This window comes from Streptomyces endocoffeicus (assembly GCF_016741935.1).
Taxonomy (GTDB): Bacteria; Actinomycetota; Actinomycetes; order Streptomycetales; family Streptomycetaceae; genus Streptomyces; species Streptomyces endocoffeicus.
Genome location: NZ_JAERRG010000005.1, coordinates 1 through 55697, shown reverse-complemented (window position 1 = coordinate 55697; position 55697 = coordinate 1). Strand labels below are relative to the sequence as shown.

The 55697-nt window shown below is 70.2% G+C and carries 58 protein-coding genes and 1 riboswitch (1 of these 59 running past the window's edge); of the genes, 18 read left to right on the top strand and 40 right to left on the bottom strand.

The annotated features are described in order from the left end of the window. The 11 genes in view from nuoK to JK364_RS15020 are tightly spaced (at most 41 nt apart) and all read right to left on the bottom strand, a layout consistent with a single transcriptional unit that may run on beyond the window. On the bottom strand, positions 1–65 hold the beginning of the coding sequence (nuoK, locus tag JK364_RS15070) for an NADH-quinone oxidoreductase subunit NuoK (RefSeq protein WP_009715954.1). 235 nt of this gene lie to the left of the window's left edge; 65 of the gene's 300 nt are visible here — the first part of the coding sequence; its start codon is at positions 63–65; its stop codon lies off the left edge, out of view. Then, the gene (locus JK364_RS15065; protein WP_201851569.1) at positions 62–985 is read right to left on the bottom strand and encodes an NADH-quinone oxidoreductase subunit J; all 924 of its coding nucleotides are present in this window, start codon (positions 983–985) and stop codon (positions 62–64) included. The genes nuoK and JK364_RS15065 overlap by 4 nt, the downstream gene beginning before the upstream one ends. Continuing rightward, positions 982–1608 carry an NADH-quinone oxidoreductase subunit NuoI gene (gene nuoI, locus JK364_RS15060; RefSeq protein WP_307841290.1) on the bottom strand — a complete coding sequence of 209 codons (627 nt, stop codon included), beginning with the start codon at positions 1606–1608 and terminating at the stop codon, positions 982–984. The genes JK364_RS15065 and nuoI overlap by 4 nt, the downstream gene beginning before the upstream one ends. Further along, a complete protein-coding gene (gene nuoH / locus JK364_RS15055) occupies positions 1601–2926 on the bottom strand; it encodes an NADH-quinone oxidoreductase subunit NuoH (protein WP_230992018.1) in 1326 nt (441 codons plus the stop codon). The genes nuoI and nuoH overlap by 8 nt, the downstream gene beginning before the upstream one ends. Before the next feature lie 26 nt (positions 2927–2952). Further along, positions 2953–5442, bottom strand: coding sequence for an NADH-quinone oxidoreductase subunit G (locus tag JK364_RS15050; RefSeq protein WP_201851563.1), 2490 nt, complete (start codon positions 5440–5442; stop codon positions 2953–2955). Next, positions 5439–6821 carry an NADH-quinone oxidoreductase subunit NuoF gene (gene nuoF, locus JK364_RS15045; RefSeq protein WP_201851561.1) on the bottom strand — a complete coding sequence of 461 codons (1383 nt, stop codon included), beginning with the start codon at positions 6819–6821 and terminating at the stop codon, positions 5439–5441. Before nuoF ends, JK364_RS15050 begins: the two co-directional genes overlap by 4 nt. Further along, complete coding sequence (gene nuoE / locus JK364_RS15040; RefSeq protein WP_201851884.1) at positions 6821–7630, bottom strand: NADH-quinone oxidoreductase subunit NuoE; 810 nt, start codon at positions 7628–7630, stop codon at positions 6821–6823. Before nuoE ends, nuoF begins: the two co-directional genes overlap by 1 nt. Positions 7631–7647: 17 nt before the next feature. Further along, a complete protein-coding gene (locus JK364_RS15035) occupies positions 7648–9030 on the bottom strand; it encodes an NADH-quinone oxidoreductase subunit D (protein ID WP_201851559.1) in 1383 nt (460 codons plus the stop codon). Next, positions 9030–9773: an NADH-quinone oxidoreductase subunit C gene (locus tag JK364_RS15030; RefSeq protein WP_020869379.1), complete on the bottom strand. Its 744-nt coding sequence runs from the start codon at positions 9771–9773 to the stop codon at positions 9030–9032. The genes JK364_RS15035 and JK364_RS15030 overlap by 1 nt, the downstream gene beginning before the upstream one ends. Further along, positions 9770–10324 (bottom strand): NuoB/complex I 20 kDa subunit family protein, encoded by a 555-nt coding sequence (locus JK364_RS15025; RefSeq protein ID WP_020869380.1) that lies wholly within the window; start codon positions 10322–10324, stop codon positions 9770–9772. Before JK364_RS15025 ends, JK364_RS15030 begins: the two co-directional genes overlap by 4 nt. Positions 10325–10365: 41 nt before the next feature. Further along, positions 10366–10725 carry an NADH-quinone oxidoreductase subunit A gene (locus JK364_RS15020; protein ID WP_020869381.1) on the bottom strand — a complete coding sequence of 120 codons (360 nt, stop codon included), beginning with the start codon at positions 10723–10725 and terminating at the stop codon, positions 10366–10368. A gap of 712 nt (positions 10726–11437) precedes the next feature. Between JK364_RS15020 and JK364_RS15015 the strand changes: the two genes are divergently transcribed. Beyond that, complete coding sequence (locus JK364_RS15015; protein WP_201851557.1) at positions 11438–12268, top strand: C40 family peptidase; 831 nt, start codon at positions 11438–11440, stop codon at positions 12266–12268. Between the two features lie 84 nt (positions 12269–12352). Here JK364_RS15015 and JK364_RS15010 read toward each other — a convergent pair whose 3' ends face one another. Further along, positions 12353–12772, bottom strand: a complete 420-nt coding sequence (locus tag JK364_RS15010) for a CBS domain-containing protein (protein ID WP_020869383.1) — start codon at positions 12770–12772, stop codon at positions 12353–12355. Between the two features lie 268 nt (positions 12773–13040). On the opposite strand from JK364_RS15010, the gene JK364_RS15005 reads away from it, so the two are divergent. Continuing rightward, positions 13041–13823 carry a VOC family protein gene (locus tag JK364_RS15005; protein WP_201851555.1) on the top strand — a complete coding sequence of 261 codons (783 nt, stop codon included), beginning with the start codon at positions 13041–13043 and terminating at the stop codon, positions 13821–13823. A 165-nt stretch (positions 13824–13988) separates the two neighbouring features. Here JK364_RS15005 and JK364_RS15000 read toward each other — a convergent pair whose 3' ends face one another. The 6 genes from JK364_RS15000 to JK364_RS14975 form a co-directional block, all read right to left on the bottom strand. Further along, positions 13989–15299 carry a geranylgeranyl reductase family protein gene (locus JK364_RS15000; protein ID WP_307841289.1) on the bottom strand — a complete coding sequence of 437 codons (1311 nt, stop codon included), beginning with the start codon at positions 15297–15299 and terminating at the stop codon, positions 13989–13991. A 201-nt stretch (positions 15300–15500) separates the two neighbouring features. Then, entirely contained in the window at positions 15501–16193 is a 693-nt protein-coding gene (locus JK364_RS14995) for a demethylmenaquinone methyltransferase (RefSeq protein ID WP_201851553.1), read from the bottom strand. A 54-nt stretch (positions 16194–16247) separates the two neighbouring features. Then, the gene (locus JK364_RS14990; protein ID WP_182467881.1) at positions 16248–16697 is read right to left on the bottom strand and encodes an imidazolonepropionase-like domain-containing protein; all 450 of its coding nucleotides are present in this window, start codon (positions 16695–16697) and stop codon (positions 16248–16250) included. Next, positions 16697–17896: a cyclic dehypoxanthinyl futalosine synthase gene (mqnC, locus tag JK364_RS14985; RefSeq protein ID WP_201851551.1), complete on the bottom strand. Its 1200-nt coding sequence runs from the start codon at positions 17894–17896 to the stop codon at positions 16697–16699. Before mqnC ends, JK364_RS14990 begins: the two co-directional genes overlap by 1 nt. Positions 17897–18045: 149 nt before the next feature. Continuing rightward, positions 18046–19845, bottom strand: coding sequence for a serine/threonine-protein kinase (locus JK364_RS14980; RefSeq protein ID WP_201851549.1), 1800 nt, complete (start codon positions 19843–19845; stop codon positions 18046–18048). A gap of 80 nt (positions 19846–19925) precedes the next feature. After that, positions 19926–20744 (bottom strand): menaquinone biosynthetic enzyme MqnA/MqnD family protein, encoded by an 819-nt coding sequence (locus JK364_RS14975; RefSeq protein WP_198277868.1) that lies wholly within the window; start codon positions 20742–20744, stop codon positions 19926–19928. A gap of 395 nt (positions 20745–21139) precedes the next feature. On the opposite strand from JK364_RS14975, the gene JK364_RS14970 reads away from it, so the two are divergent. Beyond that, positions 21140–21343: a cold-shock protein gene (locus JK364_RS14970; RefSeq protein WP_030834854.1), complete on the top strand. Its 204-nt coding sequence runs from the start codon at positions 21140–21142 to the stop codon at positions 21341–21343. 97 nt (positions 21344–21440) lie between these two features. On the opposite strand, the gene JK364_RS14965 is transcribed toward JK364_RS14970, so the two are convergent. Beyond that, positions 21441–21887 carry a cupin domain-containing protein gene (locus tag JK364_RS14965; protein ID WP_201851547.1) on the bottom strand — a complete coding sequence of 149 codons (447 nt, stop codon included), beginning with the start codon at positions 21885–21887 and terminating at the stop codon, positions 21441–21443. A gap of 258 nt (positions 21888–22145) precedes the next feature. Between JK364_RS14965 and JK364_RS14960 the strand changes: the two genes are divergently transcribed. Beyond that, complete coding sequence (locus JK364_RS14960; RefSeq protein ID WP_201851545.1) at positions 22146–23237, top strand: AraC family transcriptional regulator; 1092 nt, start codon at positions 22146–22148, stop codon at positions 23235–23237. A gap of 99 nt (positions 23238–23336) precedes the next feature. Next, entirely contained in the window at positions 23337–24506 is a 1170-nt protein-coding gene (locus JK364_RS14955) for a lipase family protein (protein WP_201851543.1), read from the top strand. A gap of 60 nt (positions 24507–24566) precedes the next feature. Here the strand turns inward: JK364_RS14955 and JK364_RS14950 are convergent, their stop codons facing one another. Next, positions 24567–25181, bottom strand: coding sequence for a TetR/AcrR family transcriptional regulator (locus JK364_RS14950; protein ID WP_201851882.1), 615 nt, complete (start codon positions 25179–25181; stop codon positions 24567–24569). A gap of 222 nt (positions 25182–25403) precedes the next feature. Here JK364_RS14950 and JK364_RS14945 point away from each other — a divergent pair, with 222 nt between their 5' ends. Further along, positions 25404–26420: an alpha/beta hydrolase gene (locus JK364_RS14945; protein WP_201851541.1), complete on the top strand. Its 1017-nt coding sequence runs from the start codon at positions 25404–25406 to the stop codon at positions 26418–26420. Between the two features lie 7 nt (positions 26421–26427). Then, positions 26428–26493: riboswitch (guanidine-III (ykkC-III) riboswitch) on the top strand. Between the two features lie 33 nt (positions 26494–26526). After that, entirely contained in the window at positions 26527–26847 is a 321-nt protein-coding gene (locus JK364_RS14940) for a DMT family transporter (RefSeq protein ID WP_201851539.1), read from the top strand. 64 nt (positions 26848–26911) lie between these two features. Here JK364_RS14940 and JK364_RS14935 read toward each other — a convergent pair whose 3' ends face one another. The 6 genes from JK364_RS14935 to JK364_RS14910 all read right to left on the bottom strand — a co-directional run bounded on the left by JK364_RS14935 (position 26912) and on the right by JK364_RS14910 (position 32029). Further along, complete coding sequence (locus JK364_RS14935; RefSeq protein WP_138914472.1) at positions 26912–28237, bottom strand: dicarboxylate/amino acid:cation symporter; 1326 nt, start codon at positions 28235–28237, stop codon at positions 26912–26914. Between the two features lie 354 nt (positions 28238–28591). Beyond that, positions 28592–28858, bottom strand: a complete 267-nt coding sequence (locus JK364_RS14930; protein WP_201851881.1) for a DUF4229 domain-containing protein — start codon at positions 28856–28858, stop codon at positions 28592–28594. Positions 28859–28981: 123 nt separating this feature from the next. Beyond that, positions 28982–29506 (bottom strand): GNAT family N-acetyltransferase, encoded by a 525-nt coding sequence (locus JK364_RS14925; protein WP_201851537.1) that lies wholly within the window; start codon positions 29504–29506, stop codon positions 28982–28984. 95 nt (positions 29507–29601) lie between these two features. Further along, positions 29602–30261 (bottom strand): UdgX family uracil-DNA binding protein, encoded by a 660-nt coding sequence (locus JK364_RS14920; protein WP_201851535.1) that lies wholly within the window; start codon positions 30259–30261, stop codon positions 29602–29604. 81 nt (positions 30262–30342) lie between these two features. Next, positions 30343–31521: an aminofutalosine synthase MqnE gene (gene mqnE / locus JK364_RS14915; protein WP_201851534.1), complete on the bottom strand. Its 1179-nt coding sequence runs from the start codon at positions 31519–31521 to the stop codon at positions 30343–30345. A gap of 46 nt (positions 31522–31567) precedes the next feature. Next, positions 31568–32029, bottom strand: a complete 462-nt coding sequence (locus tag JK364_RS14910) for an Lrp/AsnC family transcriptional regulator (RefSeq protein WP_014054040.1) — start codon at positions 32027–32029, stop codon at positions 31568–31570. A gap of 112 nt (positions 32030–32141) precedes the next feature. Here JK364_RS14910 and JK364_RS14905 point away from each other — a divergent pair, with 112 nt between their 5' ends. Further along, the gene (locus tag JK364_RS14905) at positions 32142–32318 is read left to right on the top strand and encodes a hypothetical protein (protein ID WP_201851532.1); all 177 of its coding nucleotides are present in this window, start codon (positions 32142–32144) and stop codon (positions 32316–32318) included. On the opposite strand, the gene JK364_RS14900 is transcribed toward JK364_RS14905, so the two are convergent. The 3 genes from JK364_RS14900 to JK364_RS14890 all read right to left on the bottom strand — a co-directional run bounded on the left by JK364_RS14900 (position 32315) and on the right by JK364_RS14890 (position 35442). Next, a complete protein-coding gene (locus JK364_RS14900; RefSeq protein WP_201851880.1) occupies positions 32315–32989 on the bottom strand; it encodes a UbiX family flavin prenyltransferase in 675 nt (224 codons plus the stop codon). The genes JK364_RS14905 and JK364_RS14900 overlap by 4 nt on opposite strands. Positions 32990–33070: 81 nt before the next feature. Next, positions 33071–33994 carry a menaquinone biosynthesis prenyltransferase MqnP gene (mqnP, locus tag JK364_RS14895; protein WP_037955267.1) on the bottom strand — a complete coding sequence of 308 codons (924 nt, stop codon included), beginning with the start codon at positions 33992–33994 and terminating at the stop codon, positions 33071–33073. After that, on the bottom strand, positions 33991–35442 hold the full coding sequence (locus JK364_RS14890; protein ID WP_198269777.1) for a menaquinone biosynthesis decarboxylase: 1452 nt from the start codon (positions 35440–35442) through the stop codon (positions 33991–33993). Before JK364_RS14890 ends, mqnP begins: the two co-directional genes overlap by 4 nt. A 90-nt stretch (positions 35443–35532) precedes the next feature. On the opposite strand from JK364_RS14890, the gene JK364_RS14885 reads away from it, so the two are divergent. Then, positions 35533–36039 (top strand): PLD nuclease N-terminal domain-containing protein, encoded by a 507-nt coding sequence (locus JK364_RS14885; RefSeq protein ID WP_201851530.1) that lies wholly within the window; start codon positions 35533–35535, stop codon positions 36037–36039. Between the two features lie 81 nt (positions 36040–36120). Here JK364_RS14885 and ccsB read toward each other — a convergent pair whose 3' ends face one another. The 7 genes from ccsB to hemL all read right to left on the bottom strand — a co-directional run bounded on the left by ccsB (position 36121) and on the right by hemL (position 44028). Beyond that, a complete protein-coding gene (gene ccsB / locus JK364_RS14880; RefSeq protein ID WP_201851528.1) occupies positions 36121–37215 on the bottom strand; it encodes a c-type cytochrome biogenesis protein CcsB in 1095 nt (364 codons plus the stop codon). Then, positions 37212–39059: a cytochrome c biogenesis protein ResB gene (resB, locus tag JK364_RS14875; RefSeq protein ID WP_201851526.1), complete on the bottom strand. Its 1848-nt coding sequence runs from the start codon at positions 39057–39059 to the stop codon at positions 37212–37214. Before resB ends, ccsB begins: the two co-directional genes overlap by 4 nt. Positions 39060–39062: 3 nt before the next feature. Then, positions 39063–39827: a cytochrome c biogenesis CcdA family protein gene (locus JK364_RS14870; RefSeq protein WP_164433327.1), complete on the bottom strand. Its 765-nt coding sequence runs from the start codon at positions 39825–39827 to the stop codon at positions 39063–39065. A 6-nt stretch (positions 39828–39833) separates the two neighbouring features. After that, positions 39834–40451 (bottom strand): TlpA family protein disulfide reductase, encoded by a 618-nt coding sequence (locus tag JK364_RS14865; protein WP_201851524.1) that lies wholly within the window; start codon positions 40449–40451, stop codon positions 39834–39836. A 105-nt stretch (positions 40452–40556) separates the two neighbouring features. Then, positions 40557–41744 carry a polysaccharide deacetylase family protein gene (locus tag JK364_RS14860; RefSeq protein ID WP_201851522.1) on the bottom strand — a complete coding sequence of 396 codons (1188 nt, stop codon included), beginning with the start codon at positions 41742–41744 and terminating at the stop codon, positions 40557–40559. A 272-nt stretch (positions 41745–42016) separates the two neighbouring features. Next, entirely contained in the window at positions 42017–42703 is a 687-nt protein-coding gene (locus JK364_RS14855) for a histidine phosphatase family protein (protein ID WP_201851520.1), read from the bottom strand. 8 nt (positions 42704–42711) lie between these two features. After that, positions 42712–44028 (bottom strand): glutamate-1-semialdehyde 2,1-aminomutase, encoded by a 1317-nt coding sequence (hemL, locus tag JK364_RS14850; RefSeq protein ID WP_201851518.1) that lies wholly within the window; start codon positions 44026–44028, stop codon positions 42712–42714. 117 nt (positions 44029–44145) lie between these two features. Here hemL and JK364_RS14845 point away from each other — a divergent pair, with 117 nt between their 5' ends. Further along, a complete protein-coding gene (locus JK364_RS14845) occupies positions 44146–44694 on the top strand; it encodes a hypothetical protein (protein ID WP_201851516.1) in 549 nt (182 codons plus the stop codon). 109 nt (positions 44695–44803) lie between these two features. Here JK364_RS14845 and JK364_RS14840 read toward each other — a convergent pair whose 3' ends face one another. Then, complete coding sequence (locus JK364_RS14840) at positions 44804–45340, bottom strand: DinB family protein (RefSeq protein ID WP_201851515.1); 537 nt, start codon at positions 45338–45340, stop codon at positions 44804–44806. 323 nt (positions 45341–45663) lie between these two features. On the opposite strand from JK364_RS14840, the gene JK364_RS14835 reads away from it, so the two are divergent. Continuing rightward, positions 45664–45996, top strand: coding sequence for a YnfA family protein (locus JK364_RS14835; RefSeq protein ID WP_201851513.1), 333 nt, complete (start codon positions 45664–45666; stop codon positions 45994–45996). Here JK364_RS14835 and JK364_RS14830 read toward each other — a convergent pair. Further along, entirely contained in the window at positions 45986–47374 is a 1389-nt protein-coding gene (locus JK364_RS14830; RefSeq protein ID WP_201851511.1) for a hypothetical protein, read from the bottom strand. The two genes, JK364_RS14835 and JK364_RS14830, sit on opposite strands and share 11 nt — an antisense overlap. 256 nt (positions 47375–47630) lie before the next feature. On the opposite strand from JK364_RS14830, the gene JK364_RS14825 reads away from it, so the two are divergent. From JK364_RS14825 to JK364_RS14810, 4 genes are all read left to right on the top strand, one after another. After that, positions 47631–48386 (top strand): SDR family NAD(P)-dependent oxidoreductase, encoded by a 756-nt coding sequence (locus JK364_RS14825; RefSeq protein WP_201851509.1) that lies wholly within the window; start codon positions 47631–47633, stop codon positions 48384–48386. A 219-nt stretch (positions 48387–48605) separates the two neighbouring features. Continuing rightward, complete coding sequence (locus JK364_RS14820) at positions 48606–48842, top strand: ferredoxin (RefSeq protein ID WP_201851507.1); 237 nt, start codon at positions 48606–48608, stop codon at positions 48840–48842. Continuing rightward, on the top strand, positions 48832–50220 hold the full coding sequence (locus tag JK364_RS14815; RefSeq protein ID WP_201851505.1) for an NAD(P)/FAD-dependent oxidoreductase: 1389 nt from the start codon (positions 48832–48834) through the stop codon (positions 50218–50220). The genes JK364_RS14820 and JK364_RS14815 overlap by 11 nt, the downstream gene beginning before the upstream one ends. Before the next feature lie 120 nt (positions 50221–50340). Next, complete coding sequence (locus JK364_RS14810; RefSeq protein WP_201851503.1) at positions 50341–51579, top strand: cytochrome P450; 1239 nt, start codon at positions 50341–50343, stop codon at positions 51577–51579. A gap of 187 nt (positions 51580–51766) precedes the next feature. On the opposite strand, the gene JK364_RS14805 is transcribed toward JK364_RS14810, so the two are convergent. Further along, positions 51767–51976: a type A2 lantipeptide gene (locus tag JK364_RS14805; RefSeq protein ID WP_201851501.1), complete on the bottom strand. Its 210-nt coding sequence runs from the start codon at positions 51974–51976 to the stop codon at positions 51767–51769. Between the two features lie 267 nt (positions 51977–52243). Then, entirely contained in the window at positions 52244–53437 is a 1194-nt protein-coding gene (locus JK364_RS14800; RefSeq protein ID WP_201851499.1) for an RtcB family protein, read from the bottom strand. A gap of 163 nt (positions 53438–53600) precedes the next feature. Between JK364_RS14800 and JK364_RS14795 the strand changes: the two genes are divergently transcribed. The 3 genes from JK364_RS14795 to JK364_RS14785 all read left to right on the top strand — a co-directional run. After that, complete coding sequence (locus JK364_RS14795; protein ID WP_307841287.1) at positions 53601–54563, top strand: DUF3558 domain-containing protein; 963 nt, start codon at positions 53601–53603, stop codon at positions 54561–54563. Between the two features lie 147 nt (positions 54564–54710). Beyond that, a complete protein-coding gene (locus JK364_RS14790) occupies positions 54711–55415 on the top strand; it encodes a hypothetical protein (RefSeq protein WP_201851498.1) in 705 nt (234 codons plus the stop codon). A 98-nt stretch (positions 55416–55513) separates the two neighbouring features. After that, positions 55514–55697, top strand: a 184-nt coding sequence (locus tag JK364_RS14785; protein WP_230991981.1) for a DUF2637 domain-containing protein, incomplete at its 3' end; no start/stop codon positions are given.

Genomic DNA, 55697 nt, shown 5'->3' with positions numbered 1-55697 from the left:
ACGACGCCGGCCGCACCAATGGTGAACAACAGGGCGGCCAGGTAGAGGTAGTTGACCGGATTCACTTGGCGACTCCCCTCGGATTCGGCGCACTGCCCGCGTTCTCGCCGTCTTCGCCGTTTTCACCGTTCCCGGAGGTGCCGGGCGTCCCGGCGCCCCCGGACGGCTTGCCGGTCCCGTTCCCCTTCCGGCCCAGCCAGCGCTGCGAGCGCTGTTCCAGCGCCGCCAGCTCGGCCAGCGCCTCGCTGGAGACGTCCCGGATCTGACCGCGGCCGCGCAGCGTGGCGTTGACGGTGAGGTCGGACGGGGTGCCGTCGGGCAGCAGGCCGGGGATGTCCACCGCGTTGTGCCGCGCGTACACACCGGGAGCCGGCAGCGGCGGCACGTTCCGGCCGGTGCGCACCCGCGCCTCGGACTGCTCGCGCTGGGTGCGGGCCCGCTCGGTGCGCTCGCGGTGGGTCAGCACCATCGCGCCGACCGCCGCGGTGATCAGCAGCGCGCCGGTGATCTCGAAGGCGAAGACGTACTTGGTGAAGATCAGCGACGCCAGGCCCTCCACATTCCCGCCGGAGTTGGCCTGGCCCAGGCCGTTCCACGTCTTCAGCGAGGCATTGCCGATCCCGGCGCACAGCAGGATGCCGAAGCCGAGCCCGCAGAGGGCGGCGAGCCAGCGCTGCCCCTTCAGGGTCTCCTTGAGGGAGTCGGCGGCGGTGACACCGACCAGCATCACCACGAAGAGGAAGAGCATCATGATCGCGCCGGTGTAGACGACGATCTGGACGACGCCCAGGAAGTACGCGCCGTTGGCGAGGTAGAAGACCGCCAGGACGATCATGGTGCCCGCCAGGCACAGGGCGCTGTGCACGGCCTTGTGCATCAGGATCGTGCACAGCGCGCCGATCACGGCCACGGTGCCGAGCACCCAGAACTGGAGGGCCTCACCGGTGGAGGTGGTGGAGGCCGCCGCGGCCAGAGCGCCGCTCATGCCTGCACCCCCTGCTGCCGCTCCTGCTGCCCCTCCTGCGACTCCTCGTTCCCCGCGGCCTGGTCGGACGGGGTCTCGCCCTTGCTGACCGCGACCTGCTGGGTGGTGCCGGGCGCGGCCTCGGTCACCAGGCCCCGGTAGTAGTCCTGCTCGTCGGTGCCGGGGTAGATGGCGTGCGGGGAGTCGACCATCCCGTCCTCGAGGCCCGCGAGCAGCTCCTCCTTGGTGTAGATGAGCGATTCGCGGCTGCGGTCGGCGAGCTCGTACTCATTGGTCATGGTCAGCGCCCGGGTGGGGCACGCCTCGACGCACAGGCCGCACAGGATGCAGCGCAGATAGTTGATCTGGTAGACGCGGCCGTAGCGCTCACCGGGCGAGTAGCGCTCCTCGTCGGTGTTGTCCGCGCCCTCCACATAGATCGCGTCGGCGGGGCAGGCCCAGGCGCACAGCTCGCAGCCGATGCACTTCTCCAGCCCGTCCGGGTGCCGGTTGAGCTGGTGGCGTCCGTGGAAGCGGGGCGCGGTGGGCTTCTTCACCTCTGGGTACTGTTCGGTGAGCCGCTTCTTGAACATGGCCTTGAAGGTCACGCCGAAGCCGGCCACCGGATTCTGGAAGTCAGACACCGTCGGCCTCCTTTCCGTCACTGACAGTGTCGGGGCCACCACTGACAATCAACTCACGCTCGGTGCGCGGACGTCGGCGGGGGACGGGCGGCAAGGTCTGGCCGGGCAGCGGAGGCACCGGGAAACCTCCCGCCATCGGATCGAAGGCGGGCTCCGGTCCCTGTTCCGCTCCGGCCTCGGCCTGCGCCGAACGGTCGCGGAAGAAGTCGACCACGAAGGACAGCAGCAGCAGCGCGATCACCGCGCTGCCCACGTAGAGCACGATGTCCTGGTAGTCGTAGTTCTCGTTGCGCAGCGCCCGGACGGTGGCGACCAGCATCAGCCAGACCATCGAGATCGGGATGAGCACCTTCCAGCCCAGCTTCATGAACTGGTCGTAGCGCACCCGCGGAAGCGTGCCGCGCACCCAGATGAAGACGAACAGCGAGGTGACGACCTTGCCGACGAACCACAGCATCGGCCACCAGCCGTGGTTGGCGCCCTCCCAGAAGGTGCTGATCGGCCAGGGCGCCCGCCAGCCACCGAGGAAGAGGGTGACGGCGACCATCGAGACGGTGACCATGTTGATGTACTCGGCGAGCATGAACATCGCGAACTTGATCGAGGAGTACTCGGTGTTGAAGCCGCCGACCAGGTCGCCCTCGGACTCCGGCATGTCGAACGGCGCCCGGTTGGTCTCACCGATCATCGAGACGATGTAGATGAGGAACGACACCGGCAGCAGCACCGCGTACCAGCGGTCGTGCTGCGATTCGACGATCTGCGAGGTCGACATCGACCCGGAGTAGAGGAAGACCGCCGCGAAGGAGAGCCCCATCGCGATCTCGTAGCTGATCATCTGGGCGCAGGAGCGCAGGCCGCCCAGGAGCGGATACGTCGATCCGGAGGACCAGCCCGCCAGCACGATGCCGTAGATGCCGACCGAGGCGGTGGCGAGGATGTAGAGGACGGCGATCGGCAGATCGGTCAGCTGCATCGCGGTGCGGTGCCCGAAGACCGAGACCTCGCCGCCGGCCGGGCCGAACGGCATCACCGCGACCGCCATGAAGGCGGGGATGGCCGCGACGACCGGCGCCAGGACGTAGACCACCTTGTCCGCGCCCTTGACGACCACGTCCTCCTTGAGCATCAGCTTCACGCCGTCCGCGAGGGACTGGAGCATGCCCCAGGGGCCGTGCCGGTTGGGCCCGATGCGCAGCTGCATCCAGCCGACCACCTTGCGCTCCATGACGATGGAGATCAGCACGGTCACCATCAGGAACGCGAAGCAGAAGACGGCCTTGATCAGCACCAGCCACCACGGGTCGGTGCCGAACATCGACAGGTCCTCTGCGGCGAGAATCCTCACTGGGTCACCTCCGTCGCGGGGGCAGTGATCGTCACGACATCGCCGGGGCGGGCCCCCAGATCGCGCTGGACACCGCCGCCGACGGAGGCCAGCGGCAGCCAGACCACCCGGTCGGGCATCGCGGTGACGCTCAGCGGCAGCTGGACCGAGCCGGCCGGGCCGGTGACGCGGACGAGTTGGCCGTCCTCGACCCCCGCCTCGCCCGCCGTGGCCGCCGACAGCCGGGCCACGGCCGCGTGGCGGGTCCCGGCCAGGGCCGGATCGCCGTCCTGGAGCCGGCCCTGGTCGAGCAGCAGCCGGTGGCCGGCGAGGACCGCCTCGCCCTCGGCCGGCCGGGGCAGCGGACCGCCCGTCTCCAGCGAGGCGGTGGCGCGCGGGCCCTGCCAGGTGCCCAGCCGGGTCATCTCGGCGCGTACGGCCTCGACGTCCGGCAGGTCCAGGGGGGCGTCCAGCGCGTCGGCCAGCATATGCAGCACCCGGGCGTCCGGGAGGGTGTGGCGGCGGGTCATCTGGTCGGGCTTGAGCGCGGCCTCGAACGGCCGGGCCCGGCCTTCCCAGTTGAGGAAGGTGCCGGACTTCTCGACGACCGCCGCGACCGGCAGCACCACATCGGCCCGCTCGGTGACCTCCGAGGGCCGCTGCTCCAGGCTGACCACGAAGTCCACCGCGTCCAGGGCCTCCAGGGCCCGCGCGGGATCGGGCAGGTCGGCGACCTCGACGCCCGCGACCAGCAGCGCGCCGAGCCCGCCGACGGCCGCGGCCTCGATGATCTGGCCGGTGTCCCGGCCCACCTGGTGCGGCAGGTCGACGGTGCCCCAGACGGAGGAGACCTCCTCGCGGGCCCGCGGGTCATGGGCCGGGCGGCCGCCGGGCAGCAGCCCGGGGAGCGCACCCGCCTCGATCGCGCCCCGCTCCCCCGCCCGGCGCGGAATCCAGGCGAGCGTGGCCCCGGTGGCGGCGGCGGCCCGTACGGCGGCGGTGAGCCCGCCGGCCACGGACGCCAGCCGCTCGCCGACGATGATCACCGCGCCCTCTTCGCGCAGCGCCTCGGCGGCCCGCTCCCCGCCCTCGTCCAGACCGGTGCGGCCCGCGATGGCGTCCAGCCACTCGGTCTCGGTGCCGGGGGCGGCCGGCAGCAGGGTGCCGCCCGCCTTCTCAAGACCCCGGGTGGCGTGGGTGGCCAGCGAGAAGGTGCGCTGTCCGTGCTTGCGGTGCGCCTTGCGCAGCCGCAGGAAGACGCCGGGCGACTCCTCCTCCGACTCGAAGCCCACCAGCAGCACCGCCGGGGCCTTCTCCAGCGCGGTGTAGGTGAGTCCGCCACCGTCCAGGTCACGCCCCCGGCCCGCGATGTGGGTGGCCAGGAAGTCGGCCTCCTCATCGCTGTGGAGACGGGCCCGGAAGTCGATGTCGTTGGTGTCCAGGGCGAGCCGCGCGAACTTCGCGTAGGCGTAGGCCTCCTCGACGGTCAGCCGGCCGCCGGTGAGCACGCCGGTGCGGCCGCGCGCCATGCTGAGCCCCTCGGCCGCCGCGTCGAGCGCCTCGGGCCAGCTCGCCGGCTGCAGCTCCCCCGTCTCGCGGTCGCGCACCAGCGGGGTGCTGAGCCGCTCCGGCAGCTGGGCGTAGCGGAAGCCGAAGCGGCCCTTGTCGCAGATCCACTCCTCGTTCACCTCGGGGTCGTCCGCCGCCAGCCGCCGCATGACCTTGCCGCGCCGGTGGTCGGTGCGGGTGGCGCAGCCGCCCGCGCAGTGCTCGCACACACTCGGCGAGGAGACGAGGTCGAAGGGGCGGGAGCGGAAGCGGTACGCCGCCGAGGTCAGTGCGCCCACCGGGCAGATCTGGATGGTGTTGCCGGAGAAGTACGACTCGAACGGGTCGCCCTCGCCGGTGCCCACCTGCTGCAGCGCGCCCCGCTCCAGCAGCTCGATCATCGGGTCGCCCGCGATCTGGTTGGAGAAGCGGGTGCAGCGCGCGCACAGCACACAGCGCTCGCGGTCCAGCAGCACCTGGGCCGAGATCGGGACCGGCTTGGCGAACGTCCGCTTCTGACCCTCGAACCGGCTGTCGGCCTGTCCGGCGCTCATCGCCTGGTTCTGCAGCGGGCATTCACCGCCCTTGTCGCAGACCGGGCAGTCCAGCGGGTGGTTGATCAGCAGCAGCTCCATCACCCCGCGCTGGGCCTTCTCGGCCACCGGCGAGGTGAGCTGCGTCTTGACCACCATCCCGTCGGTGCAGGTGATGGTGCAGGAGGCCATCGGCTTGCGCTGGCCCTCCACCTCGACGATGCACTGGCGGCAGGCGCCGGCCGGGTCGAGGAGCGGATGGTCGCAGAACCGCGGGATCTCGATGCCGAGCAGTTCGGCGGCGCGGATGACCAGCGTCCCCTTGGGGACGGAGATCTCGATCCCATCGATCGTGACGGAGACCAGATCTTCTCGCGGCACCGCCGCCTCCCCGCCCGACGAGGGTGCGTTGGTGGTCACGGTCATGCGTTCACCCCCAGGTGAGTGGAGCGCGGCTCGTCGGCCCACACAGTGGACTTGGCCGGGTCGAACGGACAGCCCCCGCCGGTGATGTGCTGCTCGTACTCCTCGCGGAAGTACTTCAGCGAGGAGAAGATGGGGCTGGCCGCGCCGTCGCCGAGGGCGCAGAAGGACTTGCCGTTGATGTTGTCGGCGATGTCGGCCAGCTTGTCCAGGTCCTCCATGCGCCCCTTACCGGCCTCGAGGTCGCGCAGCAGCTGAACCAGCCAGTAGGTGCCCTCGCGGCAGGGTGTGCACTTGCCGCAGGACTCATGCGCGTAGAACTCGGTCCAGCGGGTCACGGCCCGCACCACGCAGGTGGTCTCGTCGAAGCACTGGAGCGCCTTGGTGCCCAGCATCGACCCGGCCGCGCCCACGCCCTCGTAGTCCAGCGGGACGTCGAGGTGCTCCTCGGTGAGCAGCGGGGTGGACGAGCCGCCCGGGGTCCAGAACTTCAGCCGGTGGCCGGGGCGCATCCCGCCGCTCATGTCGAGCAGCTGGCGCAGGGTGATCCCGAGCGGGCCCTCGTACTGCCCGGGGTTGGCCACATGGCCGGACAGCGAGTAGAGCGTGAAGCCCGGGGACTTCTCGCTGCCCATCGAACGGAACCATTCCTTGCCCTTGTTGAGGATCGCGGGAACCGAGGCGATGGATTCGACGTTATTGACAACAGTGGGGCACGCGTACAGACCGGCGACCGCGGGGAAGGGAGGCCGCAGCCGGGGCTGGCCACGGCGGCCCTCCAGCGAATCCAGCAGCGCGGTCTCCTCACCACAGATGTACGCGCCGGCGCCGGCGTGCACGGTGATGTCGAGACCGGGCAGTCCATCCACCCCGAGCTTCCGCCGCCGCTGTTCCGCGGTGCCGAGGTAGCCCTCCTCGTACGCCTCGCGCACGGCCTCGTGCAGCCGCCGCAGCACGGGAACGACCTCGCCGCGCAGATAGATGAAGGCGTGCTCGGAGCGGATGGCATGACAGGCGATGATCATGCCCTCGATGAGGGAGTGCGGATTGGCGTAGAGAAGGGGGATGTCCTTGCAGGTGCCCGGCTCCGACTCGTCGGCGTTGACGACGAGATAGTGCGGCTTGCCGTCGCCCTGCGGAATGAACTGCCACTTCATCCCGGTGGGGAAGCCGGCGCCGCCGCGGCCGCGCAGACCCGCGTCCTTCACCAGCGCGATCACCGCGTCGGGGTCCATCGCGAGGGCCTTGCGCATCCCCTCGTAGCCCTCGTGCCGCAGATAGGTGCGCAGGGACCAGGAGTTCGGCTGGTCCCAGAACGCGGACAGCACGGGTGCCAGCAGCTTCTCGGGGCTGTGCCCATTGATCTCGGTTGTCACGGTCATCACTCCCCCTCCTCGGCGACCGGACCGGCCGGGTGGTGCGGATCGGAGGCGGAGGTCCGCTGCGGCGCGTCATGCGAGCTGGGATGCGTCGGCGGCGCCTCGTCCTGCGGGGCGTCCGCGGACCTCGGCGAGACGACCCGGCCGGGGGCGACCTCCCCCTTGGCCAGCCGCAGCCCGACCAGCGACGCGGGCCCCGCGGAGCCACCGGCCTCGACGGCGCCCGGACGGGCGTCCGGGAAGCCGGCCAGGATGCGGGCGGTCTCCTTGTAGGTGCACAGCGGCGCGCCCCGGGTCGGCTCGACGGTCCGGCCCGCCCGCAACTCGTCGACCAGCGCCTTGGCCGATTCGACGGTCTGGTTGTCGAAGAACTCCCAGTTGACCATCACCACGGGTGCGTAGTCGCAGGCCGCGTTGCACTCGATGTGCTCCAGGGTGACCTTGCCGTCCTCGGTGGTCTCCCCGTTGCCCACCCCCAGATGGCTCTGCAGCTCCTCGAAGATCGCGTCGCCGCCCATCACCGCGCACAGGGTGTTGGTGCACACCCCCACCTGGTAGTCGCCGGAGGGCTTGCGCCGGTACATCGTGTAGAAGGTCGCGACCGCGGTGACCTCGGCGGTGGTCAGGCCCAGCAGCTCGGCGCAGAACCGCATGCCGGTGCGGGTGACATGGCCCTCCTCGGACTGCACCAGGTGCAGCAGCGGCAGCAGCGCGCTGCGGCTGTCCGGGTAGCGGGCGATCACCTCCCGGGCGTCCTCCTCGAGCCGGGTGCGCACCTCGGCCGGGTAGTCGGGGGCCGGCAGCTCCGGCATCCCCAGCTGGACATCAGTCACCGGTCCACTCCTCCCATCACGGGGTCGATGGACGCGACAGCGACGATCACATCGGCGACCTGGCCGCCCTCGCACATCGCCGCCACGGCCTGCAGATTGGTGAAGGACGGGTCGCGGAAGTGGACGCGATACGGGCGGGTGCCGCCATCGCTGACCACATGGGCGCCCAGTTCGCCCTTGGGCGACTCGATCGCCGCGTACGCCTGTCCGGGCGGAACCCGGAATCCCTCGGTCACCAGCTTGAAGTGGTGGATCAGGGCCTCCATGGAGGTGCCCATGATGTTCTTGATGTGGTCCAGGGAGTTGCCGAGGCCGTCCGGGCCGAGCGCGAGCTGCGCGGGCCAGGCGATCTTCTTGTCCGCGACCATCACCGGTCCCGGCTCCAGCCGCTCCAGGCACTGCTCGACGATCCGCAGCGACTGGCGCATCTCCTCCAGCCGGATCAGGAACCGGCCGTAGGCGTCGCAGGTCTCGGCGGTCGGCACCTCGAAGTCATAGGTGTCATAGCCGCAGTACGGATCGGTCTTGCGCAGATCGTGCGGCAGCCCGGTGGACCGCAGTATCGGGCCGGTGATGCCGAGCGCCATGCAGCCGGCGAGGTCGAGGTAGCCGACGTCCTGGAGCCGGGCCTTGAAGATCGGGTTCCCGGTGGCGAGCTTGTCGTACTCGGGCAGGTTCTTCCGCATCGTCTTCAGAAGGGCCCGGATCTGGTCGACCGCCCCCGGCGGCAGGTCCTGAGCGAGCCCGCCGGGCCGGATGTACGCGTGGTTCATCCGCAGACCGGTGATCAGCTCGAAGACGTCCAGGATCAGCTCGCGGTCCCGGAAGCCGTAGATCATGATCGTGGTCGCCCCGAGCTCCATACCGCCGGTGGCGATGGCCACCAGATGCGAGGAGAGCCGGTTGAGCTCCATCAGCAGCACCCGGATCACCGAGGCGCGGTCCGGGATCTGGTCCTCGATGCCGAGCAGCTTCTCGACGCCCAGGCAGTACGCCGCCTCGTTGTAGAAGGGCGTCAGATAGTCCATGCGCGTCACGAAGGTGGTGCCCTGCGTCCAGTTCCGGAATTCGAGGTTCTTCTCGATTCCGGTGTGCAGATAACCGATTCCGCAGCGGGCCTCGGTGACCGTCTCACCGTCGATCTCCAGGATCAGCCGGAGCACTCCGTGGGTGGAGGGGTGCTGCGGACCCATGTTGACGATGATCCGCTCGTCGTCGGCCTTCGCCGCGGCGGCCACGACCTCGTCCCAGTCGCCGCCGGTGACGGTGTAGACGGTGCCTTCGGTCGTCTCGCGCGCGGAGGCGGAAGATGGCTGCGGCCCGGAGGGCCCCGTTGAGGGGTGGTGGCCGGGTGACGGGTGGGCGTGGGGGGCAGTCATCAGCTGTACGACCTCCGCTGGTCCGGAGCCGGGATCTGGGCGCCCTTGTACTCGACGGGGATGCCGCCGAGCGGGTAGTCCTTGCGTTGCGGGAAGCCCTGCCAGTCGTCGGGCATCATGATCCGCGTCAGCGCGGGATGACCGTCGAAGATCAGGCCGAAGAAGTCGTAGGTCTCGCGCTCATGCCAGTCGTTGGTCGGATAGACATCGACGATCGACGGGATGTGCGGGTCGTCATCCGGAGCGCTCACCTCCAGCCGGAGCACCCGGCCATGGGTGATCGACCGCAGGTGGTAGACGGCGTGCAGCTCACGGCCCTTGTCGCCGGGGAAGTGCACTCCGCTGACGCCGGTGCAGAGCTCGAAGCGGAGCGCCGGGTCGTCGCGCAGGGTCCGGGCGACCCTCGGGAGGTGCTCCCGGGCGATGTGGAAGGTCAGCTCACCGCGGTCCACGACGGTCTTCTCGATCGCGTTCTCCGGGAGCAGCGACTGCTCCTCGAGCGCGCCCTCGAGCTCGTCGGCGACCTCGTCGAACCAGCCCCCGTACGGCCGGGTGGCCTCGCCGGGCAGCCTTACGGGGCGCACCAGCCCGCCGTAGCCGGTGGTGTCGCCGCCGTTGTTGGCGCCGAACATCCCGCGCTGGACGCGGATGGGCTCGCCCTGGTCGCCGCGGCGGCCGGGGAGGTTCTCAGCGTTGAGGTCCTTGTCCGGGTTGACCCCGTTGGACCCATTGGCCTCGGTCAACGCAGAAGCCCCTTCATCTCGATCATCGGCAGCGCCTTCAGCGCCGCTTCCTCCGCCTCACGGGCCGCACGCTCGCGATTGACGCCGAGCTTCTCCTCGCGGATCTTCTCGTGCAGCTTGAGGATCGAGTCCATGAGCATCTCGGGCCGCGGCGGACAGCCGGGCAGATAGATGTCGACCGGGACGATGTGATCGACGCCCTGCACGATCGCGTAGTTGTTGAACATCCCTCCGGAGGAGGCGCAGACGCCCATGGAGATGACCCACTTCGGGTTCGGCATCTGGTCGTAGACCTGACGCAGCACCGGGGCCATCTTCTGGCTGACGCGCCCGGCGACGATCATCAGATCGGCCTGGCGGGGCGAGCCGCGGAAGACCTCCATGCCGAACCGCGCGAGGTCGTAGCGCCCCGCGCCGGTGGTCATCATTTCGATGGCGCAACAGGCCAGGCCGAAGGTGGCCGGGAAGACGGAGGACTTGCGGGCCAGCCCGGCGGCCTGTTCCACGGTGGTGAGCAGGAACCCACTCGGGAGCTTCTCTTCGATACCCATGCGATGTTTCCCCTATCTCCTCTAGAGCCCCTTTGGTCCCACTAGTCCCACTCCAGGCCGCCGCGCCGCCAGACGTAGGCATAGGCGACGAAGACCGTGAGCACGAAGAGGAGCATCTCCACGAGCCCGAACAGGCCGAGGGCGTCGAAGGTGACGGCCCAGGGGTAGAGGAAGACGATCTCGATGTCGAAGACGATGAAGAGCATCGCCGTCAGGTAGTACTTGATGGGGAAGCGCCCACCGCCGGCCGGATGCGGAGTCGGCTCGATGCCGCACTCATAGGCCTCGAGCTTGGCCCGGTTGTAGCGCTTGGGACCGATGATCGCGGCCATGAAGACCGAGAAGATCGCAAAACCTGCCCCGAGGGCTCCCAGTACGAGGATGGGCGCGTATGCGTTCACCGTCCTCGCTCCCTTCAGTCGACGATGACTGCTTGGCGGACCGCACGGACATGCCGCCGCCCCACGAAGATCGCGCACATGTGAGGCAGTTCACAAGCCCGTTTCGCCTGCATCCTATGCCCGTCGGTCTGTGATCTGCGACACGGGGTACGACAACGTCTTTGTGATCTCCACCACCTGACGAAGGATCATGAAGTCGGATGAGCGGTGATCTTGTACATGAAGCTTCCGAACGACCACGAGAAGTGACATTCGGAGACGTCATCACAGGTGAGCGCGTTGCGCCCCTACCAAGACATGGTACATACATGCAAATTTGCCCTGGACGACGTCAGCTGATACGCGCCTTCCATCCTCATGAGTGACCTTCGTCCCGGGGCGATCGATCACGGGTCCGCGCACGTTCGCGATCAACGCTCCGCGCACGCGTTCACGAGCGGGTCGGAGCGAGTGAGGTATCCCACGCCCAGATGGGTTGTGGATCTAGATTTCATGGGAATCCTTTGTTCGCGGGCCACATCGGTGGTAGGTCCCGCGCTGCCCCGGTTTGGCCGCCAAATGCCGTGCGTAGACACATGATCGCGAAATGCGGGCAAGCCGGTTGAGTGGGCCATGGAGATCATTTGGCCCGATTTTTGGTCGCGTGCATGCCAAATGTGGCGCACCCCACTTTTGTTGATCTGGGCCTTAGGGCCCTGGTAGCCAGTGACCTATGTCCCCAGTCGCACACATACCCAGCCACCGGAAGCCCCGCCGTGCCGCGTCGACGCGTGCGCTCCGCGCAGGGGTGACCGGTGGCTTCCTCACCCTCGCGGTGGCCGGTGCCGCCGTGCCCGCCTCCGCCACGGAGAGCAACGCCGCTCCCGCCGAGTCCACTCTGGAGATGCCGACCGTCAGCGCCACGCTGGCGAGCACGGCCGCCCAGACCGCGGACGCCACCCAGCAGGCGGCGTCCGACTACGAGCTCCAGGCCCAGAAGGACCAGGCGGCCGCCCACGCCAAGATCGCCGCCAAGAAGGCCAAGGCGGAGGCCGACCGCAAGGAGAAGGAAGCCCGGGAGGCGGCCCGTAAGGCGGCCGCCAAGCGCGCGGCCGAGGCCAAGGCCCAGGCAGCGAAGGCGTCGCGGTCCGCCGAGCGCACCACGCTCTCCACCAGCACCAGTGCCAGCACCAGCGTCAGCAACGCCTCCGGCAATGCCGCGACCCTGATCAGCTTCCTCAAGGCGCAGCTGGGCAAGGCGTACGTGCTCGGCTCCAGCGGTCCGTCCTCCTACGACTGCTCCGGGCTGACCCAGGCCGCCTTCAAGCAGATCGGCGTGAGCCTGCCGCGGGTCTCGCAGGACCAGTCCACCACCGGCACCCCGGTTTCGCTGGACTCCCTGCAGCCGGGCGACCTGCTCTACTGGGGCAGCGCCGGTAGCGCGTACCACGTCGGTGTCTACGTCGGCGGCGGCAAGTTCATCGGCGCCCAGAACCCGAGCACCGGGATCGTCGAGCGCTCGCTGGACTACGACATGCCCACCGGGGCCGTGCGCGTCCTGTAAGACACCCGTAGGACACCCGCTGGTCATTTGGACCCTGGGGCCGCCGTTCCCGCCGTGGACGGCGGCCTCACGTCCTTTCCCTCCCTACTGCGCGTAGACCTTCTCCAGGAACTCGCCGAGAAGGTCGTCGCTGAGGTGATGGGCCAGATCCGCCTCGGAGATCATTCCGACCAGCCGCTTGTTCTGGTCGATCACCGGAAGCCTGCGGATCTTGTGCTCCTCCATCTCCCGCAGCACGTCCCTGACATCGGCGTCCGCGGGAATCCAGCGGGGGGTGCCCTTGGTGAGCGCCCCGACGGGCGTCCCCGAGGGGTCGGCGCTCTCCGCGATGCATCCGACGACGATGTCGCGGTCGGTCACGATGCCGCACAGCCGCTCGTTGGCGTCGCTGACCGGCAGGGCCCCCACGCCCAGCTCCCGCATCAGCTGGGCGGCACGCAGCACCGTCTCGTTCTCCGGTACCCACTGCGCGCCCGGGTGCATGATGTCCGCTGCCTTCGTCATGGTGTACCTCCTGCCAGGCCCACCGGCGGTGGATCCGGCCCCGTGGGCCCCATCGGTCCGGCGTCGCCGCGGCTGGCGCACACGGCGCCCCCTGCCTTCATTGTCACCACCGCCGCACCGCGACGTCATGTCGAGCCCGGCGGCGGCTGTCGGTGCCCGGTGCCAGACTGAGTAACGAGGCAGTACCGGACAGAACGAGGCAATCTCCGGCAGCACACTCCCGCGAACTCTCCAGCGCCTTCGCGCCCGACCGTCGAAGGAGCGCCCCATGCTCACCACCGATTACGTCCCCGGCGCCCCCAACTGGCTCGATCTGGGCGCCCCCGACACCGAAGCGGCCGTGGCCTTCTACGGCTCCCTGCTGGGCTGGCGCTTCGAGTCGGCAGGCCCCGAAGCGGGCGGGTACGGCTTCTTCACCCTGGACCGGAAGACCGTCGCGGCCGTCGGGCCGCTCACCGAGGAGGGCGCGCGCTCCGCCTGGACGCCGTACTTCCACACCGCCGACGCCGAGGCGACCGCCAAGACCGTCGAGCAGGCGGGCGGCACGGTGCGGCTCGCTCCGTTCGACGTCTTCGAAGAAGGGCGGATGGCCCAGTTCACCGACCCCGGCGGCGCCCGCTTCGCCGTCTGGCAGCCCGGCAGGACGGCGGGACTGGACGCGGTCACCGACCCCGGCACCCTGTGCTGGACCGAGCTGCACTCCCCCGATCCCGCCAAGGACCTCGCCTTCTACCGCAAGATCTTCGGCTGGGACACCGAGGAGATGTCCTTCCCCGGCGGGGCGTACACGGTGCTGATGACGTCCGGCGCCGGCCGGGAGGGCTCCTTCGGCGGCGTCGCCCAGCTCCAGGAGGGGCATTCGACACCGCCGCAGTGGCTGCCGTACTTCGAGGTGACGGACTGCGACGCGGTGGTGGCCAGGGGGCAGGACCTGGGCGGTTCGGTGCTGATGCCGGCCATGTCGGCCGAGGGGATCGGCCGGATGGCCTGGCTGACGGATGCGGGCCGGGCGCCGTTCGGCGTCATAGCGAGCGGCGGCCCCGGAGCGTAAGCGCTCCGCTGGGGGTGCCCAATACGTCCTGCCGCGATGGGTTGTCGGTTGGGTGCGGCGGCGTCGTGGCTGGTCGCGCCCCGCGGCGGAGCCGCAAATTGATACAGCCCCGCGCCCCTTCGGGGCGCCCGCCGCCCTTCGGTCGGGCCGAGGCCCTTACCGCCGTCAGGCGCGTGGGGTGACCTTGGTCAGGCCGTTGATGATGCGGTCCATGGCGTCGCCGCCCGTCGGATCGGTCAGATTCGCCAGCAGCTTGAGCGTGAACCGCATCAGCATCGGATGGGTCAGCCCGCGCTGCGCCGCCAGCTTCATGACCTTCGGGTTGCCGATCAGCTTCACGAACGCCCGGCCCAGCGTGTAGTAGCCGCCGTAGGTGTCCTTGAGGACCTTCGGGTAGCGCTGGAGGGCCAGTTCGCGCTGGGAGGCGGTGGCGCGGGCATGGGCCTGGACGATCACGTCCGCGGCGATCTGCCCGGATTCCATCGCATAGGCGATGCCCTCCCCGTTGAACGGGTTGACCATGCCGCCCGCGTCCCCGACGAGCAGCAGCCCGCGGGTGTAGTGCGGCTGGCGGTTGAAGGCCATGGGGAGCGCGGCGCCGCGGATCGGGCCGGTCATGTTCTCCGGGGTGTAGCCCCAGTCCTCCGGCATCGAGGCGCACCACGCCTTGAGGACCTCGCGCCAGTCGAGCTCCTTGAAGGAGGACGAGGTGTTGAGGACGCCCAGGCCCACATTGCTCGTGCCGTCGCCCATGCCGAAGATCCAGCCGTAGCCGGGCAGCAGCCGGTCCTCGGCGCCGCGCCGGTCCCACAACTCCAGCCAGGACTCCAGGTAGTCGTCGTCATGGCGGGGCGAGGTGAAGTACGTCCGCACGGCCACGCCCATCGGACGGTCCTCGCGGCGGTGCAGCCCCATGGCGAGCGAGAGCCGGGTGGAGTTGCCGTCGGCGGCGACCACCAGGGGCGCGTGGAAGGTGACGGGCGTCTTCTCCTCGCCCAGCTTGGCCTCGACCCCGGTGATCCGGCCGGTGCGCCCGTCGATGATCGGGGCGCCCACGGTGCAGCGCTCGTACAGCCGGGCCCCGGCCTTCTGCGCCTGCCGCGCCAGCTGCTCGTCGAAGTCGTCGCGCTTACGGACCAGGCCGTAGTCGGGGTACGCGGCCAGTTCCGGCCAGTCGAGCTGGAGCCGCACCCCGCCGGCGATGATCCGCAGGCCCCGGTTGCGCAGCCAGCCCGCCTCCTCGGAGATGTCGATGCCCATGGACACGAGCTGCTTGGTGGCGCGCGGAGTCAGGCCGTCACCGCACACCTTCTCGCGCGGAAAGGCCGTCTTCTCCAGCAGCAGCACATCCAGCCCCGCCTTGGCGAGGTAGTACGCGGTGGTGGAGCCGGCCGGTCCGGCGCCGACGACGATCACATCGGCGCCGCGCTCCGAGATCCCGGAGGACGCGCTCTCGATGGGTGCGGTCTCGCTCACGCGGGGTCTCCCCAAGCCTCGGTAACGGTGTGCCGGTCGCGCCGGGCACTGGACAGCTGCAGTCTATGGGGGGCCGCACTCCGGCATTCGCGAAGGGCCGTCCCCCCGCTGCCGTCCCCCGTGGACCGGCCCGGGACCGCCCATGGCCGCCTTACGGCTCGTACGGCCGCCATACGGCTTGTGTCCCGGTTACCGGCCGTCTTACGGCTTGTACGCCCGGTGGAGGGCCACCACGCCGCCGGTGAGGTTGCGCCAGGCCGGGCGCTCCCAGCCCGCCGACCGCAGCCGGGCGGCGAGACCGGGCTGGTCCGGCCAGGCGCGGATGGACTCGGCGAGGTAGACATACGCGTCCGGGTTGCTGCTGACCGATGTCGCGATCGGCGGCAGGGCGCGCATCAGGTACTCGGTGTAGACCGTGCGGAACGGCTGCCATGTGGGGTGGCTGAACTCGCAGATGACGACCCGTCCGCCGGACCGGGTCACCCGCAGCATCTCGCCCAGCGCCCCCCGCGTGTCCTGGACGTTCCGCAGCCCGAAGGAGATGGTGACGGCGTCGAAGACCCCGTCCGCGAAGGGCAGCCGGGTCGCGTCGCCCGCCGTCAGCGGCAGCCCGGGATGGCGCTTCTTGCCCTCGCGCAGCATCCCGAGCGAGAAGTCGCACGGCACCACATACGCGCCCGCCTCCCGGAACGGCAGCGACGAGGTCCCCGTACCGGCTGCGAGGTCCAGCACCCGCTCACCGGGGCGCGCGGCCACGGCCCGGGCGACGGCCTTGCGCCACAGCCGGGCCTGCCCGAGCGACAGCACATCGTTGGTGAGGTCGTATTTGGCCGCCACGTCGTCGAACATGGCGGCGACTTCGTGCGGCTGCTTGTCCAGGGATGCTCGGCTCACGCCCCCATTGTTCACCTCGCGGGCCCCGCGCTCCCGCCCGGGGCCCGGCGTGCCTCAGCGGCGCCGGTGCACCAGCCGCCCCGCCACCACGGTGGCCAGGCAGGCGCCGTCCGCGTCGAAGACGGCCAGGTCGGCGCGGCCCGCCGGGGCGAGGGCGGGCGGGCGCGGCCGGTCCAGGACGGCGATGCCGCCCCGGTGGGCGGCCGCGCGCAGCTCGGCGTCGCCGAGGTGGTGGGCGAGGACGGCGGTCGCGCCCCGCCGCAGCAGGGCGTGGATCCGCTCCCGCGGGCTGGGCGCGTCCGGCACCGGGCCCTCGTGGACCAGGGCCGGGCCGAGCTCCCCGGGCCACTCCCGCACCCGGGCCCGCGGATAGGTCTCGCGCAGCTCCGCCAGGGGGCCGATGGCCGCGATGCGGTCGCCGTCGACCGCGACGGCGGCGTCGTGCAGCGGCGCCGCGTCGCCGGGGGTGACCCGGACGACGGGCGCCGCGTGGAGCGTGAGCATCAGGACGCCTGGATCACCGTCAGCTCGGGGTGGGCGGTGCCACCCTCGATCGCCGTCGAGGACAGGTGCGAGACGACGTGGTCGTCGACCGGGTCGTTCGCCGGGTCGTCGTGCACCACCAGGTGCTCGTACGTCGTGGCGCGCTGCGCGGGGATCCGTCCGGCGGCGCGGATGAGGTGGAGCAGCTCCATCCGGTTGGACCGGTGGCGGGCGCCCGCCGAGGAGACCACGTTCTCCTCCAGCATCACCGAGCCGAGGTCGTCCGCCCCGTAGTGCAGGGCCAGCTGGCCGGCCTCCTTGCCGACGGTCAGCCAGGAGCCCTGGATGTGCGCCACGTTGTCGAGGAAGAGCCTGGCGATGGCGATCATCCGCAGGTACTCGAAGACGGTGGCCTGCGTCTGGCCCTTCAGATGGTTGTTCTCGGGCTGGTAGGTGTACGGGATGAAGGCGCGGAAGCCGCCCGTCCGGTCCTGTACGTCGCGGATCATGCGGATGTGCTCGATCCGCTCGGCGTTGGTCTCGCCGGTGCCCATCAGCATGGTGGAGGTGGACTCCACACCGAGGTTGTGGGCGATCTCCATGATCTCCAGCCAGCGCTCACCGGACTCCTTCAGCGGCGCGATCGCCTTGCGCGGCCGCTCGGGCAGCAGCTCGGCGCCCGCGCCCGCGAAGGAGTCGAGACCGGCCGCGTGGATGCGGCGGATGGCCTCCTCGGCCGAGACGCCCGAGATCCGCGCCATGTGGTCGACCTCGGACGCCCCCAGCGAGTGGATCACCAGCTGCGGGAACGCCTGCTTGATCGCCGAGAAGTGCTTCTCGTAGTACTCCACCCCGTAGTCCGGGTGGTGGCCGCCCTGGAACATGATCTGCGTGCCGCCCAGCTCGACGGTCTCCGCGCAGCGGCGCAGGATGTCGTCGAGGTCGCGGGTCCAGCCCTTCGCGGTGTCCTTCGGAGGGGCGTAGAAGGCGCAGAACTTGCACGCCGTCACGCAGACGTTGGTGTAGTTGATGTTCCGTTCGATGATGTACGTCGCGATGTGCTCGGTGCCCGCGTAGCGACGGCGCCGGACCGCGTCGGCCGCGGCCCCCAGTGCGTGCAGCGGAGCCGAGCGGTAAAGGTCGAGCGCCTCTTGCGGGGTGATCCGACCCCCGTCGGCGGCGCGGTCGAGGAGTGCCTGCACCTCTGCGTTTGCGGTCACCGGGGCGTACCTTTCGGTGGTTTATGGGTGGACCGACCCAGCCTACGCCAGGGCCTGTACGCCCGTACGAGTACGTGTCAGGCACACCTGTAACCCCTGTTACCCGCGGCACCCGTCGCTCTGTACCCGCCGCACCCGTCGCTCCGCGCTCATTTGAGCTTGCGGAGGGTGCCCGTCGGATCACCCGCCTGTTTGTCCTTCGCCTTGTAGCTGATCGTCCCGTCGGAGGTCAGGATGAACTGCTCGTCCGTCGAGGCGTCGCTGCACCCCTGCTGGGGCTCGGAGCCCTTGAGGCGCGCGTCGAGGTGGAGTTGTTTCGGGGCCGCCGAGACCAGCTTCCAGGTGCTGTCGCAGCGCAGCACCGACAGCTTGACCCGGCCACTGGCGACGTCCTGCCCGGTGCGCCCCTGCCGGAAGGTGATGGTCAGGGTGCCCACCGGGATGCCCGAGTCGGAGGTCAGATCGCCCTGCCAGGTGCCGATGAACTTCTTGGGCACATCGCCCTTTTCGGAGCCGGTGTCCCCGGCTCCCGGCTCCTGTTCCGTGGCGGACGGACGGGGATTGCTGCCGGCGTTCTGGTCGGCACTGTCGTCGGAGCCGCCGGGGAGCACCCGGAAGAGCACGGCGGCGGTCGTCGCGGCGGCCAGCGCGCCCGCGACGGACAGCACCAGCGTGCAGCTCAGCGCCTTGGGGCGCTTCTTACCGCCGACGGCGGCGGAGAGCGAGACACTGCGGCCGCCGCCCGGCCTCGACGACGGCGGGGCGGGGAGCGGATGGGCGGCGGACTGGTCCTTCCCCCGCGGCCCGCCGACGTACGACGGGTCGGGCGGGCCGAAGGCGCCCAGCACGGGCGCCGCCGGGGCCGGGCCCAGGGCCGGGGTGGGCGGCGGGGTCGGGCGGTCCTCGGCGGACGGTGCGGCGTCGGAGCGCCCGGCGGCGGGCGACTCCACGACGGACGGCCCGGCGGCGGGCGATGCCGTGATGGACGGCCCGGCGGCGGACGGCCGGGCATCGGACGGCTCGGGCGCGGACGGCGGGGCCACGGCCTCCGCCTCCAGGTCGAGCAGCTCCACCACCTGCCGGCTCACCCGCTCGACCAGCGCCCCCGGCAGCCAGCCCGGCCGCGCCAGCCCCGAGGCGCCGTCCTCCGGGGCGAGGCGCCGCACGATCTGCTCGGGGGTGGGGCGGTCGGCCGGGTTCTTGGCGAGGCACGCGGCGACCAGATCGCGCAGCTCCCCGGTCAGTTCGCGGCCGAACCGGGGCTCGTCGTGCACCACCTTGTACAGCAGCGCGGCCGAGGTGTCGCCCGGGAACGGCGGTTCACCGGTCGCCGCGTACGCCAGCACCGCGCCGAGCGAGAAGACATCGGCCGCGCCCTCGACGTTCTCGCCCAGGATCTGCTCGGGCGCCATATAGCCGGGCGAGCCGATGGAGGCGCCGGTCGAGGTCAGCGACACCGTGCCCTCGGTGGCCCGGGCGATGCCGAAGTCGATCAGCCGCGGACCGTCGAGCGCGAGCAGCACATTGGACGGCTTGACGTCACGGTGGACCAGGCCGAGGGCGTGCACCGCGGCCAGCGCCTCGGCGAGCCCCGCGCCCAGCGCCCGCACCGACGACTCGGGCAGCGGCCCCTCGTCGGACACGGCCTGGTTGAGCGGAGGGCCCGCCACATAGCCGGTGGCCACCCACGGAATGCGTGCTTCCGGGTCGGCGTCCAGGACCGGCGCGGTGAAGGCACCGCCGACCCGGCGCGCGGCGTCGACCTCGCGCCGGAAACGGGCGCGGAACTCCTCGTCCAGCGCGTAATGGGCGTGCACGACCTTCACCGCGACCGTGCGCCCGCCCGCGCTGCGGCCCACAAAAACCCGGCCCATACCGCCCGAACCGAGCCGACCGAGCAGCCGATAGGCGCCGATGACCTGCGGATCGTCCGCTCCCAGCGGATCCATCGCGTTGCCTCCCCCTGCGTGCGCCGGTCCAGCTTAGGGGGTGTTACGGCCATCCACCGCAGGTCGTGCGGTCGGGAAGGTCAGCTCAGCAGCTCGACCCGGACGTCCGCGGGGTATCCGGTCGTCGGCCCCGTACGGCGGGCGAACTCCGCGATGCCCTCCAACTGCGCCTGGCCGAGGCTGAAGTCGAGGGTGGTGAAGTAGCGCTCCAGCACCGACGCCTCGAGCTGCTCCCAGCGCGCCGCCTGCTCGGCGACCTTGCCGACCTCCTCCAGGGAGAGGTTCCGCGAGGACAGGAACGCCTCGTGGACCTGCCGGACGATCTCCGGCTCCCGCTCCAGATACTCGCGGCGGGCGGCCCACACCGCGAAGACGAAGGGGAGTCCGGTCCACTCCTTCCACATCTGGCCCAGATCGTGGACCCGCAGTCCCAGCCGGGGCGCGTCATGGAGATTGGCCCGCAGCGCGGCATCGCCGATCAGCACCGCCGCCTCGGCCTCCTGCATCATCAGGCTGAGGTCGGGCGGGCAGGTGTAGTAGTCGGGGGCGAGTCCGTACCGCTCGGCGAGCAGCAGTTGGGCCAGGCGTACGGAGGTGCGCGAGGCGGAACCGAGTGCGACGCGCGCCCCGTTCAGCTGCTCCAGCGGCAGCTGCGAGACGATCACGCAGGACATGACGGGCCCGTCACAGCCCACCGCGATGTCCGGGAGCGCGACGAGATCGTCGGCATTGCGCAGATACTCCACCAGGCTGATCGGGCCGATGTCGAGATCGCCGCGGACCAGCAGGTCGTTCAGGGCGTCGGGAGATGCCTTGGTGAGGTCGAAATCCAGGAGGGATCCGGTCCTGGCGAGGCCCCAGTACAACGGCATGCAATTGAGGTACTGGATGTGCCCCACTTTTGGCCGACTCAGCCGATGGCCGCCGGGCGGTCTGAGGCTTTCCGAGGCGTCCTGTGTACTCCGCGAGGGGGAACTCGGTGAATTGTCCACGTCTCGGAGGCTAGCCCCGCTCGCCCCGGGTAATGGCGGCGGGGTGCTCCGCCGGCCTTGTGCTGACTGGCGCGTAAGCGCTCGACCTGCGATCTTATCCACCTCAGAGGCCCGGGAAACCCCTCGTTTTCGTGATCTTCGGCTCTTTCCTCGCGCACACGGAGCGTGCTAGGCTCGCCGCAAGTTGCAGTTTGGTTTCCTTGCAGTACAGAGCCTGCGGAGCATGTAACCGCAGGCTTTTGTAGTTTTCAGACTTCTTGCAGGTTCTGGAGCAGGGCAACCCTTTGGCCCAAGGAGGGCTTATGGCTACCGGAACCGTCAAGTGGTTCAACGCCGAGAAGGGCTTCGGCTTCATCGCCCAAGACGGCGGCGGCCCCGATGTCTTCGTTCACTACTCCGCGATCAACGCGACCGGCTTCCGTTCTCTTGAGGAGAACCAGGCCGTGACCTTCGACGTCACTCAGGGCCCGAAGGGTCCGCAGGCGGAGAACGTCAGCGCCGTCTGATCAAGCAGCACCACCCAAGGAGCCCTGCTCCCCGCCTGGCGGGGAGGCGGGGCTCCTGCCTTTTGTGCCTTTTGGGGCCCGTTCCGGGGATGGACGGTCAGTCCTCCAGCAGCCGGAAGTCGGCGAAGTCGAATCCCGGCGAGACCACACAACTCACCAGGACCTCCTCGTCCGTCTCCGGACGGGCCGCCTGCCAGACGCCCGGCGGGATGACGATCTGAGGGCGCTGGCCGGAGGCGACATCGGGGCCCAGGAGCACCTCCGTCGGGGCCGCCTCCGGGGTGTCGCCCGTACCGCCGAGCCGGAGCCGCAGCGGGCCGCCGCTGTGCCACAGCCACAACTCGACCGAGCGCACCACATGCCAGCGGGACTCCTCACCGGGAGTCAGCAGGAAGTAGATCGCCGTGGCGGTCGCGCGCTCGCCGTCGTACCCCGGTGGCCGCACCGTGACATCGCTGCGCCAGGTCTCCCGGTACCAGCCGCCCTCGGGATGGGGCTCGAGACCGAGCCATTCGGCCGTCGCGGGCCGTCGGGTCGTGGCCATGTCGTTCCCCGCTCTCACACGTCCGTCCGGGCCCGTCGAGGATAGCCCGTAGGCCGCACGCCCTTCTCAAGACGCTCACGCCGCCCCTGTCTCAAGGCACTCACGCCGCCGCTGTCTCAAGGCACTCACGCCGCCACTGTCCCAAGACGCTCACGCCGTCCCTGAAGCGCTCATGTCGTCCTTACGGCGCTCACGGCGTGTAGGGGGCCCGCGACGCACCGCTGACGCGGCGTGCCCGCTCGGGCTACGGTTTTGACCATGGGGCACGGGCGGCGGACGGTGACGGTGCACCATGTGCGGGCCGCGCTGCGCGGTGCGCAGCGGCTCGGCCTCGATACCGTCCCGCTGCTGCAGCGGGCCCGGATACCCCCGCTGCTGCTGACCGACGACCGCGCCCGCGTCTCCCCCGAGCAGTTCGCCCGGCTGGTGCGCGCCCTGCACCGGGCCACGGAGGACGAGTTCCTGGGGCTGGGGACCATCCGCAGCCGGCCCGGCACCTTCGCGATGATGTGCTACGCCTCACTGGGCTGCCCCGACCTCGGCACGGCGGTGGAACGCGGCGCCCGCTTCTACCGGCTCTTCCCCGGCGGCCCCAATCTGGCCCTGGAGCACGGCGCGGGCCGGGGCCCGGAGGCGGTGTTCGCCCTGCGCGGCGGGCTGGGACCGCATGAGGACGCCCTTACGGCGGCCGAGAGCCATATCGTCGCCGAATGGCTCATGCTCATCTGGCACCGGGTCGCGGGCTGGCTGATCGGGCGCCGGATCCCGCTGCTGTGGGCCCAGTTCGCGTACCCCCCGCCCCCGTACGCCGAGGACTACGAGCCGCTCTTCGGCTGCCCGCCCCGCTTCGGGGCACCGCGCACCGCGGCCGGTTTCGACCGCCGCTGGCTGACCGCCCCCGTCGTCCAGGACGAGTCCACGCTCCAGACGCTGCTGCGGCACGCGCCCGCCGGGCTGCTCAGCCGCCGCGACTACGGGACGACCGTCGCCGAGCAGGTGCGGCACGCGCTCACCGGCGCGCTGCGGACGCGCGGCGGCCCGGCCGACGCGCCACGTGCCCGGCACACCGCGCGGCTCCCGGAGTTGCCCGAGGTCGCCGCCCGGCTGGCGGTCAGCCCGGCGACGCTGCGGCGGCGGCTGCGCGAGGAGGGCACGTCCTTCCAGGAGCTGAAGGACACCGTGCGGCGTGACGAGGCGGTCAGCAGCCTGGCCGAGGGGGTCGAGCCCATCGCCGATCTGGCCTTACGGCTGGGCTTCTCCGAGGACACGGCGTTCCACCGGGCGTTCCGGCGCTGGACCGGGACAACACCGGGCGCATACCGACATGAGACGTGGAGTCAGCACATCTGAGCGCCGCGGTCAGCCACAGACGCCCCGCTCGTCCCTACGGTCCTCGCAGAGCGATTCAGCATCGCCAAGGCGCACCGCCCGCACCGTTGGGAGAGCCGTATGCGCATCCGCACCACCGTGCTCGCCGGCCTCGCCGCCCTCGCCCTGACCTCGGCACTGCCCGCCGCCCCGGCCGCCGCCGCATCGGGCGCCCCGGCCTCCGGCACCGGCAGACCCGGCGACATCGTCACCTCCTCCCCCACCGCCTTCCGCACCCAGCCCGGAGTGCCGACCGCCACCAAGGCATGGCACATCACCTACCGCTCCACCACCGCCACCGGCCGCCCCGACGTCGTCTCCGGCACGGTCCTCGTCCCCGACGACGGCAAGCAGGGCTCCCGGCCTCTCCTCACCTGGGGCATCGGCGCCGTGGGCCTCGCCGACGACTGCGCGATGTCCGGCCGGTTCCCGCGCGGCACCTCGAGCGAGGCCCAGCTGATCGACCTCGCGCTGCGCCGCGGCTGGGCCGTGGCCGTCAGCGACTACGAGGGCCTGGGCACCCCGGACGACCACACCTATACGGCCGGGCGGTCCGAGGGCCATGCCGTCCTGGACGCGGCGCGCGCCGCCCAGCGGCTTCCGGAGGCCGGGCTCTCACCGGACGCGCCCGTGGGCATCATGGGCTACTCCCAGGGCGGCCAGGCGGCCGGCTGGGCCGCCGAACTGCATGCCTCGTACGCCCCCGAGCTGCGGCTGAAGGGCACGGTCGCCGGAGGCGTGCCCGCCGACCTCGCCACGACGCTGGAGTACAACGACGGCGGACCGGGCGCCGGGCTCGCCCTTATGGCGCTCACCGGACAGGACGCGGCCTTCCCCGCGCTGCGGCTCGACTCGTACCTCAACGACCGGGGCCGCGGCTATGTGGACTTCATGAAGCGGAACTGCCTGGCGCTCAGCACCATCGGCGGGCTCTTCCAGCACAGGTCCGAGGTGACCGTAAGGGACCCATTGGCCAGTCCGGCCTGGCAACTCGCGCTGCGCGGCTCCTTCTTGGGCACCCGCTCCCCCGATCACCCCGTCTACCTCTACCAGGGCGTGGTGGACGAGCTGATCCCGTACCGGGTCGGCGCGGCGCTGCGCGACCGCTGGTGCGCCCGGGGCGTGCCGGTGGAGTGGACGGACTATCCGCTGGACCATGTCACCACGGCGATCACCGGGATACCGGCGGCCCTGGAGTGGATGGCCGGACGGCTTGCGGACGAGCCGACGCGGGGCAACTGCGCCGCGTGAGGCCCGGCTGACGCGCGCCACGTGAGGCCCGGCTGACGCCGTACGACGTCGCCCTGCTCGTCAGCCGACCCGCTCGGGCGACCACCCCTGCCCCTGGAGCAGATTCCCCAGCCCGGCCCAGGCGAAGTTCATCAGGGTGGCCGCGGCCTCCTTGGCCGACGGCCCACCCGCTCGCCCGTCCGCCGTCCAGTCCGCGAGCGACTCGGCCGCGCCCACCAGCGCGAGCGCGAGCCCGGACACCTCGGTGCCCGCGAGGGTCCGGGCGCGCGCCCCTCCGCGTGCCCGCTCCCGCGCCGCCGCGCCTATCAGCTGCGTCACGAACTCAACGATCTCCGCCCGCATCGCGACCACTTCACGGGCGAAGGACCGCCCCTGCGTACGGGCCTGCACATGCAACAGCGTCCAGCCGTCGGGATGTTCGGCCGTGTGCGCGAAGAAGCCGCTCAGCCCGCTCCACAACTGCCGGTCGGCGGGCGCGTCCCGCTCCACGGCGGCCCGGATCGCGGTCACCAGCGCCGCGGCCTCCCGCCGTATGCACGCCGTGAACAGCTCGTCCTTGGAGTTGAGATAGAGATAGACCAGCGGTTTGGAGACCCCGGCCAACTCGGCGATGTCGTCCATCGAGGCGTTCTGATAGCCGCTGCGCGCGAAGGCCCGCACCCCCGCGTCCAGCATCTGCTGCTCCCGCACCGCCCGTGGCACGCGCTTGCTCCCCGTCGCCCCGCCCACGCAGGCCGCCCCCTTCGATCGTGCCCCCGCACACATACCGCAGACAAGCCTACGTGGGACCGCTGTCAGCGCTCTTGCCACGGCAGCCCGACGACATCAAAGTTTCAACTGACCACGCACCGTGCCCCGTTCAGCTCCGTAACGCAGTGCCGCGAAGGAGAACGAACGATGCCGAACCGCCGTCGCACGCTCGCCGCGCTGACCGCGCTGGCCGCCGCACCGCTCCTCCCCGCCCGCGCGGAAGCCCGTTCCCCGGAGCCCGGCTCCTCGAAGGCCCGCTCCCCACAAGCCCCTGCCGGACGCGGAGGGCCCGCCCGCGCACGCCTCGTCGCCGCGGAGCGCGTCGACGAGCGCGTCCTGGACCTGACGATCGACTCCCCCGCCCTGGGCCGCGAGGGCCACGCCCGCGTCCTCCTCCCCACCGGCTACGACCGCCGACCCCACCACCGCTGGCCCGTGCTCTACCTGCTCCACGGCTGCTGCGACCCGGGCCCCGGCTGGGAGGCCTGGACCCGCAACACCGATGTCGAGGGCATCACCGCCGCCACCCCGGCCCTGATCGTCTCCCCCGAGGGCGGTCCCGCCGGCTTCTATTCCAACTGGTGGAACGGCGGTCACTACGGCCCGCCCGCCTGGGAGACCTTCCACCTGGCCGAGCTGCGGCCCCTGCTGGAGCGCGCCCTGCGGGCCAACGGCCGCCGGGCGATCGCCGGTCTGTCCATGGGCGGCTTCGGTGCCCTCTCCTACGCCGCCCGCCACCCCCGCCTCTTCCGCGCGGCGGCCTCCTTCAGCGGGGTCATCCACACCACCCTGGACCCCACGGGCATTCAGAACATCCTTACGGGCCAGGGCGCCGACCCGACGGCCCTGTGGGGAGACCCCGCCGCCCAGTCCGCGCTCTGGGACGCCCACAACCCGTACGCCCTCATCCCCCGGCTCCCCCGCGGCTACCCGCTCTACGTCGCCTGCGGCAACGGCACCCCCGGCCCACTCGACCCGCCGGGCCGCCCCGAGGACGCCCTGGAGCGCGGCCTCGGCGAGATGGCCCAGCGCTATGTACGCCGCGCCGACGCCCACGGCCTGGCCGTCACCGCCCACCTCTACGGCCCCGGCACCCACACCTGGCCCTACTGGGAACGCGAACTCACCCGCGCCCTCCCCCTGCTCACCGCCCGCCTCGTCTGACGCGGGAGGTTTGCTACGGTCGGGAGGAACCCGACGAGACGCGCCGTACCGGGACCCGCAAAGACGACGCACCCCCGTAATCGAGAGACTTCACGGAGGTGCCGTCATGGCATGGGTCCTGCTGCTCACGGCCGGGCTGTTCGAGATCTGCTGGTCGATCGGCATGAAGCTGAGCGACGGCTTCACCCGGCTGTGGCCCACTGTGTTCACCGTCGCCGGTCTGATCGTGAGCATGGGGCTGCTGAGCGTGGCGGTGAAGAGCCTGCCCATCGGCACGGCCTACGGCGTCTGGGTCGGCATCGGCGCGGTCGGCACCGCCCTGCTGGGCATGCTCCTCTTCCACGAACCGGTCACCCCGGCCCGGATCTTCTTCCTGCTGTTGCTGGTGGTGGCCATCGTGGGCCTGGAGGCCACGGCGGGCGAGTGAACAGCACGGTGCCCCCGGACCTCTCGGCGGATTCCGGGGGCACCGTGCTGTCGCTCGGCAGGTGTTACGCGGCGGCCAGCTGGGGTTCCGGCTCGTCGCGGTCGTCCAGCGGGGAGGCGCTGGCGTGGGCGTAGGCCTCGTGGTCGAGGATCTTCTCGCGGGCCGAGACGATCACCGGTATCAGCGACTGCCCGGCCACGTTGGTGGCGGTCCTCATCATGTCCAGGACCGGGTCGATGGCCATCAGCAGGCCGACGCCCTCGAGGGGGAGCCCCAGGGTGGAGAGGGTCAGCGTCAGCATGACCGTGGCGCCCGTAAGGCCGGCGGTGGCGGCGGAGCCGATCACCGAGACGAAGGCGATCAGGAGGTAGTCGCCGACGCCGAGGTTCACGTCGAAGATCTGGGCGATGAAGATCGCGGCGATCGCCGGGTAGATCGAGGCGCAGCCGTCCATCTTCGTCGTCGAGCCGAAGGGCACCGCGAAGGAGGCGTACTCCTTGGGGACGCCCAGCCGCTCGGTGACCTTCTGGGTCAGCGGCATGGTGCCGACCGAGGAGCGGGAGACGAAGGCGAGCTGGATGGCGGGCCAGGCGCCCTTGAAGAAGTTCAGGGGGTTGACCTTGGCGACCGTCGCGAGCAGCAGCGGGTAGACGCCGAACATCACCAGCGCGCAGCCGATGTAGATGTCGGCGGTGAAGGTCGCGTACTTGCCGATCAGGTTCCAGCCGTAGTCGGCGATGGCGGTGCCGATGAGGCCCAGGGTGCCCAGCGGGGCGAGGCGGATGACCCACCACAGGGCCTTCTGGAGCAGTTCGAGCACCGACTGGCTCAGGGTGAGGATCGGCTGGGCCTTCTCGCCGAGCTGGAGGGCGGCGACGCCCGCGACGGCGGCGATGAAGACGATCTGGAGGACGTTCAGCTCGGTGAACGGGGTGATGACGTCCGTCGGCACGATGCCGGTGAGGAAGTCCAGCCAGGAGCCCGCGTGGTCGGGCTTGGCGCCGTCCTTGGGGGTCAGGTCGGTCCCGGCGCCCGGGTTGGTGAGCAGGCCGATCGCCAGGCCGATGGCGACGGCGATGAGCGAGGTGGCCATGAACCACAGCAGGGTGCGGGTCGCCAGCCGGGCGGCGTTGTTGACGTTCCGCAGATTGGTGATCGAGATCAGGATCGCGAAGAACACCAGCGGGGCGACGGCCAGCTTCAGCAGCTGGACGAAGATGGTGCCGATCTTGTCGAGCGTGGTGACCAGCCAGCCGACATCACCACTGCGGGCGATCCAGCCGAGTACCACACCGAGGACGAGGCCCAGCAGGATCTGCGCCCAGAAGGGCACCTTGGGCAGGCGGAAGGACGACGACCCCTGGGGGGACGCCTTGAGGGCGGACGACAACGGACACACTCCGGTGGAGGTAAGAGGGGGAGAAAGCCAGGAGTCCGTACGGGATCTCCGGCCGCTGTGCGCGAGATGGATCAGCGGCGACGACAGGCCGCGGACAGACAGCGGCAAAGATCGATGTGCAGGCGCGCCACGAGCGGAACGCTCGCTGCGATGTGGGGCGCGGCTGCTGTCTTCATGACAAGTACGTTAACACCGCCGCTTTGGGGAACCCAAAGGAATTCTTTGACTTCTGGAGGCGTCCGAGCGGCGAAGAGACATCAACGCCCCTTGTGCCGACGGAAGCTGGCACAGGGGGCGTTGCTGGAGTGAGGCGGGTGTGTGAGGAGGGTTACAGCCCAGCGCCGGTCAGACGCCGTCCTCCTGGCTCTGGTTCGCCGCCAGCCGCTCCTTGGCGCGGTCCACCTTCTCGGCGACCTGGACGGCCACGGCGTCCCGCTGCTTGCGCAGCGTCACCCAGCTGAGCGGCGCGGAGACGACCAGGGCGAGCAGCGCCACCCAGAAGAGGTTGGAGTCGCCGAGGCCGGAGGGCAGCACCCGGAAGGAGACCAGGCCCCAGATGGCCAGGAACGAGCCGACGAAGATTCCCAGGCGCATGAGGGTGTAGCGGAACATGGCACTCGGCGTGAAGGACACGACTCGTCCTCTCTCCTGGGAGTTCGGCTGGTCTGCCGGAGTTCGTCCGGGGGGTTCTGCCGGGAAAGGCTGTCCTCCCAGTGAACCACGGCCGGTTTCTGATCAATTCAGCGGCAGCCACATGGTGACGTCGTCCCGGAAGTCGTCGTCCCCGACCTTGATCGCGCCGGGCACCCGCCCGACCTCCTTGTAGCCGCAGCGCTCGTAGAAGCGGTCCGCCCCGGTGCCGCCGCGACAGGTGAGCCGTATCCCCTGGATGCCGTCCATATCGCGCGCGGCGTCCTCGGCGGCCGCCATAAGGGCGCGGCCAAGTCCATTGCCCTGGTGGGAGGGGTGCACCATCACGGTGTAGAGCCAGCACCAGTGGCGCATCAGCCGGTGGGTGTTGAAGGTGAAGAAGGCGGTGGCGGCCACGGCGCCGTCCGCACCGCGGCCGATCAGCAGACGGGTCCGGCCCTCCGTCATCGCGGCGAGGTGCTTGAGCAGCTCCGGGCGTATGTCGTCCTTGGCCACAGGCGGTACGAAACCGACGGCGCCGCCCGCGTTCGAGACGTCGGCCCAGAGGGTGCAGACGGAATCGAGCAGCTCAGGGGTGGTCTCGGGGTCGAGTTCAAAGCGCAGGGACATGCGATCGACGATACCCATGGGCTCTGACAGCCCCGCGCCTCCGGCCCCGTGCGCGACAGCCGCCGGCCGACCCCCGTACGCGGCCGCGGCCGGGCTCAGCCCAGCGCCGCCACCGCGACCCTCAGATCGGCCACCAGCCCCTCGTACGCCGCCTCCCGGTCATCGGCCCGCAGCACCGCGGAGGGATGGATCGTGGGGACGATCAGGGCGCCGCGTGCCGGTCCCGACGGGTCGCCCGCCAGCCGCGTGCCGCGCCGCTCGGTCACCCGGAACGACGGGCCCAGCAGCGCCTTCCCCGCCGTGGCGCCGAGCGCCACGACCACCTCGGGCTCGATCAGCTCCAGCTCGGCCTCCAGCCAGGGCCCGCAGGCGGAGAGCTCACGCAGGCTGGGCGGCTTGTGGATGCGCCGCTTGCCGCGCTCGGGGACGTGGGTGAACTTGAAGTGCTTGACCGCGTTGGTGATGTACGTCTCGTCCGGGTTGATCCCGGCCTCGTCCAGGGCCCGGCCGAGGACCTTGCCCGCCGGGCCCACGAAGGGCTTGCCCTGCCGGTCCTCCTGGTCGCCCGGCTGCTCGCCGACGAGCACGACCCGGGCGTCCGGATCCCCGGCGCCGAAGACGGTCTGTGTGGTGTCGCGGTGCAGCGGGCAGCCGTGGCATCCGGCCGCCGCCTCCCGGAGCGCGCCCAGGTCGGCGCCCTCCGGGACGAAGGGGGCGGCGGTGTACGCGTCCTCGGGACTCTTCGTACCGGCCATGGCCCCCGAGTGCCCCGCCCGGCGGCCGTCAGACAGCGGCCGCCGGGCGGAGGGCGATACGGGTCACACCGGCCGTACGGATCACACCCGCATCGGCTGCGGGGTCTCGCGGCGGGCCGGGTCCGGGCCCTCGAACTCGCGGATGACCTCGTAGCGGGTGTTCCGCTCCACCGGCCGGAACCCGGCGTCCCGGATCAGGTCGAGCAGATCGTCACGGGTGAGCTTGTTGGGCGTCCCGTAGGCGTCGGCGTCGTGGGTGATCTTGTACTCGACGACCGACCCGTCCATGTCGTCCGCGCCGTGGTTGAGCGCGAGCTGCGCGGTCTGCACGCCGTGCATCACCCAGAAGACCTTGACGTGCGGCACGTTGTCGAAGAGCAGCCGCGAGACCGCGAAGGTCTTCAGGGCCTCCGCGCCGGTGGCCATGGTGGTGCGGGCCTGAAGGCGGTTGCGGATCTTGCCGTCCTTCATGTCCACGAAGTCGTGCTGGTAGCGCAGCGGGATGAAGACCTGGAAGCCGCCGGTCTCGTCCTGGAGCTCACGCAGGCGCAGCACGTGGTCCACCCGGTGGCGGGGCTCCTCGATATGCCCGTAGAGCATCGTGCAGGGCGTCTTGAGCCCCTTCTCGTGCGCCAGCCGGTGGATGCGCGACCAGTCCTCCCAGTGGGTCTCGTGGTCGACGATGTGCTGCCGGATCTCCCAGTCGAAGATCTCGGCGCCGCCGCCGGTGAGCGACTCCAGTCCGGCGTCGATCAGCTCGTCGAGGATCTCGGAGGCCGGCATTCCGGAGATCTTCTCGAAGTGGTGGATCTCGGTGGCGGTGAACGCCTTGAGGGAGACCTGCGGAAGGGCCTCCTTGAGCGCCTTGAGCGACCGCGGGTAGTAGCGCCAGGGCAGGGTCGGGTGCAGGCCGTTGACGATGTGGAGCTCGGTGAGGTTCTCGTTCTCCATCGCCTTGGCGAGGCGGACGGCCTCCTCGATGCGCATCGTGTAGGCGTCCTTCTCGCCGGGCTTGCGCTGGAAGGAGCAGTACGCGCAGGACGCGGTGCACACGTTCGTCATGTTGAGGTGGCGGTTGACGTTGAAGTGCACGACGTCGCCGTTCTTACGGGTGCGCACCTCATGGGCGAGACCGCCCAGCCAGGCCAGATCGTCGGACTCGTAAAGGGCGATGCCGTCCTCCCGCGAGAGCCGCTCGCCCGCGCGGACCTTCTGCTCCAACTCCCTCTTGAAACCCGCGTCGTGTGTGGTCCCCGTCACCCCGGTCGCCTCCCAATACGTCTGCTGATGTCAGCCTTGGCCGAGACTACGCCTCAATGTCCTCGGGAAGCTCGCCGACCCGGTTTTCCCACTTCGTGGACAGCACGATCGTGGTCCGGGTGCGGGAGACGCCCTTGGTGCCGGAGAGCCGGCGGATGGTCCGCTCCAGGCCGTCCACGTCGGATGCGCGCACCTTGAGCATGTAGGAGTCGTCGCCCGCGATGAACCAGCAGTCCTCGATCTCGGCGAGCTCGCGCATCCGGTGGGCCACCTCCTCGTGGTCGGTGGCGTCCGAGAGCTGGATGCCGATCAGCGCGGTGACGCCCAGCCCCAGGGAGGCGGCGTCCACGGTCGCGCGATAGCCGGTGATCACCCCGGCGGCCTCCAGGCGGTTGATCCGGTCCGTGACGCTGGGCCCGGAGAGGCCGACGAGCCTGCCGAGCTCCGCGTAGGAGGCCCGGCCGTTCTCCCGCAGGGCCTGGATGAGCTGCCTGTCCACCGCGTCCATAAGCACAAGCGCCTTCCATTATTCAGAGATTGAGCGAGATTACATGTAGAATCTAAGGCATCAGGACCACAAGTCCTGTAAATCTTTTAGGCGATCGACCATCCCTCAGGAGATGAGACTCACCGTGTACACGATCGAGGGCCTTGAGGCGCGCATGCTCGAGCTGCGGGACCTGGCCAACCGCTCGCGTGCAACCCGTACCACCGACCGGCCCGTCTCCCGCGCGGCCCGCCGCGCGGCCGTCGTCGCGGCCCGCGCCGCGCGCACCAGGCGGCGCTGGACCCGCTAGGCCGTTCCCCGGTCCCGGTCCCCACCGAGTTCCCCCTCCCACCGGCGGTACAGCTTGTGCGGCACCCCTGCCGCGTCCAGCACCCGCCCCGCGACGAAGTCCACCAGATCCTGGATGTGCGTCGCCCCCGCGTAGAACGCCGGCGAGGCGGGCAGCACCACAGCGCCCGCCTCGTCCAGCGTCACCAGAGCCTTCAGCGTCTGTCCGCTCAGCGGTGTCTCCCGCACCGCCACCACGAGCTTGCGCCGTTCCTTGAGCGTGACACTCGCGGCCCGCTGGAGCAGATCCTTCGACAGCCCGAGCGCCACCCCGGCCACACACGCCGTGCTCGCCGGGACGATCAGCATCCCCTTGACCGGATACGAGCCGGAGGACGGCCCGGCCGCCAGGTCCCCGGGCGACCAGTGGGTCACGTCCGCCACCTCGGCGGGCACCTCGAAGGCGTCGGGCGTGCCGTCCGCGCCGCGCGCCAGCCAGCGGCACAGATCGTCGCGCCAGTGGGCGTCCCGGAACCCGATCCCCGTCTCGTCCAGGAGCGTCAGCCGTGACGCCCGGCTGACCACCAGGTCGACCGCCTCCCCCGCCGCCAGCAGCGCGCGCAGCACCGAGGCGGCGTACGGCGTCCCTGACGCGCCGGACACACCGACGACCCAGGGACGGCGCCCGCTCACTTCTTCGTGCGGCCCGTACGGCTCATGCGGCCCGTAAGGCTCGTGCGGCGTCTCCACGTCACCGAGCCTATCCGGCGGGTCTCACAGGCCGAGGCCCCGCACCACCAGGTCGAGGAGCGCGCAGCAGAACAGGGCGATCCCGATGAAGCCGTTGACCGTGAAGAAGGCGCGGTTCAGCCGGGACAGATCGCCCGGCCGCACGATCGTGTGCTCGTACGCGAACGCCGCCGCGACGATCGCCAGCCCGGCCCAGAAGAACGCCCCGGCGTCCGTGGCCAGCGCGTACCAGACCAGCAGGGCCGTGGTGACCACATGGCAGACGCGCGCCCCGTAGAGGGCGCCCGCGATGCCGAAGCGGGCCGGCACCGACCGCACCCCGTGCGCCCGGTCGGCCGCCACGTCCTGGCAGGCGTAGATCAGGTCGAAGCCGCCGATCCAGATGCCGATCGCGAGCCCCAGGATGGCCGCGTCCCACGACCACTCGCCGGTGACCCCGATCCAGGCGCCGACCGGGCCGATGGCCTGGGCCACGCCCAGGATGGCGTGCGGATAGTCGGTGAACCGCTTCCCGTACGGATAGACCACCATCGGCACCACCGCGAGCGGCGCCAGCGCCAGGCAGAGCGGGTTCAGGAGCGCCGCGGAGCCCAGGAAGACGGCGAGCGCGATGAGCGCGCCGGTCCACGCGGTGCGCACCGACACGGCGCCGGTGACCAGCTCCCGGCCGGCGGTGCGCGGATTGCGGGCGTCGATCTCGCGGTCGATGATCCGGTTGCAGGCCATGGCGAAGGTCCGCATGCCCACCATGGCGATCGTGATCAGCAGCAGCCGCGTCCAGTGGACGGTGCCGTCCCACAGATGCATCGCGGTCAGCGCGGCGATGTAGGCGAAGGGCAGCGCGAAGACCGAGTGCTCGATCATCACCAGCCGCAGAAAGGCGCGGACCCGGCCGGGCGGCGCCGGTTCGGGGCCGAAGAGATCGGGGGTCGCGGAATCGGCGCTCACAGCCCGTACTCCTTCCATCGCTTTGTCACCCGATCGGCGGTCTCCGGATCGGACATGACCATGCGCGGCCATCCGCCGTCGCGCGTATAGCCCTCCTCGGGCCATTTCGCGGTGGCGTCGATGCCCGCCTTACCGCCCCAGAACTGCTGGTACGAGGCGTGGTCGAGATGGTCGACGGGACCTTCGACCACGGTCAGATCGCGGGCGTAGTCGGTGTTCCCCAGAGCGCGCCAGGAAACCTCGTGCAGATCGTGGACATCGCAGTCGGCGTCGACCACGACGATCAGCTTGGTGAGCGACATCATGTGGGCGCCCCAGATGGCGTGCATCACCTTCTGCGCGTGCTTGGGGTACTTCTTGTCGATCGAGACGATCGCGCAGTTGTGGAACCCGCCGGACTCGGGGAGGTGGTAGTCCACGATGTCCGGGATGATGATCTTGAGCAGCGGAAGGAAGAACCGCTCGGTCGCCCTCCCCAGCGGCCCGTCCTCGGTCGGCGGCCGGCCCACCACGATCGACTGGAGCAGCGGCCGCCGCCGCATCGTCACACAGTCGATGGTCAGGGCCGGGAACGGCTCCTGGGGCGTGTAGAAGCCCGTGTGGTCGCCGAACGGGCCCTCCGGCAGCGTCTTCCCGGGCTCCAGCCAGCCCTCGATGACGACCTCGGCGGCCGCCGGGACCTGGAGCGGCACCGTCTCGCAGTCCACCATCTCGACCCGCCGGCCCTGGACGAACCCCGCGAAGAGGTACTCGTCGATGTCGCCGGGGAGCGGCGCGGTCGCGGCGTAGGTCACGGCGGGCGGCGCGCCGAAGGCGATCGCCACCGGGAGCTTCTCCCCGCGCCGGGCGGCCACTTGGTAGTGGTTGCGGCTGTCCTTGTGGATCTGCCAGTGCATGCCGATGGTGCGGCGGTCATGGCGCTGCAGGCGGTAGAGGCCGAGGTTGCGCACCCCGGTCTCCGGGTGCTTGGTGTGGGTCAGGCCGAGGTTGAAGAACGACCCGCCGTCCTCGGGCCAGGTGAACAGCGCCGGAAGCTGGTCCAGATCGACGTCCTCGCCGGTGAGGACCACCTCCTGGACGGGCGCCTCCTTCACCTTCCGCGGCGGCACATGGGCCATCGAGCCCAGCTTCCCGAACGCCTCGCGCAGGCCGACGAACCCCTGGGGCAGTTCGGGTTTGACCAGCCCGCCGATCTTCTCGCTGATCTCGTCGTACGAGCGGAGCCCCAGCGCCTTCAGGAGGCGGCGGTCGGTGCCGAAGACATTCATGGCCAGCGGCATCGCCGAACCCTTGACGTTCTCGAAGAGCAGCGCGGGGCCGCCCGCCTTGTTGACCCTGTCGACGATCTCCCCGACCTCGAGATAGGGATCGACCTCGGCCTTGACCCTCTTGAGGTCGCCTTCCCTGTCGAGCGCCCGCAGAAAGGAACGAAGATCGTCATAAGCCATGCGTCCCAGTATCCGGTACGCACTACCCTGGTCCCGTAACTGGGGGCCCGAGCCACCGCCCCGAACACCACACGCAGGGGGAATCGCCTCATGCTAAGGGTGCTGATGATCCTGGTGCCGCTGGCACTGAGCATCTACGCGTTCATCGACTGCATCACCACCGACGAACAGGACATCCGCTATATCCCCAAGCCCATCTGGGCGATCCTCGTCCTGCTGTTCCCCATCGTGGGCTCCGTCTCCTGGCTGATCGCGGGCCGCAAGCGGGCCGCCCCCGGAGGCGCCGGCCGGCCCGGCGTCCGGGGCACGGGCGGCGGGGGCGGGGGCGGCTGGGTCGCGCCGGACGACAACCCCGAGTTCCTCAAGTCCCTGAACGACAAGGGCCATAACGACAAGGGCCATAAGGACGACGCGGACGAACCGGCCGACACGCCCGGCGACCGCGAGAACGACGAGGAGCGGCTGAGGGACTGGGAGGCCGACCTCCGCCGCCGCGAGGAGGAGCTGCGCCGCAAGGGCGAGGGGCCGGGCTCCGGTTCGGGTTCCGGTTCCGGGTCCGGCACCGGTCCGGAGGACACCCCGCCGGCCGCGTCCTGAAGAGCGGCCAGGCGGCGGGACAACGCGACGGCCGGTTGCCCTGACCCATGTCAGGGCAACCGGCCGTCGCGTTGCGCGGTGTCAGACCCCGGCGTAGGAGTGCTTGCCGGTGATGAAGATGTTGACGCCGTAGTAGTTGAACAGGTAGCAGCCGAAGGCGATCAGCGCCAGGTAGGCGGCCTTGCGGCCCTTCCAGCCGGCGGTGGCGCGGGCGTGCAGGTAGCAGGCGTAGGCGACCCAGGTGATGAAGGACCAGACCTCCTTGGGGTCCCAGCCCCAGTAGCGGCCCCAGGCGGCCTCGGCCCAGATCGCGCCCGCGATGATCGTGAAGGTCCACAGCGGGAAGATCGTGGCGTTGATCCGGTACGCGAACTTGTCCAGCGACGCCGCCGAGGGCACCCGCTCCAGAACGGACTTGGCGAACCGGCCGAACTGCTTGCCCTCCGGGTTCTCCAGCTGGGCCTCGTAGCGGTCCCGGAAGAGGTAGAGCAGCGTGGCGACGGCCCCGATGTAGAGCGAGGCGCCGGAGACGATCGCGCAGCTGACGTGGATCCACAGCCAGTACGAGTGCAGGGCCGGAACCAACTGGTCGCTCGCGGTGTACAAGACAGAGACGGCGAGACCGAGGTCGAGGAGGACCGTGGTGACGAGGGGCAGCCCGATCCAGCGCACATTCTTCTTCAGCGCCAGCAGCACCAGGTATGTGGCCACCGCGACCATGGCGAAGGTCGTGGAGAACTCGTACATGTTGCCCCACGGCGCCCGCTGCACCGACAGCGCGCGCAAGAAGACGCCCGCGGCATGAAAGAGGAAGGCCAGTACGGTCAGGCCCACCGCGATCCGGCCGTACACATCGCCCTGTTCGGTGCCGCCCGCGGCGCCCGGCCCGTCCGGGACGTCGCGGCTGCCCGCCGCGGAGCGGGTGACGATCTTCGGCCGGTCCAGGACGGCGGTGCCGCCGCCCTGCCCGCCGACCCGCACGGTCACCTTGGCGCGCTGGGCGGCCTCGGCTTCGGTGGTGATCGCGGCGGCGGTGCGGCCGACGGCGCTGCGGCTGCCGAACACCCACTCGGCGATATGCGCCAGGAAGGCGAGGGTGTAGACCGCCATCGCCGAGTAGATCAGCACGTTGCTGTAATGAGCCAGGTTCTCGTTGACTTCGGCGGCGAGGTTCACGCGCGCGCTCCTTCGGCAGGATCTGCGGGATCTGCGGTGTCGGATGCGGATTCCGAGGCGGAGTCCTCGGTGGATTCCTTGGCGGAGTCCTTGCTGGAGTGCCCGGTGGAGTCCTTACCGGAGTTCTCGGTGGAGTTCCGGTCGGGCTCCGGGTCGGGTTCCGCTTCCGGGGCCGGGGGTGCGTCCGTCTGGAGACGGACGGCCAGATCGGCGAGTTCTTCGGGCAGCTTGGCGTACTCACTGCGGCCGAGCCCCGCCATCTCGACCACAGTGGTGCCGTCGTCGCCCGGCACCGCGCGCACCCACACCCGGCGGCGCTGGATGAACAGGGAGCCGGCCAGGCCCACCAGGGCGGCCACGGCACCGATGAGGGCGCCCTGGTCACCCGGCTTGTGCGAGATCTGGAAGCTGGCCCATTCCTTGACGCCGTCGAACGACAGCGTTCCGGCGCCGTTGGGCAGCTTCATGGTGTCGCCGACCTTGAGCGCCCGGGCGAACTTGGTCTTGCCGTCGGGCTCCCGGAACTGCTTCATCCGCGACTTGTCCAGCTGGTACACGCTCTGCGGAGTGCCGCCGTCCACGCCGAGGCTGCCGTGGTAGGCGGTCAGGACCAGCGTCGGATTGTCCAGCGCCGGGAAGACGGAGAACATGCCCTGGCTGCGCACCCAGGTCGGCAGGAACTGCCCCTGGAAGCCGATTTGATCCTTCTTGCCGTTCTTGTCCCGATAGTCCGGAACCTTGATGACCATGCTCTCGGTGAGGTTGGCCCCGTCGATCGGCAGGCCGACCACCGGGCCCTGGTGCACCACATCGCCCTTGCCGTCCCGGATGGTGACGACCGGCGAGTAGCCGTGGTTCAGCAGGAAGACCTTGTAGCCCGCGATCTCCAGCGGCTCGTTCACCTCGATCGAGGTCTTGTGGCTGGCGCCGTCCGCGCCGTCCCAGTAGCGCACATCGGCGCGGAAGGTGCGCGGGGTGCGCATCTGCGGACCGCTGCGTTCGTAGGTCGCGGTGAAGCGGTCCAACTGGAAGCCGAAGGGGGCGAGATCGTCGCTGTTGAACAGCTGCCCCGTCTTGATGTCGTCGTACTGGGTGAGACTGTTGGAGAAGCCGCCGCCCTCGGTGATCAGGCTGCTGCCCTCGGTCTTCCACAGCTGCCCGGCGGCGAAGGACACCAGCAGCACGATCAGCGCGCTGTGGAAGAGCAGATTGCCCACCTCGCGCAGATAGCCCTTCTCCGCGGCCACCGAGTCACCCGAGGCCTCGATGCGGAAGCGGCGCCCCTTCATGATCTTCCGGGCGGCCGCCAGCACCTGCTCCGGCTCGGCCTCACTGCGCCAGGTGGTGTACGCGGGAAGCCGGGTCAGCCGACGGGGCGCGGCCGGCGGGCGGCCGCGCAGCTGGCCGATGAACTGCCAGGTGCGCGGCACGATACAGCCGATGAGCGAGATGAACAGCAGGAGGTAGATCGCCGAGAACCACACCGAGCTGTAGACGTGGAACAGCTGCAGCTTCTCGTAGATCGGGGTGAGCGTCGAGTGCCGCTTCTGGAAGTCCTGCACCTTGAGCTGGTCGATGCTGGTCTGCGGGACCAGGGAACCGGGGATCGTGGCGAGGGTGAGCAGCAGGAGCAGCAGCAGCGCCACCCGCATCGAGGTCAGCTGCCGCCAGAACCACCGGGCCCAGCCGAGCGGCCCCAGCGAGGGGACGTTGATCTCCTCGGCCGGGGCGGTGGACAGCTGCGACTCCGCGGCGCCGAGCTCGCGCTCCTCGGCGGTCGCGCCACCCTCGGGCGGCGCGTCGGCCTCCTTGCCGGCCGCGGTGTCGGTATCGGTGGTGGACATCGATCAGATCCCAACGTTGAAGCCCTGAGCCCAGGTCTGCATGGAGCCCATCATGGTGTCCCAGACACCTGTGAGCAGCAGCACCCCCAGGGCGACGAGCATGCCGCCCCCGGCTCGCATCACCCAGACGTAGTGCCGCTTGACCCAGCCGAAGGCACCCAGCGCCCGCCGGTAGGCCACGGCGACCACCACGAACGGCAGCCCGAGCCCCACGCAGTACGCGGCGGTGAGCAGGGCCCCGCGCCCCGCACTCGCCTCATTGAACGCCAGGGCGTTGACGGCGGTGAGCGTCGGCCCCAGGCACGGCGTCCAGCCGACGCCGAACAGGGCGCCCAGCACCGGCGCCCCCGCGAGCCCCAGCGTGGGCTTGATGTGGAAGCGGAACTCCCGCTGTCCGAAGCCCCCCAGCACCCCCATGAAGGCGAGGCCCATCACGATCGTGACGACCCCGAGGACCTTGGAGATGGTCTCCTTGTGCTCCTGGAGCGTCCAGCCGAAGTTGCCGAAGAGCGCGCCGCCGGAGACGAAGACCGCGGTGAAGCCGAGCACGAAGAGCGAGGCACCCGCGACCATCCGGCCGCGCTTCGCCTCAGCCAGATCCGTGCCTGTGACCCCTGTGACGTACGACATATAGCCGGGCACCAGAGGCAGCACACAGGGGGAGAAGAAGGAGACCAGTCCGCCCAGCAGGGCGACCGGAAGCGCCAGCAGCAGCGCCCCGGTCAGGACGGTCTGGTTGGGATCGGTCGCGGCGGCCAGCGTGTTCACGAAAGGTCACTTCTCCGCGATCAGCGGGGTGACCATCGTGCGCAGGCGCTCCTCGCTGAGCGGCGTCAGAGCGCGGGCCGCGATCCTGCCCTCCCGGTCCAGCACGATCGTCGAGGGGATGGCCTGCGGATTGAGGCTGCCCTTGGGGAAGCGCAGCATGAGCTTCCCGATCGGGTCGTACAAACTCGGGTAGTCGACGCCGTATTCCTTCTCGAACCTGAGCGCGGGGGCGCGGTTGGAGTCACGGGTGTTGATCCCGATGAACTGCACACCCTTGGCCTTGGTGTCCTTGGCCACCTTGGCGAGGTTCGACGCCTCGGCCCGGCAGGGGGCGCACCAGGAGCCCCAGACGTTCAGGACCACGATCTTGCCCTTGTAGTCCGCCACGTCCAGCGGCTTGCCCTCCAGGGTCTTGCCCGAGAGCTGGGGCGCGTCCTTACGGTTCTCCTTGGCGACGGTGTCCACGCCGCCCTTGCCCTGAACGAACTTGGTGTCGGCGGAGCCGCCCGAGGTGCCACCCCCGCCGCAGGCGGTCAGGGACAGCGCGGCAACCGTGGCCCCGATGGCCAGCACGGTTGTGCGACGACGGGTCGCGAGGCCCCGAGGGGCACGGCAGGCACTCATGTGAAAAGTTTCGCATGGCCCTTTTGGGGATCTTCGCCACCCCCCTCCGGGCACCCTCGCCGGGGCCCGGAGCACCCCGGCGGACCTGACGGCCCGCCGGTGCCGTCAGCCGCCGTTCGCGCTCCACGCCTGGCCCACGCCGAGCCCGCTCAGCTCGGCCAGGACCGCGGGGTCCTGTGCGTCCAGCCAGTCGGTGAGCTGCTTGAAGGAGACCAGCCGGACGTCCTTGTGCTTCTCGTCGGCCATGTGCTTGAGCGCTTCCTCGACGGCGTCCATATAGATGCCGCCGTTCCACTCCTCGAAGTGGTTTCCGATGAAGAACGGGGCGCGATTGGTCTCATAGGCCCGCTTGAAACCGGCTATGTACGCCTCGGCGGCCTGCTTGCGCCAGCCCGGGTAGTTCGCGGGCGGGGCATTGGTGGAATTCTTCGACTGGTTCGCCAGGATGTTGTAATCCATCGAGAGCACCTCGAAGGAGTGCCCCGGAAAGGGAATCTGCTGCAGCGGGAAGTCCCAGATGCCCTGCTTCTTCGACGGCCACACCTGGAGTCCGCCGGGCGAACTCGCGTCATAGCGCCAGCCGAGTTCCCGGGCGGTCGGCAGCAAATTGGTCTGGCCCTTCAGACACGGAGTGCGGCCGCCGATGAGCTCCTTGTGGTAGTCGAAGGGCAGCGGATCCACATCGGTGAAGCGCGTATTCGTCCGCCACTCCGTGACGAAGGACATGGCCTGGTCGATCTCGGACTTCCACTGCGCGGACGTCCAGTTCTCCACCGAGCCGCTTCCGGAGCAGAAGTGGCCATTGAAATGGGTGCCGATCTCATGGCCCTCGAGCCACGCCTCGCGCACGTTCCGCAGCGTGGCCTTGATGTGCTCGTCGGTGAGATAGCCGATGTCGGAGGCGCCCACCGGGTTGTTCGGCGGCCGGTAGAGCGACTTCTTCGACTCCGGGAGGCAGTAGATACCGGAGAGGAAGAAGGTCATGATCGCGCCGTGGTCCTCGGCCAGCTTGCGGAACCGCGGGAAGAGACCGTTGCCGACCTCTCCCGCGCCGTCCCACGAGAACACCACGAACTGCGGCGGCTTCTGCCCCCGTTCCAGCCGCTCCGGCTTCGGGGCCTCCTTACGCCGCTCACCGTGCGAAGTGGAGCCGTCACCGATCGGCTTCGCCTGGGTCGTCTTCGCGGGCTTCGGCGTACCGGATCCGGACCCCGAGGAACAGCCGGCGACGGCCAGTGACGCCGCCGCTCCCATACCAAGACCGAGGATCCCCCTCCGGCTGACCTCACGCATAACGTCCTCAATTCGCACTCGCCGCTCTGATTGCCCGGGGTGTCCGGACAACCCTGGAGATGGCGAGGCGAATAGCGAGGTTCCGAAAGAACGCGGTCAATTACACGGCGGACACAATGTCTCCATTAGGTGCCACACCGCACGGCCCAAGGGTCATCCCACGGCCATGCGCCCGTCACGCACATCGCGGGCCACACATCGCAGGGCCGCACATCGCGGGCCGCACACACGGCGGCCCGCACCCCCGGCCCGGCCGTGGCCGGGCGCACCAATCAGGCGCCGTAGCCCTTGGAGGCCCCCTTCACCGGCTTGGCACCAGCGCGCAGATGGGGCGGAACGAGATCACGGGCCGGTTCGCTGTAGCCCACCGAGACGATCCGGTCGCCGCGGAAGGTGAAGCTGGTGAGGCTGGCCAGCGTGCACTGCCGCCTGCGCGGGTCGTGCCACAGCCGCCGCCGCTCCACGAAGCTGCGCACGATCCAGATCGGCAGCTGATGGCTGACGCACACCGCCTCGTGCCCGCGCGCGGCGTCCCGCGCCCGGCCCAGCGCCGCCATCATCCGCACCACCTGGTCCACATAGGGCTCACCCCAGGACGGGCGGAACGGGTTGGTGAGATGGCGCCAGTTGCCGGGTTTGCGCAGCGCACCGTCGCCGACACCGAAGGTCTTGCCCTGGAAGACGTTCGCCGCCTCGATCAGCCGCTCGTCCGAGGCCACGTCCAGGCCGTGCGCCTTGGCGATCGGCGCCGCCGTCTCCTGCGCCCGCTCCAGCGGGGAGGCGACCACATAAGTGATGTCACGGTCGGCGAGGTGCTCGGCGACCCGGTCGGCCATCTGCCGCCCCAGATCGGAGAGGTGATAGCCGGGCAGCCTGCCGTAGAGCACGCCCTCCGGGTTGTGGACCTCGCCGTGGCGCATCACATGGACGACGGTGATGTCGTTCTCGCTCTGTGTCATGTCATCCATCATTCAGTGGCCTCGGCGGCGGCCCGCGCCGCCCCCGGCAGAGCCGCCGCCACCCGCTCCAGCGCCTTCTCGTCGTGCGTCGTGGAGACGAACCACGACTCGAAGGCGGACGGCGGGAGGTAGACGCCCTGGGACAGCATGGAGTGGAAGAAGGCGGTGAAGCGGAACGCCTCCTGCGCCTTGGCCCTCTCGTAGTCGGTGACCTCGTCGGCGGTGAAGAAGACCGAGAACATGTTGCCCGCGACCTGGACCCGGTGCGCCACGCCCTCCTTGGAGAGCGCCTCCGTCACCATCGCCCGCAGCCGCTCGGAGGCCGCGTCGACCCGCCCGTACGCCGCGTCGTCCAGCAGCCGCAGCTGGGCTACGCCCGCGGCCGTGGCGACCGGGTTCCCGGACAGCGTGCCCGCCTGGTAGACCGGGCCGGCCGGGGCCAGGCGCTCCATGACATCGGCGCGCCCGCCGAAGGCCGCGGCCGGGAAGCCGCCGCCCATGACCTTGCCGAAGGTCATCAGGTCGGGCTCCACGCCGTCCAGCCCGAACCATCCGGCCCCGGAGACCCGGAAGCCGGTCATGACCTCGTCGGAGATGTAGAGCGCGCCATGGTCGGCACAGAGCTGCTTCAGGCCCGCGTTGAACCCGGGCAGCGGCGGCACCACGCCCATGTTGCCCGGCGAGGCCTCGGTGATCACACAGGCGATCTCCCCGGGGTGCGCGGCGAAGGCCGCCCGGACCGCCTCCAGATCGTTGTACGGCAGCACCACGGTCTCCCCCGCCTGCGCTCCCGTCACCCCCGGGGTGTCCGGCAGCCCGAAGGTCGCCACCCCGGACCCGGCCGCGGCCAGCAGGGCGTCCACATGCCCGTGGTAACAACCGGCGAACTTGATCACCTTCGACCGCCCGGTGAACCCACGGGCCAGCCGGATCGCCGACATCGTCGCCTCGGTGCCGGACGACACCAGGCGCACCTGCTCGACCGGGGCGACCCGCGCCACGATCTCCTCGGCGAGCTCGACCTCGCCCTCCCCCGGCGTGCCGAACGACGTACCGCGGGCGACGGCCGCCTGCACGGCCGCGGTGACCTCGGGGTGGGAATGGCCGAGGATCATCGGTCCCCACGAGCACACGAGGTCCACGTACTCGCGTCCATCGGCGTCGGTGAGGTACGGACCGTCCCCGGACACCATGAACCGGGGCGTACCTCCCACGGCGCGGAACGCCCGCACTGGAGAGTTCACGCCGCCGGGCGTCACGGCGGCCGCGCGATCGAAAAGCGTCTGCGAAACTGGGGCTGCGTACGGATAGCTCACGCACGCCATGTTGTCAGAGGCGGACGTACTCCCGCGGCCCGGCGTTTCACAGCTCTATGGTGGGGGAGGTCTCTGTGAACAGAGATCGGGTTGCGCGGTAGTGGCCGCGAGTGGTCGGGTGGAGATATGCATCGCGGTGGCGAACTGGGTGAAGGGACTGACGACCGAGGCCCCGAGCGTGCCCGGCCCGGACGCCATCGGCGGGACGAGGCGGGCAGGGCAGGCAGAAGCGGGGGCCGCATGGGGGTGACCTACAAGTACTTCGGTGCGCCGGACGGCGCCACCGCGGCCAGGGTCCCCATCTCCATGCGCCCCGAGGAGCTCGGCGGCGACGAGCTCGGCCACGGCATGTTCACGAAGATCAAGCCGGAGACGGTGGCGGCGATGGTCCTCACCGGCATCGAGGGCGTCCCGCTGCACAAGGTCCCCCCGCTCGAACTGGTCGTTCTCCACCCGGACTACGCCGTCGTCAAGCTTCCGATGACCGCCGTCGATCCGCTGCGCGGCGTCGGCGAGGAGGCGGTGGGCGCCGCGGCCTTCATCTGGTCCACGGTCCCCGACCGCGGCGGCCCCCGGGACGCCTTCTTGGTCTATCAACTGCTCCACGAGTGGCAGGACTTCAGCCACCGGCTGCACGAGGCGGGCCACCAGCCGTACTGCCTGGTCTGGCCCTGAGTCGGGGGCTGTGGCCCTGAGGCGGGGCGGTGGCCCTGAGGCGGGGCGGTGGCTCCGAGCGCGGGGCGGTGGCTCCGAGCGCGGGGCCGTGGCCCTGAGGCCATGGCCCCTACGACGCGGAGGCGGCGCGCAGCAGGCGGAGTTGGCCGATCTCGGTGGCGTTCTTCATCAGCTCGGCGTTCACCCAGGCGGCCATGTGGGAGATGGTGTGCTCGGGGTCCCGGTCCCAGGGAAACGGCGCGATGGCGTCCAGGTCCTCCTCGGTGAGCCGGTCCAGTACGGCCGTCCACTCCGCCCGCAGACCGCGCAGCCACTCGATGGCCGCCTTACCGTCGCCGGGCCAGCCGACCTCGGTCCGCTCCCGCGGCCCGCGTCCCTCCGCGTGGTCGATGGTCACGCTCCACCACCAGCCGATATGCCAGCTCAGCCATCCGATGGTGGGGACGGGCACGGGATCGGGCTCGGTCTCCGCCCAGTCGGGCAGCCATGACCCATCGGCGCCCTGCCGCACTGTCCAGCAGCGGGCCGTAGGCTCCCACAGGAAGTCCTCGGGATCCAACCGCTCCAGGTGGTACTCGAAGAGCGACCAGGTCAGGTCGAACTGCCAGCGGAGTAAGGCGCGGCGGGAGGTCGTCGACGTCGTCATCGGCCGACCCTGGCACACGGCCGGATGCCCGCAAAGGGAATTTCACTCAGGGGCTCGCCGACCGGGTGGTCGGAGTCCTGGCCGGTGCAGAGGAAGTAGCCCGTCCAGCGGTAGTGGCTGTGGGGCACGGTGCCCGGCCCTCGGTGCCCGGCCCTCGTTGCGATGGAGGCCGAGGACGCCCGGAGAGCCCTCGGCGGCGTCGACTCGAAGGCGGAACCGCACGGCACCCATCCCCCGGTGTGATCCTGTGGTGGGCGCCGGCGCCGGTCGTAGCGTTCCGCTCCGCTACGGGGCCGTGCATGGGCGGGCCGTACCCTTCCCCCATGCTCATCGCACGTTCCATCGCTCTGTTCGCCGTCGCCGCGCTCCTGGAGATCGGCGGCGCATGGCTCGTCTGGCAGGGCGTGCGTGAGCACAGGGGGTGGGCGTGGATCGGCGCCGGGGTCATCGCTCTTGGCGCCTACGGATTCGTGGCCACGCTCCAGCCGGACGCGGAGTTCGGCCGCATCCTCGCGGCGTACGGCGGCGTGTTCGTCGCCGGATCGCTCGCCTGGGGCATGGTCGCCGACGGCTACCGGCCCGACCGCTTCGATGTGCTCGGAGCGGTGATCTGTCTGGCCGGAGTCGCTGTGATCATGTACGTGCCTAGGAGGTAACCATCGGCCGGCCGTGGCCGCCCTTGCCCTCATGGTCGCCGTGGTGGTCCTTGCCCTGCTTGCCGTGGTCACCGTGGTGGTCGTCCTGCTCCTGCTCCGTGCCGAGGACGCAGCCGGTGTCCGGGTCGATGAAGACGGTCGTGATGGTGTGGTCGCACTCGACCTCCACGACCCACACCTGCTTGACCTCCTTCTTGTGCGGGTCCTTGTGCTCGTCCTTGCGCTGCTTGTCCTTGCGCTGGTCGTCGTGGTGGCGCGAGTCCTTGCGGTCGTCCTTACGGCCGTCCTCGTGCTTGCCCTTGTGGTCCTGGTCGTCCTCGGGGCAGTCCACCAGCTCGGCGCTGACCGCCTGGCCGCCGACCTCGCACTCGGCGATCTCGACCGCCTCGGCGAGCGTCACCGAGTCGTTCTTCTTCTGGTCCTGCTTCTTCTGGTCCTGGTGCTCCTTGTTCTCCTGGCCGTGGCGCGCCTGGTCGTCCTCGTGGACGGGGACGGCGACGGGACGGACGGCACCGCGGTCCTGGGCCTCCTCACCGGACTGGGCGGCCTCGTACGGCTGCGCGGCCTGCTCGGGCTGAGCCGCCTGCTCCGGCTGCGCGGCCTGCTCGGGGCGCGCCGCGCTGCGGCCCTGGAGGCCAGGCCAGTACTTCCCGGTGGGGAAGTAGCGGGTCGGGTCCTTACGGCCCTGGTCCTCGCGCTGGCCGTGCTCCTCCTTGCGGCCGTCCTCCTTACGGCTCTCTTCCTTGCGGCCGTCCTCCTTGCGGTCGTCCTCCTTGCGGTCGTCCTCCTTGCGGCCGTCCTCCTTGCGGCTGTCTTCCTCGCTGCCGCTCTCCTCACGACCGCTGTCCATCTTCTCGTCGTACCGGCCGTGGTCCTCGCGCTGGCCGTGCTCCTCGCGCTGGTCGCTCTCCTCGCGCTGGTCGCTTTCCTTCTTCTCGTACCGCCCGCCCTCGTCGTGACGGCCGTCCTCATCGTCCCGGGCGTGGTCGTCGTGGCGGCCGCCGTTGGGGTCCTCGTGGCTGTTCGCCTCGTAGCGGCCGTGCTCGTGGTCGCGCTTCTTGTCGTCGTGACGACCGTTCTCGTGGTCCTTCATCTCGTAGCGGCCGTGCTCGTGGTCGCGCTTCTTGTCGTCGTGACGACCGTTCTCGTGGTCCTTCATCTCGTAGCGGCCGTGCTCGTGGTCGCGCTTCTTGTCGTCGTGACGACCGTTCTCGTGGTTCTCCTTCTCGTGGTTCTCCTTGTTGTCGCCGTGCGCCCGGTCCTGGGGACAGTGGTTGCCCTGCGACGAGTGCGGGTCGGGGGTGCTGGCCGAGGCCCATGCGGTTCCCGGAGCGCCGGCGACCAGGGCCGCCGCCGCGATGGCGCCCGCTGAGGCCACGCCCCAGCGTTGGAAAGAACGACGGGACCGCTGAAGGAATCTGCTCTGCTGGGTCATTACCTGAATTCACTCCTTGGGCATGGGTGCTCCAACTACCGGCGCCGCGCCGGACGCAGTGCACCCTTCCCCGAGCCCGAGAGCCCCTAGCGGATTCCGATCTTCAGTCCCCCGGTTGGAGGTAAATCGGGCCGTCATATCCTGCATATGGATCATGCGCACACACCACCGTTTGCGCCACGTCGCCTCTGGAGGGCCGATGACCACCCGTACCGCAGTCATCACCGGCGCGAGCAGCGGGATCGGAGCCGCGACCGCGCGCCGCCTGGCGGCCGCCGGATTCCGCGTCGTCCTCGCCGCCCGCCGTAAGGAGCGCGTCGAGGCGCTCGCCGCCGAGCTGACCAAGGCGGGGCACGAGGCCGAGGCGTACGTCCTGGACGTCACCGACCGCGCCGCCGTGGAGTCCTTCGCCGCCGGTCTGGACCGCTGCGACGTCCTGGTGAACAACGCGGGCGGCGCGGTCGGCGCCGAGACCGTGGCCACCGCCGACCCGGCCGACTGGCGGGCGATGTACGAGGTCAATGTGGTGGGCGTGCTCCAGGTGACCCAGGCACTGCTGCCCGCCCTCACCACCTCCGGCGACGGCACGATCGTCGTGCTGTCCTCCACGGCGGGGCATGTGGCGTACGAGGGCGGCGGCGGGTACGTGGCGGCCAAGCACGGCTCCCACGCCATCGCGGCCACTCTGCGCCTGGAGCTGTGCGGTGAGCCCGTGCGGGTGATCGAGATCGCCCCTGGCATGGTCAGGACCGACGAGTTCGCGGTGAACCGCTACCGCGGCGACGAGAGCCAGGCCGCGGCCGTCTACGACGGCGTGACCGAGCCGCTGACCGCCGATGACGTGGCCGACACGGTCGAATGGGCGGTCACCCGCCCCTCGCATGTGAACATCGACATGATGGTTATCCGTCCCCGCGCCCAGGCCGCCCAGCACAAGGTCCACCGCGAGCGCTGAGCCCGTTCGCCCTCGTCCTCCACGGCCCCTCACAGCCCCGCCGCGACAGCTCGCCGTCCCCCGTTCGGCTCAGTGCGTGTGCGCCGTCCCGGGGACGCTCCGATGCTGGGAGTGGCCGTCACCTCGCGGTGATTCCTCGCCGTGTTCCTCGCGGTGATTCCTCGCCGTGTTCCTCGCGGTGATTCCTCGCCGTGTTCCTCGCGGTGAAGCGGAGGCGTCATGAGGGTTGTCGTTGATCTCAACCGGTGCCAGGGCTATGCCCAGTGCGCCTTCCTCGCGCCCGATGTGTTCGCGATGCACGGTGAGGAGGCGCTGCTGTACGACGCGCAGCCGGACGACGCGCACCGCGCGGACGTGCTGCGGGCGGTGGCGGCGTGCCCGGTCAGGGCCATCACCGTGGAGGGCGCGGGCGGCAGGTGGACGGCGGACCGGGTGGGTGCCTCCGATGGCGCTTGACGGCTCCCTGGAGCGGCTCCGGCGCGAGGGTCACATCGTCGTCGTGGGCGCCTCCCTGGCGGGGCTGCGGGCCGCCGAGACGCTCCGGGAGGAGGGCTTCACCGGCACGCTCACCATGATCGGTGACGAGCCGCACGAGCCGTACGACCGTCCGCCGCTGTCCAAGCAGGTCCTGCTCGGCCTGGTGCCGGTCGACCGAACGGCCCTCCCCCGCCGCCGCGCGATCGACGCGCGATGGCGGCTGGGCGTCGCCGCGACCGCGCTGGACATGGCGGCCAAGCGGGTGACGCTCGCCGATGGCACCTCGGTGGAGTACGACCGGCTGCTGATCGCCACCGGTGTGCGCTCCCGCCCGTGGCCGAACGAGCTGGAGGCCGGCCTGGACGGCGTCTTCGTGCTGCGGACCACGGACGACGCCGCCCGGTTGGTCCACCGGCTGCGGGCCGGACCCCGCCGGGTGCTGGTGATCGGTGCCGGGTTCACCGGCTCGGAGATCGCCTCGGTCTGCCGTGAGCGGGAGCTGCCCGTCACGGTCGCCGAACGCGGCCCGGCTCCCCTGGTGGGCGCCCTGGGCGGCGTGATCGGCGAGGTGGCCGCCGAGCTGCAGCACCAGTACGGCGTCGATCTGCGCTGCGGTGTGATGGTCACCGGGCTGGAAGGCGACGGCGCGGGCAGGCTGCGGCGGGCCCACTTCTCCGACGGCGACGCGCTGGACGCGGAGGTGGCCGTCGTCGCCCTGGGCGCGACGCGCAACACCGAATGGCTCGCGGGCTCCGGACTGGCCGCGGGGCCGCGCGGGATCGCCTGCGACGCGGGCTGCCGGGCCTTCGACGTACGGGGCATCGTCTCCGACGACGTCTTCGTCGCGGGGGACGTGGCCCGCTCCCCGCATCCGCTGTTCGGCTACCAGTTCCTGTCCCTGGAGCACTGGGGCAACGCGGTCGCGCAGGCCGAGGTCGCGGCCCACAACATGATCAGCCCCGGTGAGCGGCGCCGCCCGCACCTGTGGACGCCGTACTTCTGGTCGGCCCAGTTCGGCCGCAACATCAAGTCCGTCGGGGTGCCGAACATGGCCGACCAGATCCTCGTAAGCCAGGGGTCGCTGAGCGAGCACCGCTTCACCGCGGTCTACGGCTACCAGGGCCGTGTCATCGCCGCCGTCACCTTCGACCAGGCCAAATGGCTGGAGTTCTACCAGCGGCAGATCGAGCGGGCGGCGCCCTTCCCCCTGCCGTTCACCACCGTCGACCGGCGGACCGAGGGCATGCGGCCGGTGCCGGCCGGGTTCCCCGACCCCTCGGTGCCCAGCCACGGCCCCGAGGTCACCGTCAGCGGCCACTCCCCGACCGACCAACGCGTCACGTTCACCCCCGCCTGACGTGGACACCGCCCGCGCCACCTTCCCGCTGACGCGGACACCACCTGACGCGGACACCACCCGCGCCGCCTCCCCCGCTGACGCGGACACCACCGGCATCGCACCCGGAAGGACTCCACCATGACGTCGGTCGCACTCCTGGGCCAGATCCTCGACCACGCCAACCGCGCCGACCCGTACCCGCTGTACGCCGAGCTCCGCAGGACGCCCGTGGTGCGGGACGAGTCCGGCCCCTACCTGGTGAGCACCTACTGGGAGATCCACAGCCTGCTCCACGACCCCAGGGTCAGCTCCGACGTCCGCAATCTCGCCCCCGAGGCGAGAACCGTCGCCGCCACCGACGACCCCGACCTGCCGCCGAGCTTCATCCGGCTCGACCCGCCCGACCACGACCGGCTGCGCCGGCTGATCATGCGGACGTACGGCCCTCCGCACGCGCCCCGGCGGGTCTACGACCTGCGCGGCGAGATCTCCGGAATCGTCTCCGGCCTCATCGACCGCTTCCAGGGCCGGGACCGGATCGACCTGGTCGAGGACTTCTCCTACCCCTTCCCCGTCACCGTGATCTGCCGTCTGCTCGGCGTCCCCCCGGAGGACGAGCACCGCTTCCACGGCTGGGCCGACACCGTGGCCACCGCCATCGAGCCGCCCTCCGGCACGCCCGAGGAGCGACAGGTCCACCGGGAGGCCGTCCGGGAGGCCCGGCACCAGCTCGCCGCCTATCTCTCCGGCCTGATCGACCAGCGCCGCCGCGCGCCCCGGGACGACATGATCTCCGGTCTGGCCACCGAGCGCGGGGGCGACGAGAGCCCGATGTCAGTGTCCGAGATGCTCAGCAATCTGACGCTGCTGCTGATCGCGGGCCATGAGACCACCGTCAACATCATCACCAACGGGATGCTCACCCTGCTGCGCCACCCCGACGCCCTCAAGCAGCTGCGCGAGGACCCCGAGATGATCTACCCGCTGGTGGAGGAGCTGCTGCGGTTCGAGCCGCCCGTACAGCTGCTGCCCGAGCGCACCACGCTCGACGACATCGAGATCGGCGGCACCACCATCCCCAAGGGCGCCTCCCTGTGGCTCGTCCCGGCCTCGGGGAACCGGGACCCCAAGCGCTTCCCGGAGCCGGACCGCTTCCTCCCCGACCGCCCGGACAACCAGCACTTCGGCTTCGGCAGCGGCATCCACAACTGCATCGGCTCGCCCCTGGCCCGGCTCGAGGCGCAGACCGCCCTGACCGAACTCGTCCGCCGGCTGGACAACCCGCGCCTCGTCGAGGACCCGCCCCCGTACCGCCGCAACGCCGTCCTCAGAGGGCCGCGGCACCTGGCCATCGCGTACGACGGCGTCAAGCGATAAAGGCTGTGTCTCAGCCCTTCACGCAAAACGCTCGGCTGGGAAACCCCAGCCGAGCGCCTCGCCAAGCTCCTGGCCACAGCCAGTTGATCACTTGTGTTGCGGCGACCCCTGTGCTGCGACGACCCCTCAAATCCGCCGTGTGGCCAAGGGTCTTCAGGCCGCGCGGATGTTCAGCCTTTGCGACTGATCAGACGGCGGTGACGTTGAGGCCCGCCTGGCCGCTCCACAGGTTCGCCGCACCGTCCACCACGACGTTGTGGCCGGCCAGCTCGACGCCGCCGAGTCCCTCCAGGCCCCCCGGCTGGCTCTGCAGGGTCAGCCCGCCGGCCACGCCGCCGGCAACGCCGTCCAGGTCGGCGTCGGATATCTCGCGGGTCTCAATCTGGGCGTTGTACATAATGCACGCTTCCTTCGTCAGTGATCTCTTGCGTGAGACGGCCAGCCGCCTCACTCCGACTGCGCCACACGTGCCCCACATGTCACTCCCGCACCGGGCGGACGTTTGCGGAGCACAGCAGGTTGCACCCCCTGCCCGTCCGTCTCCTCCGGCTCTGTGGTGGTCTCTGGTTCGGGGGGCGTCGGCGCTTCATCGCCGATGCCATGCCTACGGCGCCCCCGGACCGTCGCCAGTCCGCGGGCCGTCGATCACGTACGGTCCCGCACCTCAGCCCTTGACGCAGATGACCTGCTTGAGCTTCGCGACTACCTGGACCAGGTCCCGCTGCTGGTCGATGACCTTCTCGATCGGCTTGTACGCCCCCGGGATCTCGTCCACGACACCGGAGTCCTTACGGCACTCCACGCCCCGCGTCTGCTCCGCCAGATCCTGGGTCGAGAAGCGCTTCTTCGCCGCGTTACGGCTCATCTTCCGGCCCGCTCCGTGCGAGGCCGAGTTGAACGACGCCTCGTTCCCCAGACCGCGCACGATGTACGAACCGGTGCCCATCGAGCCCGGGATGATCCCGTAGTCCCCGCCCCCGGCGCGGATGGCGCCCTTACGGGTCACAAGAAGGTCCATGCCCTCGTAGCGCTCCTCGGCCACGTAGTTGTGGTGGCAGCTGATCACCGGCTCGAAGACCGGACGGGCCTTCTTGAACTCCTTGCGCACCACGTCCTGGAAGAGCGCCATCATGATCGCGCGGTTGTACTTCGCGTACTCCTGCGCCCAGAAGAGATCGTGCCGGTACGCCGCCATCTGCGGGGTGTCCGCGATGAAGACGGCCAGGTCGCGGTCGACCAGATTCTGGTTGTGGGGCAGCTTCCGGGCCTCGCCGATGTGGTACTCGGCCAGCTCCTTGCCGATGTTGCGGGAGCCGGAGTGCAGCATCAGCCAGACCGCACCCTCGTCATCGAGACAGAACTCAATGAAGTGGTTACCGGATCCGAGCGAACCCATCTGCTTGACGGCCCGCTCCTGGCGGAACTTGACCGCTTCGGCCACTCCCCCGAACCGGTTCCAGAAGTCGTCCCACCCCGTCGTCGGGAACGCGTGCAGCCGCCCCGGGTCCACCGGGTCGTCGTGCATACCGCGCCCCACCGGGATCGCCTGCTCGATCTTGGACCGCAGCCGCGAGAGATCGCCCGGAAGGTCGTTGGCGGTCAGCGACGTCTTGACGGCCGACATCCCGCACCCGATGTCCACCCCGACCGCCGCCGGGCACACCGCGCCCCGCATCGCGATCACCGAGCCGACCGTGGCACCCTTCCCGTAATGCACATCCGGCATCACGGCGAGGCCCTTGATCCAGGGCAGGGTGGCCACATTGCGCAGCTGCTGCATGGCCACGCCCTCGACCGTCGAGGGGTCGGTCCACATCCGGATCGGCACCTGCGCGCCGGGCACCTCGACATACGACATGATGTACTCATTCCCCCGTAAAAGACTGAAAACACAAAAGCCGGGCCAATGCCCCATAGGCGGCGGGCGACCGGCAGGCACGGCAGTGCGTGCGGTAGACATTGTGTCCAGCCACCGCCCGCGGGCGGCAAGGAGTTTTCCGTCGCTCGAAGGGACACGGACAGTGCAGCCAGCGCAGCGAAGGGCGTACGGACGGCGGGCCACCCCGGCCGTCGCCGTGCTCATCACCGTGCTCGCCGCCGCGGGGCTCGGCGGATGCACCGGCTCCGATTCGACGACCGACCCGGACGACGGCGCCTCCGGCGACTCCGGGACGGCCGTCTCGGCCGAGCCCGGCCGCTATCGCACCCTGCCCGAGGCATGCGGCGCGGTGAGCCGGAAGACCCTCCAGGCCCTGCTGCCCGGCGCCGAGCAGGACGACAAGGTGTACGACGGCCAGGCGGCCGTGACGTATGACATAGACCGCCGGGACGGCTGCCGCTGGAAGGTGGAGACCACGAGCGGCACGCGCTATCTCACGATCGACTTCCAGCGCGTGGTCTCGTACGACCCCTCGGTCAGCGATGACGACCGGGCCCAGGAGACGTACGAGAAGAAGGCCGTCGCCGCCGATATCCCGGACGCCACGAGCCCTCCCTCGAGCCCCTCCAGCTCGGAGAGCGGCTCGGACGGCGGCGCGAGCGACACGGGCGGCGCGAGCGACGACAGCGGCTCCTCCGCCTCCGCCAGTTCGAGCGCCGATGAGCCGGGCCAGAGCAGCAAGGGCGACAAGGGCGATGAAGCCGGTAAGGGCGACAAGAACGATGAGGGGGGCAAAAGCACCGATAGTCCCTCCGCGGGCGCCGACGCGAGCGGCGGAAGTGACGAAAGTGACACCGCCTCGGAGGACACCGCCCCGCGCCGGCTGGACGACCTCGGTGACGACGCCTTTCTCAACGACCAACTGATCACCAAGGACTCGGGTATCCACCGCGACATCACCGTCGTGTTCCGGTCCTCGAATGTGATTGCCACCATTGAGTACGACCAGTGGACGACCGACAAGAAGCACATTCCCAGCAGCCAGGAACTGCAGGAAAACGCCCAGGACTTGGCCGATGAACTGACCGGTCGCCTCAACGAATAACGGGTCCTCGCCGCACCCCCGCGAGCCCCCCGTCCCCTCCCCGCGGAGACCTCGGAAATTGGGACGCCCGCGCCTCGGCCGCGTACCGTGCCGACTAATGACGCGGGCGGCACGTCCGCCCATCGACAGAGAATGAGCGAAGGACCCATGCACCGTTCAGCCCCGCGACTCGCCCGAATACTCGCCTGCGCGACCGTACCGGTGGTGCTCGTCGCCGGCTGCTCCTCCGGCTCGGACAAGAAGGACGACAAGAACGCCGGTGGCTCAGCGAGACCCAGCTCGCCCAGCGCTTCACCCACCGTCGCGGCAGCCAAGTTCGGCAAGCTGCCCGATGTGTGTTCCACGCTTTCCGGGAAGACGGTCGACGATCTCGTCCCCAAGGCGCAGAACAAGAAGGGCAAGGCCCTTCCCTCGGCCGACACCAATACGTCGGCCAGCTGCCTGTGGAGCGGCCTCGACGAGTTCGACTACCGCTCGCTGACCGTCTCCCTCAAGCTGTTCCACTCCGACGCGGGGCTCGGCTCCGGCGACAAGCGCGCCGGGGAGTACGCCGCCCAGCAGGCGAGCAGGGCCGCCACCGCCGGTAAGGTGACCGACCCCAAGACCGAGAAGGTCGCGGGCATCGGCGACGACGCGACCTCGGTCAGCACCAAGGAGAAGAAGGACGGCGACGACTTCCGCGACCAGACGGTCGTGGTTCGCACCGCCAATGTCGTCATCACCGTCCAGTACGACGGCGCGGGCTATGAGACCGCCAAGGCCCCGGACGCGGCCGACCTGCTCAAGGACGCCAAGTCCGCGGCCAAGGAGGCCGTCGGCGCCATCGGTAAGGGCGCCAAGAGCGGGGCCTGACCCGCCGAACACGACCCCTTCCCGCCCATGAGCCTTGACGTGTATGCGACGCTGATGCGGCTGTTGTTGAGGACGGGGAGGGGTCGCGGGTGGCCGCGATGCAACTGACACGGATGCACCGAATACTGGCCGGGGTGGTCGTCACCGGGGCGGTGGTGATCGCGGCGATCGGCTTCGCCGGTTCCTACGCCGCAGTGCGCGATCTCGCCCTCGACAAGGGCTTTGGCAAGTTCGCCAACGTCTTCCCGATCGGCATCGACGCGGGGATCGTGGTCCTGCTCT

Excerpts from the sequence above, each read along its gene's own strand:
- JK364_RS14950 (WP_201851882.1), bottom strand. The coding sequence starts at position 25,181 with ATGCTGGACGCGGGGGTGCGGGCCTTCGCGCGCAGCGGCTATCAGAAC.
- JK364_RS14835 (WP_201851513.1), top strand. The coding sequence starts at position 45,664 with ATGCTCATCGCACGTTCCATCGCTCTGTTCGCCGTCGCCGCGCTCCTG.
- JK364_RS14810 (WP_201851503.1), top strand. The coding sequence starts at position 50,341 with ATGACGTCGGTCGCACTCCTGGGCCAGATCCTCGACCACGCCAACCGC.
- JK364_RS14990 (WP_182467881.1), bottom strand. The coding sequence starts at position 16,697 with ATGCTCACGCTCCACGCGGCGCCCGTCGTCCGGGTCACCCCCGGCGAC.
- JK364_RS15025 (WP_020869380.1), bottom strand. The coding sequence starts at position 10,324 with ATGGGTATCGAAGAGAAGCTCCCGAGTGGGTTCCTGCTCACCACCGTG.
- resB (WP_201851526.1), bottom strand. The coding sequence starts at position 39,059 with ATGTCCACCACCGATACCGACACCGCGGCCGGCAAGGAGGCCGACGCG.
- JK364_RS15035 (WP_201851559.1), bottom strand. The coding sequence starts at position 9,030 with ATGACTGCCCCCCACGCCCACCCGTCACCCGGCCACCACCCCTCAACG.
- JK364_RS15065 (WP_201851569.1), bottom strand. The coding sequence starts at position 985 with ATGAGCGGCGCTCTGGCCGCGGCGGCCTCCACCACCTCCACCGGTGAG.
- JK364_RS14845 (WP_201851516.1), top strand. The coding sequence starts at position 44,146 with ATGCATCGCGGTGGCGAACTGGGTGAAGGGACTGACGACCGAGGCCCC.
- nuoE (WP_201851884.1), bottom strand. The coding sequence starts at position 7,630 with ATGCCGGAGCTGCCGGCCCCCGACTACCCGGCCGAGGTGCGCACCCGG.
- JK364_RS14965 (WP_201851547.1), bottom strand. The coding sequence starts at position 21,887 with ATGGCCACGACCCGACGGCCCGCGACGGCCGAATGGCTCGGTCTCGAG.
- JK364_RS15015 (WP_201851557.1), top strand. The coding sequence starts at position 11,438 with ATGTCCCCAGTCGCACACATACCCAGCCACCGGAAGCCCCGCCGTGCC.
- JK364_RS14825 (WP_201851509.1), top strand. The coding sequence starts at position 47,631 with ATGACCACCCGTACCGCAGTCATCACCGGCGCGAGCAGCGGGATCGGA.
- JK364_RS14815 (WP_201851505.1), top strand. The coding sequence starts at position 48,832 with ATGGCGCTTGACGGCTCCCTGGAGCGGCTCCGGCGCGAGGGTCACATC.
- nuoF (WP_201851561.1), bottom strand. The coding sequence starts at position 6,821 with ATGACCGTGACAACCGAGATCAATGGGCACAGCCCCGAGAAGCTGCTG.
- JK364_RS14820 (WP_201851507.1), top strand. The coding sequence starts at position 48,606 with ATGAGGGTTGTCGTTGATCTCAACCGGTGCCAGGGCTATGCCCAGTGC.
- JK364_RS14920 (WP_201851535.1), bottom strand. The coding sequence starts at position 30,261 with ATGGCCGGTACGAAGAGTCCCGAGGACGCGTACACCGCCGCCCCCTTC.
- JK364_RS14970 (WP_030834854.1), top strand. The coding sequence starts at position 21,140 with ATGGCTACCGGAACCGTCAAGTGGTTCAACGCCGAGAAGGGCTTCGGC.
- JK364_RS15050 (WP_201851563.1), bottom strand. The coding sequence starts at position 5,442 with ATGACCGTGACCACCAACGCACCCTCGTCGGGCGGGGAGGCGGCGGTG.
- JK364_RS14800 (WP_201851499.1), bottom strand. The coding sequence starts at position 53,437 with ATGTCGTATGTCGAGGTGCCCGGCGCGCAGGTGCCGATCCGGATGTGG.
- JK364_RS14805 (WP_201851501.1), bottom strand. The coding sequence starts at position 51,976 with ATGTACAACGCCCAGATTGAGACCCGCGAGATATCCGACGCCGACCTG.
- JK364_RS14790 (WP_201851498.1), top strand. The coding sequence starts at position 54,711 with ATGCACCGTTCAGCCCCGCGACTCGCCCGAATACTCGCCTGCGCGACC.
- nuoH (WP_230992018.1), bottom strand. The coding sequence starts at position 2,926 with ATGTTCGGCACCGACCCGTGGTGGCTGGTGCTGATCAAGGCCGTCTTC.
- JK364_RS14945 (WP_201851541.1), top strand. The coding sequence starts at position 25,404 with ATGCCGAACCGCCGTCGCACGCTCGCCGCGCTGACCGCGCTGGCCGCC.
- JK364_RS14930 (WP_201851881.1), bottom strand. The coding sequence starts at position 28,858 with ATGTTCCGCTACACCCTCATGCGCCTGGGAATCTTCGTCGGCTCGTTC.
- JK364_RS14925 (WP_201851537.1), bottom strand. The coding sequence starts at position 29,506 with ATGTCCCTGCGCTTTGAACTCGACCCCGAGACCACCCCTGAGCTGCTC.
- JK364_RS14905 (WP_201851532.1), top strand. The coding sequence starts at position 32,142 with ATGAGACTCACCGTGTACACGATCGAGGGCCTTGAGGCGCGCATGCTC.
- JK364_RS14855 (WP_201851520.1), bottom strand. The coding sequence starts at position 42,703 with ATGACACAGAGCGAGAACGACATCACCGTCGTCCATGTGATGCGCCAC.
- JK364_RS14940 (WP_201851539.1), top strand. The coding sequence starts at position 26,527 with ATGGCATGGGTCCTGCTGCTCACGGCCGGGCTGTTCGAGATCTGCTGG.
- JK364_RS15010 (WP_020869383.1), bottom strand. The coding sequence starts at position 12,772 with ATGACGAAGGCAGCGGACATCATGCACCCGGGCGCGCAGTGGGTACCG.
- JK364_RS14860 (WP_201851522.1), bottom strand. The coding sequence starts at position 41,744 with ATGCGTGAGGTCAGCCGGAGGGGGATCCTCGGTCTTGGTATGGGAGCG.
- JK364_RS14890 (WP_198269777.1), bottom strand. The coding sequence starts at position 35,442 with ATGGCTTATGACGATCTTCGTTCCTTTCTGCGGGCGCTCGACAGGGAA.
- JK364_RS14865 (WP_201851524.1), bottom strand. The coding sequence starts at position 40,451 with ATGAGTGCCTGCCGTGCCCCTCGGGGCCTCGCGACCCGTCGTCGCACA.
- JK364_RS14840 (WP_201851515.1), bottom strand. The coding sequence starts at position 45,340 with ATGACGACGTCGACGACCTCCCGCCGCGCCTTACTCCGCTGGCAGTTC.
- JK364_RS14980 (WP_201851549.1), bottom strand. The coding sequence starts at position 19,845 with ATGGATCCGCTGGGAGCGGACGATCCGCAGGTCATCGGCGCCTATCGG.
- JK364_RS14955 (WP_201851543.1), top strand. The coding sequence starts at position 23,337 with ATGCGCATCCGCACCACCGTGCTCGCCGGCCTCGCCGCCCTCGCCCTG.
- JK364_RS14910 (WP_014054040.1), bottom strand. The coding sequence starts at position 32,029 with ATGGACGCGGTGGACAGGCAGCTCATCCAGGCCCTGCGGGAGAACGGC.
- JK364_RS15005 (WP_201851555.1), top strand. The coding sequence starts at position 13,041 with ATGCTCACCACCGATTACGTCCCCGGCGCCCCCAACTGGCTCGATCTG.
- JK364_RS14960 (WP_201851545.1), top strand. The coding sequence starts at position 22,146 with ATGGGGCACGGGCGGCGGACGGTGACGGTGCACCATGTGCGGGCCGCG.
- hemL (WP_201851518.1), bottom strand. The coding sequence starts at position 44,028 with ATGGCGTGCGTGAGCTATCCGTACGCAGCCCCAGTTTCGCAGACGCTT.
- JK364_RS14885 (WP_201851530.1), top strand. The coding sequence starts at position 35,533 with ATGCTAAGGGTGCTGATGATCCTGGTGCCGCTGGCACTGAGCATCTAC.